Below are 57,671 nucleotides of genomic sequence, written 5' to 3' on the forward strand. Positions count from 1 at the left end.
CTGGGGGAGTCGACTTGCAGACTGCCGTCCTCCCGCTGGCCCCACGGATTCCCCGTGAAGTAGGTGCCGCTGGCGAGGTTGACGTTCATGGTGAGGGGGACCAGTTCGGCGTAGTGGGGGTCTTCGCAGTCCTGCACACAGGCTCCCCCCAGCCCGAACTGGATCGCCAGCTTCGGTTCGAACTTCGCCACGTTGATCTCAAGAAACTCGAACCGCTTGACAGTGAAGTTGCTGCGAGTGCAGTACGACAGCGGGTGGTTCCAGCAGTATCGGTCGCCTGTCGGAAAACGGTACTGGTGGCCGTCGTAGTAGGTGCCCTTCTCGAACACGTTGACGGTCGCCTCACCACCCGGCTTGAGGGTCAACTCCGTTGACTGGGTGTCCTTACCGGAAAGTCCACCGCCGAGACTGGCCGAGATGATGCCGGCGTCGAAGCCACCCGTGACCTCGACCTTGCGCTCCATCTCGAATGACGCCGTGTACTTCACCTCGGCGCTGCTGGTGTTCCGGTACACGCGGGAGGCCTGCGTGTTCAGGGTCGTGTTCGTCCGCACGTTGTCACACCACGTCGCCAGGGTGAAGCTCGTCCACCCGTAGACAGGGTCGGCGACGCCGCCGACGTTCTGCTCCGGCGCGCACTGGGTCGTTTCGGCTGCTGCCGGGGTAGCCGACCCGACAACAGCCGAACCACCCAGCAGAGCACCCATCAGCAGACTCGCCAGAACTCCGCGCGGTCCCCGACGGGCCGCTCGCCCCGCAAGCCGCACTAGCACCATCACCCATACTCCTCTCGTCTGACTACAGATCGACGCTGGTCGGTCTCCGTAGCGAGTATCGGGTTCTGCCAGGGCGACGGAAATCCCACGGCTGGGGCCGCTGGCGCAGAAATTCCACACAGGTCCGTCCGGATTTTCCGCACCGTCGATAGCCGAGAGAGGTAACCGTCATTCCAGATGACTGTGCCCTGACTGACAATTGAGCTTCCAGGGTGATTACCTGTCGCGAGCCGACCACCGGGGGGAGCCCGGCGGGGGCTGAGCTGCTTGGCGGTCGACCCAGTCACGGCAGAGCAGACTTGGTCGGCCCTGAGCGGCCCCTCGGGTGCTGGGCCGAACTACTGCAGAGCGTGCGCGAGGGTCAGATCGTCTACCTGAGTGAGCGGGACGACCCGTGGCCGCCGTCGAGCGCGATCCGCTTCACTCTCCCCGGTCCCGTGACGACCGGGGCCGACCAGCCCGAACGGGCGGAAGGGGAAGCTTCTCAGCGATGGCGCGGATGGTGAAGTGCGGTAGGCCGCGAGAGCGAGCCCGGTCGATGGCATGTGACACCGGCACCTCGGCGACCCCGAGCCGCTCCAACAGTGCCGGCCAGGGCTCGACAGGCGGAGCGGCTCACGTGCCGGTGGAAGAGCCGGGTACATGAAGGACGAGCAGCGCTCGGTCGTCGCTGACGCTGTAGATGTTGTACGCCGATACGGCGGCCAGGATCGCCTCGGCTACGGCGTCGGCGGGTTGCCCGGCGGCCGTCGTCGCCGCCTCCGCCAGGCGTTCCTCGCCGAACAACCCGTCGTCGCCCTGCGCCTCGGTGACGCCGTCGGTATAGAACACGAGGGTGTCCCCGGGGCGTAAGGGGTACGTCACCTCGGTCAGGGGTGGATCGGCGGTCGCGCCGAGCAGCACGCCGCGTGGTTGCAGGAACTCGTGGTGGCCGTCGGGGTGCAGGAGCAGTGGCGCAGGGTGGCCGGCCCGGGCGAGGGTGAGCGTCCAGCCGCCGGCGGTGTCGGGCGTGAGGTGGGCGTACGCGGCGGTGAGCAGCCGGGCCGCCGGCGTCGGGGTGCACAGCAGCGTGTTGAGCCGCTGTAGCGACGCGGCGGCAGTGGCGTACGGGCCGAGGGCACGCAGGGTGTGACGAGCCAGGGCGGTGGTGCCGGCCGCCTCGACGCCTCGTCCGGCGACGTCGCCGATGACCGCCGCCCATCGTCGGTCGTCGAGCGCGAAGAGATCGTAGAAGTCGCCGCCCACGTCGATGCCGGCGTCAGCGCTGAAGTAGCGGGCGGTGGACTCGAGGTGGGCGACCTCTGGTAGCGCGTCTGGTAGCAGGCTGTCCTGAAGGCGTCGCGCTACGTGTGCCTGCTCGGCGTAGAGGCGGCGCTGCTCGGCGTAGAGTCGCTGTTGGTCGGCGTAGAGGCGAGCGCGGTCGAGGGCGACGGCGCACTGCGCGGCGAGGGCCTTGAGCAGCTCCAGCTTATCGGTGTCGAATTCTCGCGGCTGGCGCCAGCCGAATGCGACGACGCCGACCAGCCGTCCCTCGGCGATCAGTGGGAGGTTCACCCACGCCTGGTGCTCCAGCGGCAGGTGGGCCAGGTGCGGAAACTGCTGATCGCGGTCCGCTCGGGAGGTGATCACCACCGGCTCGCCGCTGCCGGCCACCAGCGCGATGACGGGGGAGTCCTCGACGCGGTACGCCGCGAAGCGCTGAGCGGTCTGCGGGGACAGGCCCTGCTGTGCGAGAACCCGCATCATGCCGGCCTCGGCGTCGTGGCGTACCAGGGTCACCGCGTCCGCGCTGAGTGAAGGGCCGATCGTGGAGATGGTCACCTGGGCCACGTCGGTCGCCGTGACGGCCGGCGCCAACGCGGCGGTAAGGCGCTGGAGTAGCGCCTGGCGGCTCGCCGCCTGCTCCGCGCGCAATCGCGCGGCGCGCTCTGCGGCGCGGAGCTGCTCGCGTTCGAGGCGGCCCTCGTGGCGGTCCGTCTGGTCCACCACGATGAGTCCGACGCCCTGTGCCGGTCCCTCATCGAGGTCACGTATCGGGTAGTAGGAGACCCGCCAGTGGCGCCGCCGGCCGGGCTGTCCCGGTACCGGCCCGGTCTCAACGTCCAGGTCGACCAGCGGTGCCCCGGTGGTGAGGACCTTGCGCAGCAGCGGTACCACGTCCGGCGCCACCTCCGGCAGCACCTCTGCGACCGTGCGGCCGAGGTGATCGGCGATCGGCAGGCCGTTCGCTTCGGCCAGGGTCTGGTTGATCCGCAGAAAGCGCAGATCCTGATCGACGAAGGCGATGCCGATCGGCGCCCGCAGCACCAACAGTTCGAGCAGGGCGAGCATCCGCCCGCGGGCCTGCTCGGCTTCGACCCGTGCGGTGACCTCCCACACCATGACGGCGACCGCCACCGGTCGGCCGTCGTCACCGAAGACCGGGTAGGCGCTCTCCAACCAGTGCCGTACCACGTCGCCGCTGTCCGCGACGGTTCCGGACAGTTCGAACTCCCGGATGGGCAGGCCCGTGGTGAGCACATGGCGCAGCATGGCGGCCGCGCCCTCAGCGAGGTGCGGCACCACCTCGTGGAGCGACCGGCCCAGGTGGTCCTGCACGCTGAGCCCGTTCACCCGGGCGAGCTGTTCGTTGCACGCCAGGTACCGCAAGTCGCGGTCGAGGACCGCGAACCCGACCGCCGCGGCGGATATCAGGGTGCGCAGCGCAGCTTCGCTGAGGGGGTCGAGGGTGCCCTCGGCCGGCCGCTCGTCCGCCACGTCGTCGGTGCCGGGCACCACGCCACCTCACCGCACTTCCTCGTCAGCGAGCAAAGATCGGCGCCATGGTACCCGCAGGAGTGCCGGCTCACGCCCCGTGTGACGGCGACATCAATGGCCCTGAGCTGCGCGCGGACGGCAGCGTCGAGACGCTCGCCATGCCGGGCGTTCTCCTCGGTGCCTTCTCCGACATCCGGGTCGGGGAGCGCCGCATCGCACTCCACGCCGGCAACGCCCTCTTTCTCTGCACCGACGGTGTCACCGAAACGCGCGGTGAACAGGGACTCTTCGGTGAGGAGCGACTGGTCGACCTGCTCAGGACCGCTCCGGGTGGCGAACCGGCCCTGCTCGTCGCTCGCGTTCGCGACGCCGTGACGGCGGATCGGACAGCCGAGACGAAGTCCCGGCAACTGCTGGTCTTCTGCTCTGCGCGACCTCAGCGCTGTCGCAGTTCCGATTCCATGCGTCGGATGAGGGTGCTGCGGGCCTTGCCGCGCCGCTCGTCGCGTAGTGCGGCGCGCAGGTCCCGGGTCTCGAGGCCGCGCACGAGCTTGCCTGCCTCGGCGACTGTCAGCTCCGACAGTCGGTGCCGGGACGTGACGTCCTTGCGAGCGCGTTTCGCCGGACCGGTGTTGGCGACGTACTGCTGTCCGGTCCTCGATGCGCCTCGCTTCCTGCGCTCGGTGGCCTGGCGCTCCGGTTCGGACAATTGCTGCCACGCCCGTCGTGGCAGGTAGCGGCGGGTCTCACCGTTCTGCCGGGCCCTGGTGGCACCGTCCTCGGTCTGCCACTCCTGCTCACCCCATCGCTGCAGGGAGCGCTGCCGCTGGTCCTTGGGACCCTCGAATCCGCCGCCGTGCCGTTTGTACTCCTGGGTGAGCAGCTGCGACTTCCGGGCCGACCACTGCCCCTTCCGCCCACCCTTGTCGGAGTCGCGGATCTGCGCCTTCAGTTTCTCCCGCAGTTCGGGGTCGGTGTAGGTCGCCATGCCGGGACGTTTCCCCGTCTGGCTGGTTGCATGCTTGCGGCTGGGCGGTCGGGCCGGCCGTCGCGCGGGTTGGGCTGCCACCCGGCCGATCTGCGCCATGTCCCACGCCTCTGTCGGCCGTCCGTGTCGCGGTCCTGGTGACCGCGACGGGCGGCGGGTGGCCGGGCCGTCCGGAGGTCCCGCCACCGATGGTCGAGAAGCCATCCTCCCGACCGAAGCAGGTGTGGGCTCTCGTGCCGGTCAGGCCGCGGGCGGGTCACCGCTGCCTGCGCGACGCGGACCGGCTCATGAGATGCGCAGGAAGTTGCCCGTCCAGCGGGTGCCGTCCCAGTTGCCGCCGACCGCGTCGAGTTGCAGGTTCGTGGTACCCGCGAGGGGGCTGAGGTCCTCGAAGTCGTAGTGCGGTTGGCCGTTGATCTTGAAGGTGACGTGGACCCGGACGCCGTAGATGAACCGGGGGTCGGTCTTGTTGATGGTCACCACGGCTGGACCGGCCGAGCTGCCGGCGGTGGTCAGCAGGTCACCGACCCAGGCCGTGCCGTTCCAGGTCGCGCCGTTCCCGTTGAGGTTCAGCGTGATCGCGTGGTCGAGGGTGCCGATGTTCTCGTAGTCGTCGTGCCAGTCGTCGTTGATCAGGAACTCCGTCCGCACCTGGAGGTCGGTGACCGTCCGGGTATCGGTCTTGACGATGCGGATCACGTCCGGCGTCTCGCTGCCCGCCACCCGCAGCAGGGCGACGCCGTGGGCGGGGACAGTGGTGGTGTAGCCATCGCTGAAGGAGCCCCGATCGGCCCTGGCGACCAGGTCACGGACGGTCGCGGAGCCCGAGCCCAGCCCGACGTCACGCCAGTCCACGTGGATCGACGCCGCGGCACCGGCCCGGTTCCAGAGGGCCACCACGCGTACGCCGGAGCCCTGGACCTTCTTGGACCAGACCTCCTGTTCGCCGAGGTCGCGGATCCGCCGCCCCTGCACACCGAGCGGGTCCTGGTCGACCGCGATGACCTCAGGGTTGGTGAGGATGGCCCTCGTCGTGGCGCTCATGGTGGTCAGGTCGTTGCCCGCGATGAGTGGCGCGGCCATCAGCGCCCACATGCTGAAGTGCGTCTGGTATTCCGTGTCGGTCATGCCATGGCCGCCGACGCTGCCGGTGCCGTAGTTGCCGACCTGCAGCATGTCCGGGTCGTTGAAGAATCCGGGGTGCGCGTACATGGCGTGATCGTTGTTGCTGTCGATGATCTCGTCGACCGGCATGCCACCGGTGGCGGCGTTGCGGGTGTAGTCGTCGACGATGTCGCCGGTGCTGCGCGCCTGGTTACCGGTCCTGGGTCCCCAGGGCTTGAAGGCCCAGGCGCAGACGGAGAAGACGATCTGCCGCCCGGACGCGGCGAGCGCGTCGCGCATCGTCTCGTACTGGCTCTTCTGGTCGAGGGTCGCGTTGCAGTTGTCGTACTTGAGCAGATCGACGCCCCACGACGCGTACGTCCGGGCGTCCTGCGCCTCGTGCCCCTGCGAACCGGGCCGTCCGGCGCAGGTCTGCGTGCCCCGGTCGGAGTAGATCCCGAACTTCAGCCCCCGCGCATGCAGGTAGTCGCCGAGTGCCCGCATGCCGCTCGGGAAGCGGACCGGGTCGGCGACGATGGTGCCGGTGGCGTCCCGGCTTGTCTGCCAGCAGTCGTCCAGGTTGACGTACCGGTAACCGGCGTCGCGCATGCCGGTGCTGACCATCGCGTCGGCCTGCCGATGGATGAGATCCTCGTCGATGCCGCAGGCGTACCGGTTCCAGCTGTTCCACCCCATCACCGGGGTGCGTTCGAGCCCGTTCTCCAGTGCCGAGGCGGGTCCGGCCGGGACGGCGGCGACCGCCGTGCCGACCAGCAGGAGTGCCAGCAGGGCCGCCGAGGTGGGGCGCCATGGGCGCTGATCGCGGTGGGATTCGGACATCGCATGCTCCCTGGGCCAGGGCGAGGGCCTGCGAGACCACGACAGGCATCGATTGCTGGCAATGTGAGTATGCCCGGCCCGCATGGCCTCGACAAGGCGGAAGACCGTGCTGTGCGTTTCTTGCAGGGGTGACCGGTCATTGTCCGGACACGGCGGCGGGGAAGTTTCCGCCGGGTGCAGGGTCTGGCGATGAGGCGGCGGACGGTCGCGGCCGTCGCGGCGGCGGTGGCGATGGTCGTGCTGGTGGCGGTCGCCCTGATGAGCGGGATCCACGGCGGGGCGCCGCCGACCGGCTGGCGGCACCCGGTCCGGCCGGGAGCACCGCGGCGGTGACCGCCGCCGCCGGAGTCGGCTTGGGGAAGAAGCCCGAACCGGTGCCACCGGGGCTGCCGACCCACGCAGTGACCCGTTTCACCTGATCAGAGCCGGGTGTCAAAAGGGCGTCAAGAAACCACCGGCCGGCGTCATGGTTGCGTTAACGACCCTGTCCAGCGAGCGCCAGCGGCGTTTCGATTGCCCGGCGCGACCGCACGGCGGTCGTGACGAACTCATTTGCCGGTAAGGGGAGTCAGCCGTGTCTGACGTGGTGTTCGTGGTGTTGACGGTGGCGCTGTTCGCAGCGCTCGCCCTGATGGTGCGGGCGGTGGAGAAGCTGTGACTGCTGTCAATGCCGTGGGCTTGGTGCTGGCGATCGGCCTGGCCGTGTTCCTGGTGGTTGCCCTGCTGTTCCCGGAGCGGTTCTGATGACCATGACAACAGCAGGCGTCGTCTTCCTCCTGTCCTTGGTGGCCGCCCTGGTCGCGGTCCACAAGCCGTTCGGTGACTACCTGCTCCGGGCGATTTCCGGGCAGCGGCAGTCCCGGTTCGAGCGGGGGATCTACCGCCTGGTCGGGGTCAACCCGGCGGCCGAGCAGTCCTGGGGCGTGTACGCCCGTAGCGTGCTGGCGTTCTCCGCGGTGTCGATCCTGTTCCTGTACGCGTTCCAGCGCCTGCAGAACCACCTCTGGCTCTCGCTGGGTTTCGATCCGGTGGTGCCGCACGGTGCGTGGAACACGGCCGTGTCGTTCGTGACGAACACGAACTGGCAGTGGTACTCGGGTGAGTCGACCATGGGTCACCTGGTGCAGATGGCCGGCCTGGCGGTGCAGAACTTCGTCTCCGCCGCCGTCGGCATCGCCGTGGCGGTGGCGCTGGTGCGCGGCTTCGCCCGCAGCCGCACCGGCGACCTGGGCAACTTCTGGGTCGACCTGACCCGGATCGTGCTCCGGGTCCTGCTGCCGATCGCGGTGCTCGGCGCGCTGGCGCTGATGATCGGCGGCGTGGTGCAGAACCTGTCCGGTGGCACCGACGTGACCACGCTGACCGGCGGCACGCAGCACGTCACGGGCGGGCCGACGGCCAGCCAGGAGGTCATCAAGGAACTGGGCACCAACGGTGGCGGCTTCTACAACGCCAACAGCGCCCACCCGTTCGAGAACCCGACCGCGTGGACGAACTGGCTGGAGATCTTCCTGATCCTGGTGATCCCGTTCAGCCTGCCCCGGGTCTTCGGCCGGATGGTCGGGCAGACCCGGCAGGGGTACGCGATCGCCGCGGTGATGGCCCTCCTCGCGCTGGCCGGCATCTCCTTGACCAACGTGTTCGAGTTGGCCGGCCACGGCACGGTCCCGCAGGCGGTCGGCGCGGCCTTGGAGGGCAAGGAGGTGCGGTTCGACGTGTCGAACTCCGCCACCTTCGCCGCGGCCACCACGCTCACCTCGACCGGCGCGGTCAACTCGTTCCACGACTCGTTCACGACGCTCGGCGGGATGATGACCATGGTCAACATGATGCTCGGCGAGGTCGCGCCCGGCGGTACCGGTTCCGGCCTCTACGGCCTGCTGATCCTCGCGGTGATCACCGTGTTCGTCGCCGGCCTGATGGTCGGCCGGACCCCGGAGTACCTGGGCAAGAAGATCGGCTCGCGCGAGATCAAGTTCGCCTCGATGTACTTCCTGGTCACGCCGACGCTGGTGCTGATCGGCGCGGCTGCGGCGTTCGTCACCGGCAACAACTCCACCGCGTTGAACGTCGGCCCGCACGGCCTGTCGGAGGTGCTCTACGCGTTCACCTCGGCGAGCAACAACAACGGCTCGGCGTTCGCCGGCATCACCGTGAACACGCCCTGGTGGAACACCGCGCTGGGGCTGTGCATGCTGCTCGGGCGGTTCCTGCCGATCATCTTCGTGCTCGCGCTGGCCGGCTCGCTGGCCCGCCAACAACCCACCCCCGCCTCCGAGGGCACCCTGCCGACCCACAAGCCGCTCTTCATCGGCATGGTCGTCGGCGTCACGGTGATCCTCGTCGCCCTCACCTTCCTGCCCGCCCTCGCGCTCGGCCCGCTGGCCGAAGGGCTGTGACCACCATGAGAGAGAAGGACATGACCATGTCCACGCCGGCACCGCACGGCACCGCCGACGCGGGCACCGCCGGCACACCGGCCACCCAGGGCGACCGGGTCGGCGGCGGTCTGCTCGACCCGAAACAACTGATCCGCTCGCTGCCGGACGCGCTGCGCAAGCTCGACCCCCGTACGCTCTGGCGCAACCCGGTCATGCTGATCGTCGAGATCGGCGCGCTCTTCACCACCGTGCTCGCCGTCGCCGACCCGTCGGTGTTCGCGATCGCGATCGCGGTCTGGCTGTGGCTGACCGTGCTCTTCGCCAACCTCGCCGAGGCGGTCGCCGAGGGACGCGGCAAGGCCCAGGCCGACACCCTGCGGCGGGCGAAGCAGGACACCGTCGCCACCCGGCTCGTCGGCTGGACGCCCGGCGCGGCGGCGAACGCCTACCGCGACGAGGCCGTCCCCGCGCCGCACCTGAAGCAGGGCGACATCGTCCTGGTCGAGGCCGGCCAGATCATCCCGGGCGACGGGGACGTGGTCGAGGGCATCGCCAGCGTCGACGAGTCGGCGATCACCGGCGAGTCCGCCCCGGTGATCCGGGAGTCCGGCGGTGACCGCAGCGCCGTCACCGGTGGCACCCGGGTGCTCTCCGACCGGATCGTGGTCCGGATCACCCAGAAGCCGGGGGAGAGCTTCATCGACCGGATGATCGCGCTGGTGGAGGGCGCCGACAGGCAGAAGACCCCGAACGAGATCGCGCTGAACATCCTGCTCGCCGCGCTCACGATCATCTTCCTGCTGGCCGTCGTCACCCTCCAGCCCCTCGCCGTCTTCTCCAAGGGCTACCAGGCGGCCGCACCGGACTCCGGTGCCGTCACCGACGCCGGCGTCACCGGCATCGTCCTGGTCTCGCTGCTGGTCTGCCTCATCCCGACCACCATCGGCGCTCTGCTGTCCGCCATCGGCATCGCCGGCATGGACCGTCTCGTCCAACGCAACGTCCTCGCCATGAGCGGCCGGGCCGTCGAGGCGGCCGGTGACGTCAACACCCTGCTGCTGGACAAGACCGGCACGATCACCCTGGGCAACCGGCAGGCCGCCGAGTTCCTGCCGGTCGAGGGCGTCGACGCGGTAGCGGTCGCCGACGCCGCGCAGCTCTCCAGCCTGGCCGACGAGACGCCCGAGGGCCGCTCGGTGGTGGTCCTCGCGAAGAACGAATTCGGGCTGCGTGAGCGTGAGCCGGGCCTCATCCCGCACGCCACCTTCGTGCCGTTCACCGCGCAGACCCGGATGAGCGGCGTCGACCTGAGCGGTCAGGACGGCGTCCGACGGATCCGCAAGGGCGCCGCCGCTGCGGTGGTGAAGTGGGTACGCGAGCTCGGCGGCCACCCGACCGAGCAGGTCGGCGAACTGGTCGACGCGATCAGCGGCACCGGCGGCACCCCGCTGGTCGTCGCCGAGCACATCGACGGTGGGCCGGCCCGGGCGCTGGGCGTCATCCACCTCAAGGACGTCGTCAAGGCCGGCATGCGTGAGCGGTTCGACGAGATGCGCCGGATGGGCATCCGCACCGTGATGATCACCGGCGACAACCCGCGGACGGCGAAGGCGATCGCGGACGAGGCCGGGGTGGACGACTTCCTCGCCGAGGCCACCCCGGAGGACAAGCTCGCCCTGATCAAGAAGGAGCAGGAGGGCGGCCGGCTGGTCGCGATGACCGGCGACGGCACCAACGACGCGCCCGCGCTGGCCCAGGCGGACGTCGGCGTCGCCATGAACACCGGCACGTCGGCCGCGAAAGAGGCCGGCAACATGGTCGACCTCGACAGCGACCCGACCAAGCTGATCGAGATCGTGGAGATCGGCAAGCAGTTGCTGATCACCCGGGGCGCGTTGACCACCTTCAGCATCGCCAACGACATCGCGAAGTACTTCGCGATCATCCCGGCCATGTTCGCCGGCATTTACCCGAGCCTGGACACGCTGAACGTGATGCGGCTGGCCAGCCCCGAGTCGGCGATCCTGTCCGCGGTCGTCTTCAACGCCCTCGTGATCATCGCGCTGATCCCGTTGGCTCTGCACGGTGTGCGGTACCGGCCGGCGTCGGCGTCACAGCTGCTCAGCCGCAACCTGCTGATCTACGGCCTCGGCGGGATCATCGTGCCGTTCGTCGGCATCAAGCTCATCGACCTGCTCATCCAGTTCATCCCGGGGATCTGACATGCGCCTTCCCAGTTGGCTCGCCCAACACCTCGCCGCCCTGCGCGCGGTGCTCGTCTTCACGGTGCTGCTCGGGCTGGCGTACCCGCTCGCCCTCGTCGCCGTCGGCCGGCTCCCCGGCCTGGACGGCAAGGCCGACGGCTCGCTGGTGACCGTCGGTGGCCGGACGGTCGGCAGCTCGCTCATCGGCCAGTCCTTCACCGACGCCGACGGCAACCCCGTCCGCCGCTACTTCCAGTCCCGGCCGTCCGCGGCCGGCGACGGCTACGACCCCACCGCCACCGCGGCCAGCAACCTCGGCCCGGAGAGCGTGGTCGACACCATCGCCCCCAACCCCGACGACTCGACGCGGAGCCTGCTCACCCAGGTCTGCTCCCGCAGCAAGGCGATCGGCGCACTCGACGGCGTCGACGGGCGGCGCCCGTACTGCACCCCGGACGGCGTCGGCGCGGTGCTGGCCCTGTTCCGGGCCGACGGACTGACCGGCCGGATCACCCGGGTGGTCAGCGTCAACCAGGTCGCGCCGGCCACTCCCTTCATGAGCAGCTATCAGGGGGTGCCGGTGGAGCCGGCCCAGTCGGGCCACGACTACGTCGCCGAGGGCGGCCTGATCACCCCCATCCGGGGTGACGCACCCGCCGAGCCGGCGGTACCCGCCGACGCGGTCACCGCCAGCGGCAGCGGCCTCGACCCGCACATCAGCCCCGCGTACGCGGAGATCCAGGTCGCCCGCGTGGCGCGCGAGCGCGGCGCGGACCCGGCCACGGTCCGTAAGCTGATCAAGGAGCACACCATCGGCCGTTCGCTGGGTTTCATGGGCGAACCCGGCGTCAACGTCCTCGAACTCAACCTCGCCCTCGACGAGAGGTTCCCCGCCCGCTGACGCTCGGTCCACGGGCAGGGCCGAGCTGCGGTGCCGGCCCTGCCCGACACCGTCCCGTCGGTCCGCCACCGAGCGGGCGCCGAAGAAGCCGACTTCCCCAGCGCCCTCACCAGAGAGGATCGTCTGCGTGTCACGAGGAGAGCTTCGGATCTACCTGGGGGCCGCCCCCGGCGTCGGCAAGACCTACGCCATGCTGGAGGAGGCCCAACGCCGTGCGGAACGCGGCACCGACGTGGTGATCGGCTTCGTCGAGACCCACGGCCGCAAGCACACCGCCGCCATGATCGGTGACCTGGAGCAGGTGCCGCGCCGCGCGCTGACCTACCGGGGCGTCGAATTCACCGAGATGGACCTCGACGCCGTCCTCGCGCGCCGACCCGACGTCGCCGTGGTCGACGAGCTGGCGCACACCAACGTCCCCGGCTCCCGGCACGAGAAGCGCTGGCAGGACGTCCAGGACCTGCTGGACGCCGGGATCAGCGTGCTGACCACGGTCAACGTCCAGCACCTGGAGTCGCTCAACGACGTGGTCACCCAGATCACCGGCACCACCCAGCGGGAGACCCTGCCGGACCAGGTGGTCCGCGCCGCCGGGCAGGTCGAGCTGGTCGACATGACCCCGGAGGCGCTGCGCCGCCGGATGGCGCACGGCAACATCTACCGGCCCGACAAGATCGACGCCGCGCTGGGCAACTACTTCCGGGTCGGCAACCTCACCGCCCTGCGTGAGCTGGCCCTGCTCTGGCTGGCCGACAAGGTCGACGAGCAGCTCGACCGCTACCGGGCCCAGCAGGGCATCTCCGCCACCTGGGAGGCCCGGGAACGGGTGGTCGTCGCGCTCACCGGCGGTCCCGAGGGTGACACCCTGATCCGCCGGGCGGCCCGGATCGCCGCCCGCGGCAAGGGCGCCGACCTGCTCGCCGTACACGTGGCCCGCAGCGACGGGCTGGCCGGCGCCGACCCGGCCCAGCTCGCCCGGCAGCGGGTGCTGGTGGAGAGCCTCGGCGGGACGTACCACCAGGTGCTGGGCACCGACGTGCCGCGAGCACTGTTGGACTTCGCCAAGGGGGTCAACGCCACCCAGCTCGTGCTCGGCGCGAGCCGGCGGGGACGCCTCGCCCAGGTGTTCTCCCGCGGGGTCGGGGTGACCACCACCGCCCGCTCCGGCACGATCGACGTGCACCTGGTGACCCATCCGCAGGCGGGTCGGGGCCGGCGCGCGAGCGGGGTCCCGGCGGCACTGTCGCGCCGCCGCCGGCTGCTCGGCTTCGCGCTGGCCGGGCTGGGGATGCCGCTGCTCACGCTGCTGTTGTGGGCACTGCCGGATCTCACCCTGACCAACGACATCCTGCTGTTCCTCGCGGGAGTCGTCGGGGTGGCGCTGGTCGGCGGGCTGTGGCCGGCGCTGGTCGCCGCGCTCGGCGCCTCCCTGCTGCTGAACTGGTTCTTCACCCCGCCCTACTACACGCTGACCATCGCCGAGGCGGACAACCTGCTCGCCCTGGGCGTCTTCGTCGGCGTCGCGGTCGCGGTGAGCTGGGTGGTCGACGTGGCGGCGAGACGGACCAGAGAGGCGGCGCGCGCGTCCGCCGACGCGCAGACGCTGGCCACCGTCGCCGGCGGCGTGCTGCGCGGGCAACGTCCGCTGCCCGCGCTGCTGGACCGGCTGCGGGAGACCTTCGCGCTGCGCGCGGTCAGCGTCCTGGAACTGGCCGCGGACGCCGAGGGGCGACCCGGCCGGGCTCGCGAGGAGGGCGCCTGGCGGGTCGTGGCCAGTGTGGGAGAGGCGCCGGCGTGCAGCCCCAGCGCGGGAGAGACGGCGGTACCGGTCGACGACCGGCTCACCGTCGTGCTCGCCGGCCGCCGGCTCGAAGCCGCCGACCGGCGGGTGGTCGAGGCGTTCGCCGCGCAGGCCGCCGTCGCGCTGCGCCAGGAACGCCTCGCCGAGGAAGCGGCCACCGCCCGTCCGCTGGCCGCCGCAGACCGGATGCGCACCGCACTGCTCGCCGCGGTCAGCCACGACCTGCGTACGCCGCTGGCCTCCGCGAAGGCGGCGGTGAGCAGCCTGCGCAGCCACGACGTCGAGTTCGACGCCGACGACCGGGAGGAGCTGCTCGCCACCGCCGACGAGTCCCTGGACCAGCTGCACCGGCTGGTGGCGAACCTGCTCGACATGAGCCGGCTGCAGGCCGGCGCGCTCGGGGTCTCCGCCACCGCGATCGGGCTGGAGGACGCCGTACCACGGGCGCTGGACGAGCTGGGCCCGATGGCGGCCGAGGTCACCACCGACATCCCGGCCGACCTGCCGGCCGCCGCCGCCGACCCGGGGCTGCTGGAGCGGGTGCTGGTCAACATCGTGGCCAACGCGCTGCGGCACAGCCCGCCCGGCCAGCCGCCCACCATCACCGCGAGCGCCCACGCCGGGCAGGTCGAGCTGCGGATCATCGACACCGGGCCGGGCATCCCGGAGGACCAGTGGGAACATGTCTTCCTGCCGTTCCAACGCCTCGGTGACCGGGACAACCAGACCGGCGTCGGACTCGGCCTCGCCCTGTCCCGCGGCCTCGCCGAGGCCATGGGTGGCAGCATCACCCCCGAGACCACCCCGGGCGGCGGGCTGACCATGGTGCTGCGGCTGCCCGCCACCGCGCAGACGACATCAGAAGGGCCGCCGGAATGACCCGAATCCTCGTCGTCGACGACGAACCGCAGATCCTGCGTGCCCTGCGGATCAACCTGCGCGCCCGCGGCTACGACGTCGAGGTCGCCGACACCGGCGCCACCGCCCTCAAGGCCGCCGCCGGCCATCCCCCGGACCTGGTGGTGCTCGACCTGGGACTACCCGACATCGACGGCATCGACGTCATTCGAGGGCTGCGCGGGTGGACCGCCGTGCCGATCATCGTGCTCTCCGGTCGGGCCGGCAGCGAGGACAAGGTCTCCGCCCTCGACGCCGGCGCCGACGACTACATCACCAAACCCTTCGGCGTCGACGAACTCCTCGCCCGCATCCGCGCGGTCACCCGCCGCCTCACCGTGACACCGGGCGACACTCTGGGGCCCGCCACGACGGCCGCCGCCCGAGTCGGCCGGCACACCGTCAACCTCGCCGACCGCACCGTCACCCGGGACGACGGCACCGAGGTGCGGCTCACCCCCACCCAGTGGGCCATGCTCGACAAGCTGCTCCGCCACCCCGGCAAGCTGATCAGCCAGCGCCAGTTGCTCCACGACGTGTGGGGCCCGGAATACCAGCAGGAGACCAACTACCTCCGCCAGTACATGGCGCAGCTGCGCCGCAAGCTCGAAGACGACCCCGCCCGCCCCCGGCACCTCATCACCGAACCGGGCATGGGCTACCGCTACCGACCGTGATCTCCGTAGCGGCACGACCCCGCAGCCCGGCGGACCTTGACGGGCGAGAGCGTACGGGTCCCTGGCCGCGCAGCCCGGGCAGGAACGGTCACCTCCTGGCACGCTCGCGGCAGCGGCGCCCGCGGAGAACCGGGGGCGCCGCTGCCGCGAGCGGTCGGAGCTGCGCGGACGGGAACGCGGGGGCATCCTCCGCCGGCCGGATGGTGAGAGCGTGGAGTGCTGGCTACTGCGGAGGGCTCTGCTCCGCGTCGCGCAGCGCCTGGCCGGAAGCGTTCTTCAGGGCGGCGACCCAGGCGTCGAGCCGTTGCCTGAGCGTCGCGCTGGCACTGCCGTAGGCGTTGTCGAGCTGGTCGGGGTCCGTGGACAGGTCGTACAGCTCGTGCTCGCCGGTGTCGTAGGCGACGTAGTTCAACGCGCCGGTGGTGCCGAGGGTGTTGGGTTTGGCCCTGAGTCCGACGTAGACCGGTGAGCCGCCGGCGGCCAGCGCCTGGGTGTCACCGGGGTCCTGAGGCTCCAACACGTTGCTGGTGGAGTTCGTGTTCAGGGTGCTCGGTCCGGCGTGCTCGTTGAGGAAGGCCAGCCGCCATGGCGACGGCGTGAGCCCACGGAGGAAGGGCACGAGCGACCGGCCGTCGACGAAGGCGGGTGGCGTCAGCCCGGCCAACTCGGCGAAGGTCGGCGCGAGGTCGACGTTGAGCGTGAAGGCGTTGACGACCGCCCCGGCGGGCACGCCCGGGCCGCGGATGACGAGCGGGACGTTGAGGTCTTCCTCGTATGCCGTGTTCTTGCCGGAGTTCAGCCGGTGCTGCCCCTGGTGGAATCCGTTGTCCGAGGTGAAGACGATGTAGGTGTTGTTCAGCACGCCCTGCGCCCGCAGCGTGTCGATCGTGCTCTGGACGAGGTCGGTGACTGACCGCAGTGATTCCCTGCGCTTCTCGTACAGGGCGTCGATGTTGTCGATCTGGGCCTGGGTGAGCTTGGCCTTGTTACGGATCCAGGCCGGCTTGTCGCTCACGTCGTCCTCGTTGAACGCCGGGGTGCGCGGAGCCTTGGCGCCCGGGTAGATGCCGTCGTAGCGGGGCGGCGGGGTCGCCGGACCGTGGGGGACGTAGGGCGTGACGTAGGTGAAGAAGGGCTTGTTCGGGTAGGTGGTGGTGGTGTTCCTGATGAACGTGGTCAGCTTGCGTGAGACCACGTCGACGCCGTAGTCCGACGGGCCGCTGCCGTAGTGAACGGTCGTGCCGTCGTCGTTGACGTCGTAGTTGTATTCGGAGTAGGGGCTTCCGCCGTTGGGGCTGAACCACCGGTCCCACCCCGGTGGGATGTACGTGCTGCTGGGCGCCCCGTTGGGATAGCCGTTCAGGTATTTGCCGAAGAAGCCGGTCCGGTAGCCGGCACCCTGGAGCCACGTCGCGATGGTGGAGTTCTCCAGCCCTCGCCGGTACACGCTCTGGAACCCGCCACCGGTTGCCGCATCGTTGGTGAAGATTCCGGTGTTGTGCGCGAACTGGCCGCGTAGCGTCGACGTCCGGGATGGGCAGCACAGCGAGAGCTCGACGAACTGCTTGTGGAATGTGGTCCCCTGGCTGGTCAGGAGCGCCTGAAGCCCGGCGTCCCTGGCGAAGACCTCCTCGTTGAGATCATCCGTGAGGATGAGCACGATGTTGGGTTGCGTCGTCGCCGCCAGGGCCGGTGAGCTGCCCTCGAGTCTCAGTCCCACGTAGGCTGCGCTCGTCGTCAGGACGAGCAGGGCCAACGACAGGGCCAGTCGGCGGCGGTGTGCCGAGTGCGGTGTCATACCTGCGCCTCTCCGTGTGGGTCTTCCGATCCGTTGCTGCGTCCCCTCGCGGTCGCCTGCCGGCGCATCACCTCCCTCGTCGGTGGCAGGCGGGCAGAACCGCGCCGCGCGGGGCGGTGTGCCGCGCGCAGCAGGAGAGGGGACGTCATCCCGGTCGCGCGCTGACCGCACGGCGGCGGACAACGCGGGCCGGTGACAGGGGGAGCGGGTCAGTGGGTGCGTGCCGAGCAACAGAGAGCGCTGCTCACCCGCGCCAGGTCGACGTGCCGCCGCGCGGTGGCGTGGATCTGGTGTCCACGGCGGGCGTTCATCGTCATGTCTCTATCGAACCCCAGGCATTCCCTACTGGTCAAATAGGAATTCAGTTGGTGGGACTGTCGTGGCCGGACCCGGGCCGGCCGTCAGGGCACCAGGGCGCGCGGCGCCAGGTCGATGAGGCCGGTGAGGGCCGGCACCAGGAGAGCCGGTGTGGTCCCTCCTGCCGCTGTCGCGCGCGGAACCCCGCCGCGATCCGGCCCTGATCCGCCTCTCGGCGCTGCCCGGTCGATCGCGCGAGTCTGACAACCATTCCGTCCCCGACGGCGTATTTGCTGGTACGGGATCCTTCAGCCGAGCGGGGGCAGCCACGTGGATTCAGGACCGGACGAGTTCGAGTCGTTCGTGCGGGCGCGAACGCCTGCACTGCTGCGTTCGGCCTATCTGTTGACCGGGGACCAGCACCTCGCGGAGGACCTGGTGCAGAGCGCGCTGGTGCGTACGCATCGCGCCTGGCGGCGCGTGCACGAACTCGGCAACGCCGAGGCGTACACCCGTAAGGCGATGTACCACCTGCAGATCTCCCGGTGGCGGCGACGCCGCCCGGCCGAGTCGTTCACCGGTGCCACCCCGCAACGGTCCGAGCGGGCGGAGCCCGACCACGCCGAGTTGACCGCGCTGCGACTCTCCCTGCGGCTGGCTCTGGCGCGGCTACCGGTCAAACAGCGTGCCGTCGTGGTGCTGCGGTTCTTCGAGGACCTCTCCGAGGCGCAGGCGGCCGAGATGTTGGGGGTGACCGTCGGGACGGTCAAGAGCCAGACCGCCCGGGCCCTGGCCCGACTGCGCGCTGTCGCACCCGAGCTCAATGACGCGTCCGCGACGGGAGGCCTCCGATGAACGACCTCGATGAGCTGCGTACTGGTCTGGCACACATCGCCGAGGAGGTCGCGCCGGTTGACCTGCACGCTCGGGTGCTGGCGTCGTCGCGCCGGGTGGCCCGGCGGCGGGCCGTCGCCGGCGTGGCCACCGCGTGCGCCGCGGCGGTTGTCGCCTCGGCCGTGGTGATCGACATGAACCGGGTCGCCCCGTCACCGCCGGGTCCGCCCACGACGTCGGTCGCGCCGCAGCCCACCACCCTTCCCTCGTACGTGGAGACGCCGACGCCGGGCTCCGGTCCGTTCGCGAACGCCACCGTCACCGTGCCGACCTGGGGCCCCGCCGACACCACCTGCGTCACCGGCCGGGTGCGGATCGTCGACGGGCAGTACTACCGGGGGGCGGGGACGCGGCCGGTGAACGTGCTGTCGTGGGTCACGGCGGACGTGGACGGCGACGGCAGGGACGACTACGTGGCGCACCTGAAGTGCGGTGAGGGCACGGAGTCGCCGGCCGAGCAGGTGGTCGCCTTCCGGCGGTCGGGTGGGCAGTTGCTGCCGCTGGGCCGGGTGGTCGGGACGCAGGACGGGCCGGCCATGCTGACCGCGCTCGAGGCCCGCGACGGCGGGCGGATCGCGGTGCAGGTCCTCGCCGAGGTGACCGACGGCAGCGCCCAGTTCGTACCCCACCAGTGGCGGGTGTACGGCTGGCGGGGGGCCCGGTTCCGGCAGGTGGCCGGCCCCACCTCGTTCCCCGCCGATCCGCCGGCAGCCGCGTTGTCCGTACGGTCGAGTGCCTTGACCTTCCACCGCGCGAGCGGCGGGTACGCGGGCGAGCTGACCGTCACCGTCCTCAACGGCGGCACCCTCGCCGTGCCCCGCGCCGAATTGGCGGTGTTCGTGCCGGCTCAGGTGCGGCCGGCCGGCGATGGGTGGACCGGTTGCACGGAGGCCGCCGACGCCGAGGCGGTCGTGCTGCGATGCACGGTGGGGGACCTCGGGGCGGGGGAGACCCGGCAGCTCCACCTCGGGTTCGTCGCGTCGGCGATCCAGGGCCGCCCCGACGGGGCGGTCGGCCCGGACAACCACGACCACTACCTCACGCTCGACCAGCGTCCGCCCTACGTCCTGGAGAAGCCCAGGGACGCGGTGGAGGCGTCCTTCGCTGTGGTCGTGCCGTGAGCGGTGCCCCGGGCGCCTGCGCCGCCGGCCCTGCTCGACGACCAGGCCGCCGCGCATGACCGCAACGTCGCGCTGGCGCGCGTGGTGCACCGGACGCCACGTGCGCCGGTGCACCCCCGTACGGTGCGTGGGGGGCGTTCAGGGCACTAGGATTGCCGCCGTCCGAGCGGCTGCTGAAACGAGGCGAGATGCGTTGGCTGCGGCGGTTGCTGGGTGGCAACCCGGTCCAGCTCGATCCGGCGCGGCAGCAGGCGCTGCTGCGGGAGCTCCGACAGCGCTACGGCGCCCACGCGCAGGTCCGCTTCTCCGACCAGGTCGACGCGGCGGCCCGCCTGCTCGACGGGGACGACGGCCTGGTGGTGGCCGTCCGGATCGTGAGCGAGGCCGCCGACGAGGCGTACGCGGATCTGCGGGCACAGGCCCACGACGTGCAGCTGCGGACCGGTCGGCGACTGGTGGTGCACCGGCGCAACTACCGGCCGCTGTGGAAGGAGGCCGGCCCGGCCCTGCGGTGGCCGCTGTTCACGCTGCCGGGCGGCTTCCACCCGTACGTGCAGGTCGCCGCCGCGGTCGTGGTGATCGGCGGCGGTGCCTCGCGGCTCGACAAGGTGACCGATCCGAAGCCGCTGGTGACCCGTCTGTTCGAGCTGCTCGACCTGACCACCGCCGGCTGGGAGTACGGCCGGGTGCGGGTCGACACCGACGCTGCCGCCCTGGTCGAGCGGCTGAACACGACCGCCGGGCGGGTCCTCGCGGCGATGGACGACCCGCCTCGGCTGCCCCCGCCGGTCCGCGAGCTGATGCGCCGCAACAACGCCCTCGACGTGCACGACCCGAGTCGTCCCCGGGTGGTCGGCACGATCAACCTCGGCGCGCGCATGCGGGAGGTCCTGCTGGCCTGAGTCACCGTGACGGGTGGGCAGCGGAGCCCGGGGGACGAGCTGGGCATGCCGGAGGAGGACACGATCCGCGTACTGCTCACCGACGTCACGAGGAACCCGGCGGGATAGTGCGCCGCGACCGCCGACACCGGCTCAGCCGCTGAGCGGGGTGAGGAAGACGGCCGGTCGCCCCTGCGTCGCGCGTACCACCATCGTCGCCTCCCGATCAGACCGCCGCGGCGGCATCGTCACGATCGACCGGAGCGGACGCCCCGGTCATCGCACGTGCTCGACCGACCCGCAAGGGTGCCCCGGGAAGGTCCGGCCGGCGCGATGAGCCGCGCCGGCCGGGCGTCCACCGGCGGTCAGGAACCGATGGCCTGCTTCGTGGCCAGCTCCGCGTACGCCTCGTCGAACTCCCGGCACCCAGCGTGGTGGTGACCGACGGCGCCAGCGTGGCGCTGGACACCGGACGGGTGTGGATCGACCTGGAGACCTTCCTGCGGCAGTCCGAGCAGGGGCTGCGGTGGTTGCGCGGCGGCCGGACGGCCGAGGGGCGGGCCCTGCTCACGTCGGCGGAGAGCCTCTACGTCGGTGACTTCCTGGAGGGCGACCCGTACGAGGACTGGGCGCTGCCCACCCGGGAGCTGGCGCGCGCCAGCTACCTGCGGGTGACGCGGGCGCTGGCGGACGACGCCGCCGAGCGGCGCTACGCCTCCGCCATGCGGGCGATCGGGATCCTGCCGGACGACCGCGTACGGCCCTGAGGCTCCGGGCGGCGACCGGTCGACCGAATTCGGTGGTGCCGGTCGCGGCGGCCGTGCGAACGTGGAGACCGGCCGCCGCACCGGCGGACGGACCGAGGGCATCACGACCACGAGGAGTGACAATGCGAGCAGCTTCCACGCTCCGGACCCTTGCCCGTCCCACCGTGGAGTGCTGCCTTGACCTTGTTGAACCTCGGGATCGTCGCCCATGTTGACGCCGGAAAGACCAGCCTGACCGAACGCCTCCTCTACGAGGCCGGCGCCGTCGCCCAGCTCGGCAGCGTCGACGCGGGCACGACGCGGACCGACTCGATGGAGTTGGAACGCCGCCGCGGCATCACCATCCGGGCGGCCGTCACGTCCGTCACCATCGGTGGGCTGAGCATCAACCTGCTGGACACCCCCGGCCACCCCGACTTCATCGCGGAGGTCGAGCGGTCGCTGGCCGTGCTGGACGCCGCCGTGCTGGTGGTGTCGAGCGTGGAGGGCGTCCAGCCGCAGACCGTCGCCATCTGGCGGGCGCTGCGCCGCATCGGCGTACCGACGGTGTGTTTCCTGAACAAGGTGGACCGCCGCGGCGCCGACGTCGAGCGGGTCGTCGACCAGCTGCGCCGCCGACTCGGGGCGCGTCCGGTCCTGCTCACCCGGGTCGTCGGCCAGGGCGGGCGCGACGCCCGGGTGCGGGGCGTGGGCCTCGACGCCGACGCGGTGGTGGAGGCGGTGGCGGAGGTCGACGACGCGGTGGCGGCCCGCTGGCTGACCGACCAGCCGGTGCGCGTGCGCGACGTCCGGCGGGCGATCCGGCGCGCGGTGCGCCGCGCCGACCTCACCCCGGTCGCCTGCGGCTCGGCGATCACCGGGGCCGGCGTACGTCAGCTCTGCCACCTCCTCGCCGACCTGCTGCCCCGTGGCGAGCAGGGGAACGGTCCGCTGGCGGGTACGGTCTTCGCCGTCGACCGGGACGGGCACGGCCGGCGGGTCTGGCTGCGGTTGTGGTCCGGGCAGCTCCGCGTCCGGGACCGGGTGCAGCTCGCCGGGGCCCGCCCCCAGACGGTGACCCAGATCGCCGTCACCGAGCCCGAGGGTGTGCTGGTCCGCCCCTGCGTCTCCGCCGGTCAGATCGCCGCGGTGCGCGGCGTGTCGGCCCGGATCGGCCAGCACCTCGGGGACCCGCCCCGGCGGCACGGCTACCGGTTCCCGCCGCCGACCCGGCAGGCGGTCGTCGAGCCCGTCGAACCGGAGCAGCGGCTGGCGATGTTCGCCGGCCTGGCCGAGCTGGCCGACGAGGACCCGCTGGTGGACCTGCGCCTCGACGAGCAGCAGGCGGAGGCGGTGATCCGCCTGCACGGCGAGGTCCAGAAGGAGGTGCTGGCCGCGCTCCTGCACGACCGGTACGGCGTCCGGGTGCGCTTCTCCGGCACGTTGACGGCCTGCATCGAACGGGTCGTCGGCACCGGGACCGCCGAGGAGCAGCCGCACGAGCGCGGCAACCCGTACCTGGCCGGGCTGGGGTTGCGCATCGAGGCCGCCCCGGTCGGGCACGGCATCGAGTTCCGCCCCGGGGTCGAGCCCGGTCGGTTGCCGCCGGCGTTCGTCGCCGCCACCGAGGAGGGCGTACGGGCCGCCCTGCGGCAGGGCCGGCACGGCTGGCCGGTCACCGACTGCACGGTCACCATGACGGCGTCCCGGTACTTCCCCCGGCAGAGCAGGCCGCACCAGAAGTTCGACAAGTCCGTGTCGACGGTGGCGGCGGACTTCCGCAACCTCGCCCCGGTGGTGGTCGCCGCCGCGCTGCGCCGGGCCGGCACCCGGGTGTGCCACCCGATCGAGCGCTTCGACGTCAACCTTCCGCAGCACGCGGTGGAGCCGGTGTTGGCGCTGCTGGGCCGCTCGGGGGCGGTCGTCCACGACACCGCCGTCGCCGGCGGATACCTCGAGGTGAGCGGGAACCTGCCGTCGTCCCGGGTGCCGCAGGTCGTCGCCGCGCTGCCGGACCTCACCGGTGGCGAGGCCGTGCTGACCACCACCTTCGACCACTACGCGCCGGTCACCGGGGAGGACCCGCCGACGGTGCGGCGGCGCGGACCCGATCCGGCCGACCGGGAGGGGTGGTTCCGGGCCGTACCCCGGTAGGCGGCGGGGAGGCTACCGGGGCTCACCGGGCTGGGCCCGGGTACTCAGCGCCGGATCGGGTGTTCCGGCTCAGGCCCGTCCGTCCGAACCCGACGAGACTTTCCGGCATGGCCGAGACGCTGCACCGACCCGCCGCCCCGCCCGCCGTCGCGTACCCCGGGCTGACGGTCGGGGAACGGCTGCGTCGGGTGCGGCTGTCGCTGCGCTGCCGGCTGTTCGGGGCGGCGCTGCGGTTCGTCGTACGCCGTCCCGGCCGGTGGCGGTGGTCGGCCCGGCGGCACCACCCGGTGCTGGACCGGCTGGCGGCGGCGAACGCCCGGGCGGTGTGCGCGCTGGCCGCGCTGGACGTCCCGGCGTACCGCGACTTCCTGCGGAGCCGACCGGACGGGCGCGCCCGGCCGGGGGAGCGGCGTCGGCTGGGGGACTTCCCGGAGACCGACAAGGAGAGCTACGTCGTCGCGTACGACGCCGCCCGGCGCTGCCGGGGCGGCCGGCTGCCGGCCCGGGGCGTGGTGGTCGACGAGTCGGCCGGCTCGTCGGGTCGGCCGTTCAACTGGCCGCGCGGCGAGCGGGAACTGCGCGCCGTGCACCACGACATCGTCGGCTACACCAGCCTGGTCTTCCCGATGCGCCGACCGTTCGTGATCAACGCGTACTCGATGGGGGCCTGGGCGACCGGGACCACGACGGGCGCCGCGCTGGCCCGGGTCGCGGTGGTCAAGAACACCGGCCCCGACCTGGGCAAGGTCGTCGACACGCTGCGCGAGTTCGGCCCGGACTTCGACTATCTGGTGACCGCGTACCCGCCGTTCCTGAAGCACCTGCGGGACCGCCTCGACGCCGAGGGTTTCCCCTGGTCGCGGTACCGGATCCAGGCCAGTTGCGGGGGAGAGGGGATGACCGAGGCGCTGCGGGACTACCTGGAGGAGCGGTTCGTGCGGGTGCGGTCGGCGTACGGGGCGTCGGACCTGACCATCGGGATCGGCGCGGAGACCCGCTTCACGGTGTGGCTGCGCCGCCGCCTGCGCACCGACGCGGCGCTGCGGACGGCGCTGCTCGGCGCGGACGAGCAGCGGCTGCCGATGGTGTTCCAGTACAACCCGCTGGCCACCTACCTGGAGACCAACGAGCGCCAGGAACTGCTCTGCACGGTCACCGGTCTCGACGTCATCCAGCCGCGGCTGCGCTACAACGTCGGCGACGAGGCGCTCCTGCTCGACCAGCGGCGGATCCTCGACCTGGTCCGCGCCGACCCGCAGGCCTGGGCCGAGTGCCGGGCGGCGCTGTCCACCGAAGGGATGGCCCTGCCGGTGCTGCTGCTGTTCGGCCGGCGCGACTCGACGGTGTCCTACCTGGGCGCCAACCTCTACCCACAGGACGTCGAGTACGGCCTGTACACCGGCAACCCGCACGCCGCGCAGATCAGCCGGTTCTGCCTGACGCTGGTCGAGGACGCCGCGCTGGAGACCCGGCCGGTGATCCACCTGGAGCTGCGCCGCCCGCTGGACGCGCCGGAGCGCGCCGCGCTCACCGCCGCCTGCCGGGACGGGGTGCGCCGACACCTCGCGGCGGTCTCCCGCGACTTCGCGCAGTCACTGACCGAGGACCCGACCGCCGGTGACCTGCGCGTCGAGACACACGAACCGGGCACCGGCCCGTTCGCCGGACCACAGAAGATCAAGAACGTCTACCTGGTGGGTTGATGATGCGTACCCGTGACTTCTCCCGGGCCCCGGCCCAGGCCGACGCCGACGCCATGTTCGTCGGCGCGACCCGCTACCGCAGCCCGCTGGCGGTCCTGCGGCTGTTCCCGGCGTGGCGGCGGATGGTCCGCGACCTGCGCCGGACGCCCGGCTACCGCTGGCACACCGTCTACTGGCAGTTCCCCTGCACGCTCGGCACGATCGCCTTCTTCGCCGACCGCGACGCGATGCTGCGCTTCGCCCGGTCCCGGCAGCACCGCCGGCTGATGGCCTGGGTGACCGACGGCACCCGCAACGCCACCGGCGGTTTCATCCGGCTCTGGACCGCCGAACCCGACGGCTACTCCAACGGGGTGTGGCGGGCCGAGTCCCCGGAGATGGCGCACATCCCGACCTTCACCCCGCTCACGTCGGAGCGGACCGGCCCGGCGGTGCGCCGGTGACCGCCGACCGGACCCGCTTCGAGCGGGTCGTCGACCGCCGCGGCCTGCGCGAGTTCCTCGCGCTCACCGACCGGGTGTACGCCGACCAGCCGCGCTTCGTCCCCACCCCCCGGCAGCAGATCCGCCGCTGGTGGCGCGACGGCACACCGATGTACGTGCTGCGCGACACAGGCGGGACGGTGGTGGGCCGTACGACGCTGCACACCGACGCCGCCCTCGACGCCAAGCTCGGCCGGCGCTGCCAGCTGTTCGGGCTGACCGAGTTCACCGCACCGGCCGCCGAGCCGCTCCTCGCGGCGATCACCGCCGCCGCCCGCGCCGCCGGTGACCGCGACGCGCTCTTCGGCCCGGTCGCGCTGCTGCCCAACCAGGCCGGCGGGGTCATCACCGCAGGCTTCGCCGACCGGGGCTTCGTCGACAGCGCCTGGAACCCGCCCCGCTACGTCACCGCCTACGAGTCGTCCGGGTTCCGCCGACGGTTCGAGTCGGACACCTGGATCTGCCCCATCTCCGGCCCCGGCACGCCGGCCGACCCGCCCGAGGGGGAGCTGCGGGTGCACCGGGGTGACGTGCGGCGGCTCGACGAGCAGCTCGACCTGCTGCGGGAGCTGCTCAACGCCTCCTTCGCCCAGCTCGGCTACTACACGCAGATCTCCGCCGCGCAGCTGCGCCGGCAGACCGACGGGCTGGCGTACCTGCTGGACGAGTCGTTGCTGCTCTATCTGACCCGGGGCGGGGTGCCGGTGGCGTTCGTGCTCTGCCTGCCGGACATCAGCGAGTTCCTGGTCCGGGTCCGGGGCGACCTGCACCCGCTGAACCAGCTCCGGCTGCTGGCCACCCGACGCCGTTACCGCCGCGAGGCGGTGCTGATCATCAAGGGCGTCCTCCCCGACCACCAGGGACGCGGCTACCAGCGGCTGCTCTCCGCCGAACTGCGCCGCAACCTGCACGCCGGCGGCTACACCACGCTGCGCAGCACGTACGTCGGCCGGGACAACCCCGCCTCCGCCGCCCAGTTCCGGGCGCTCGGCGGCCGGCCGCTGCACGGCTACACCTTCTATGAGAAGGAACTGTAGATGGACATCTCCGCGCTGCGCGTGCTCGCACCGCTGTGCTGGCGGGCGCCGAGCGCGCACAACACCCAGCCGTGGCGGCTCGACCACCGGGACGAGGAGGTCCACGTCGGGTGGGACCCGGCCGACGCCCTGCCCGCCGCCGACCCCACCGGCCGTGACCTGCGACTGTCGCTCGGCGCGTTCGTCGAGACCTGCCTGATCGTCGCGGCCGACCTCGGACTGCCGATCGAGTACGTCCCGGACCACTGCGCGCAGGACCGCCGGGTGGGGTGGTTGCGGCTGTCCCGGCCCGGCTACCGCAGCCCGTTCACGGCGGCGCAGGTGCAGGGCCGCCGTACCCACCGGGGCCGGTTCTCCGCCGGCCCGGACGCCGGGACGCTCGCCGCGCTGGACGCGGTCGCCGGGCAGGCGGGTGGAGAGGTCCGGGTCGTGTCGGACGCCGACCTGCTGACCCGGCTGCTCACCACCGCCGACCGGCACCTGTACGCGGACCCCGCCGTCGTCGCCGAACTGCGCACCTGGCTGCGCCTCACGCCGCGCCACCCGCGCTACCGGGCCGACGGGCTGACCGGCCGCTGCCTGGAACTCTCCCCGGGCGAGGCGGCCGGGCTGCGGGCGGCGCTGGCCGCGTACCCGGTGCTGCGCCCGCTCGGGCTGCCCCGGCTGCTGGCCACGGCGGCCGGCCACCCGCTCGCCCTCGGCGGCACCGTGATCGTGCTGGTCGGGCCGACCGGAATGGACGACGCGGCGCAGGTCGAGTTCGGACGGGTGCTGATGCGCACCTGGCTGACCCTGCACGCGGCCGGGCTGGCGGCACACCCGCTGAGCCAGCTCATCGACGCGTCGGCCACCCGCGCCGCGCTCGGCGCGACGTTGGACGTGGCGCCGGAGCGGCTGCTGCACGTCGCCCGGGTCGGCCGGCCGGTCGGCCCGACGGCCCGCTCGGCGCGCCGGGTCGGCGGCACCGGCTGAGCCGTCCTCGGGGCTGCTGCCGGGCCGGTGGCCTGCGTTAGGCTGTCCGGCGCGAGAGCGCAGCAAGGACCGTCGGTCGTCGCCACCCGCCGGGAAGGGCCCACGCGTGTCATCCTCCGAAGACCTCACCCCCGCCGGGGCCGACCACCCGCTGGCCGCGTACGGCTGGACCGCGCAGCTCGCGGCCGAGTGCGGGCCGCTCGCCGAGGCCGGGTTCGTCCCCGGTCGGGTGGCGCGGGTCGACCTGGGCCGCTGCGACGTCGTGATCGCCGACGCCGCCGGCACCGGCGTCCGCACCATCCGGGCCGACACCGCGGCGGTGCTGGACCCCGATCCTGTCCAGTGCCCCTGCACCGGCGACTGGGCCGCGGTCGACCTCGGCGCGTCGGGCCCGGCCGCGCTCGCGGCGCTGCTGCCGCGCCGCACCGCCGTCGTGCGTAACAGCGCCGGGGCGGGCTCGGACGGGCAGGCCCTCGCCGTCAACGTGGACGCCGTGCTGATCGCCTCCTCGCTCGCCGCGAAGCCGGACCTGGGGCGCATCGAGCGCTACCTGGCGCTGGCCTGGGAGAGCGGTGCCCAGCCGATCGTCGTGCTGACCAAGGCCGACGTGCCCCACGACCCGGCGCACATCGACGACGTCGAGACGGCGGCGCCGGGTGCGACGGTCCTCGTCGTCAGCGCGGCCGACGGTACGGGCATGGACGTCCTCCGGGCGTGCCTGCCGACGACCACCGCGCTGATCGGCCCGTCCGGCGCGGGGAAGTCGACCCTGACCAACGCCCTCGCCGGTGCCGAGGTGATGACGGTGGGGGAGACCCGCGAGCGGGACGAGAAGGGCCGCCACACCACGACGACCCGCGAACTCATCCCCATCCCGGGCGGCGTCCTCATCGACACGCCGGGCCTGCGCGGCGTCGGCCTGTACGGCGGCGACGGCGTGGAGCGGACGTTCTCCGACATCGAGCAGTACGCCGTCGGCTGCCGGTTCCACGACTGCGCCCACGACGCCGAGCCGCAGTGCGGGGTGAAGGAGGCCATCGCGGTGGGCCTGCTCCCGGCGCGGCGCCTGGTGAGCTACAACAAGCTGCTGCGGGAGAACGAGCGGATCGCGGCCCGTACCGATGCCCGGCTCGCCGCCGAGCGGGCGCGGCAGGGCAAGCACCAGTGGAAGATCATGATGGCGGAGTCGAACAAGCCCCGGCCCTGACGCCGCCGTGCTCGCGGAACTCCTCCCGGCGACCGTCATCGTCGCCGAGTCGTCGTCCGACCCGGTCGGCGTCGCGCTGCATCCGGACGAGGAACGCATCGCCGTCGACGCCCTCGGCCGGCGCAGCCCCGAGTTCGTGACCGGACGGCACTGCGCACACCGCGCGCTGCGGCGTCTCGGCGTGCCGCCATCCCCGGTCCTGTCCGGCGCGGGCGGCGCCCCGCGGTGGCCGCCGGGAGTGGTCGGCAGCATCACCCACTGCCCGGGGTACCGCGCCGCCGCGGTGGCGAGGGCCGCTGACATGGTCACGATCGGCATCGACGCGGAGCCCGGCGAGGCGCTGCCCGACGGTGTGCTGAAGCTGGTGTCGCTGCCGCAGGAGCGTGCCGAGCTGGCCGGCCTGGCGCGCCTGAGCAGGCCGGTGCCCTGGGACAAGCTGCTCTTCTCCGCGAAGGAGTCGGTCTACAAGGCCTGGTTCCCGCTGACCGGCAGGTGGCTCGGCTTCATGGACGCCCGGCTGACCATCGACGCCGACCGCGGCACCTTCGACGCGCGGCTGCTGGTCCCCGGTCCGACGGTCGGCGGCCGGGAACTCACCGGCTTCACCGGTCGGTGGCTGGCTCGCGACGGCCTGCTGCTCACCGCCGTCGCGCTGCCGGCCTGACCCGCTCGTCGCGGTCCCGGCGTGGCCGATGACGCGGGGACCGCCGCCGGAGGTCTCCGGCGGCGGTCCACGACACGCGCGGGGATCAGGTCCAGGTCGCGAGGACGGCCGACGGGCCGCGGTACCACCAGCCCCGGTACTGCGGGACGGCGTACGGCCGCACGGCCGGATCCGACGCCACGGCCAGGACCATCGCGTCCGCGAGGCGGCGGCTGAGCGCGGCCCCGATGCAGCCGTGCATGCCGGCGCCGAAGGACAGGTGCGCCCGGTCGCCGCGGTCCGGGACGAAGGTGTCGCCGTCCGGCCAGCGCAGCGGATCCCGGTTCGCGCTGGGCAGCACGCCGATCACCCGGGTGCCGCGTTCGATCGCGACGCCGGACAGTTCGGTGTCGACCCGCGCCTCGCGGGTGATGCCGCCGATCGGCGACTCCCAGCGCAACGCCTCGTCCACGAAGCTCTGCCGCAGGGCCGGTGAGTCCACCAGTCGGCTGCGCACCTCGCGGTCGGCGGTGAGCACGCACGCCAGCACGGTGCTGAGCCCCTCGCGGGGTCCGGCGTCCGCACCGATGATCATGAACTCGACCATCCGCCGGGTCTCGTCCAGCGAGCTGGACGCCTTCGCCATGCAGCCCAGCACCGAGTCCGGACGCGCGCGTCGCCGGCCGTCGACGTACTCCGCGACCATCGCCGAGATCTCGGCGCGGACGCCGTCGACGTCGTCCCGGGCGGCGCCGAACTCATGGAAGTCGAAGGCGCCCTTGCTCACCAGCGGACCCCAGCGGTCCATCTGCGCCGGCGTCACGGCGTCCTCGCAGCCGAGCAGGTTGATGGTGGCCTGGGCGACCAGCGGGATGCAGAACTCCTTCGCCAGGTCGCACGGCGTACCGTCGTCGTGCGCTCCGCGCAGCTGCGCGTACCGCCGGTCGACCTCGGCCGGCATGCCGGGGTCGGTGGCCCGGAACGCGGGCAGCACCGCCGACCGGGCGGCCTGGTGCTCCCGCCCCTCGCTGTGCAGCATGTTGGGCCCGACGAACCGGGTCAGGAAGCTGTCCGGCTGATCCGAGCGGAACAGCTCCGAGCGGGAGACCACGGTCTGCACGTCGGCCCAGCGCAGCGCGAAGAGCGCCTCCAGCTCGGCGCAGACCGCGATCGGGCTCTCCTCCCGCAGGCGCCGCAGCACCGCGTTCGTGTCGGCCTCCAGCTCGGCGAGGGTGACCTGCGCCAGCGCGTACCGTTCGCCGAGCCGGTCCCGGATCTCGGCGAACGGCACCGCCGTGCGCTCCTGCGTGGCGGTCACAGCCCGGGAATCGTGTGATCGGTGAAGATCCCCTGCTTGACGAAGAAGCCCATCGGCTTGCGGACCGCCAGCTTCACCGCGGCCTTGCGTCCCGGGTGGGCGAGCACCCGGCTGCGCAGCCCCGCGATGTGGCCCAGTCCGGCGTCGCGATAGACCACGGAGCTGCAGAAGGAGTTCAGGATGACGGCGATGTAGTCCTTCAGGTAGGACTCGACCTCGCCACGCTGCTGTTCGGTCATCGCCGGGCGGGCCCGCTCGTAGAGCATGCTCACCAGCTCGCGGCCGAACGCGATGTGCCGGGACTCGTCCCGGTGGTGGACCCGGTTGATCTCGCGGATGGTGTCGTGCAGCAGCTCGTCGTTCGCCATCGTGGTGTTGTAGTGGTCCACCAGCTCCTCGAAGAGCAGGATCCGGCTGAACACCAGGAAGTTCGCCAGGTCGCTCTGCTGCTCCGACTCGCCCTTGAGGCGGAGCGTGGAATAGAGCTTGCCGCCGTAGCGCAGGCAGAACTCGGCGAAGAACCACATGTGCTCGTTCTCCTCACCGATGAAGTGGTGGAAGAACTCCGACGCCTCCTCGAAGCCGCGCGTGTGGATCCGGTCGATGACCTCGGTCAGCAGCTCCCGGATGCCGTGCACGTTCATGCTGTAGAAGTTGATGCTCTCCCACTTGCTGAGCGCCATCTTCTGGGCCTCGGTGAGCTCGGACTCCAGCTCGGTGCCGTGGATGCTCAGCAGCGACGGCGACATCCAGTAGGCCTCCTCCGGCAGGGAGTCCGGCCAGTCGAAGTGCGTGTACGGGTTGTAGTGGTCGTTGACGGACTTCTGGGTCAGTCGTTCGAGCACTGCGGCGAAGCGGTCCGGCGACTTGGTCGTGGTGGTCATCTGGCGGTTGTCTCCTTGCCTACGCCGACTCGTGCGAGCTGCGGGTCAGCGTGTCGACCCAGCGTTCCAAACCGAAGGCGACGCAGCCGGTGAAGGCGTGCGTCCCGTCCGCGAGCGTGATGTCGCAGCGCTCGCCGAAGAAGTTGCGGTGCGAGTTCACCGAGGCGATGGCCAGGCCGCTGGCGTCGGTGAACTCCTGCTTCGTGGGGAACAGCTTCTGGTGCAGCAGCCGCTGGTCGTTCTTCCTGAAGAACGGATCGGCGGCGACCAGGAACTCTCCCGTGGCGCCGAGCGACGCGGCGATGGCGCTGATCGCCGCCCGGCCCTCGTCCAGGAACGCCTGGACCTCGGCCTGGCTGCCGATCATCACCACCTCCCGCATCTGGAACTCGCGCTGTCGACGCAGCGGCGTGTACTCGACCTCCCGGCGTCGGCACGTCTGCCGCACGGTGAGCAGGGTGCGGTCCCCGACCGTGGAGCCGAGGCGGGAGAAGTACGCGCCGTAACAGGCCGCGGAGGTGAGCACCAGCTCGTCCTCGGCGGGCTCGTCGAGCCAGGGCGTGACGCGGTGCGCGAGCTGCGGGAAGCTGTCGAAGTAGTCGATCCGGGACAGGTCCTCGACGGTGAGCAGCTCGGCGTGCCGCTCGGCGGGCGCACCGATCCGCGCGGCCCACTCCAGCACCTGCGCGTCCACGGCCTCGACGATCCGGAACTGCTCGGCGGAGAGCGAGGTCAACCCCCGGCCGGCGGCGACCGCCTGCCCGGGCGTCATTCCGCGCCCTGCGCGACGGGCTCGTCCGAGCCGAAGAAGATCTCCACGAGCCCCTCGATGGTGCGGAGCTTGGCGATCGGGACCGCGTCGAGGTCGGGCTCCCGGCCCGAGGCGTCGATCAGGTCCTGCATGAACGAGATGAACGCCAGCGAGTTGATCAGCCGGGAATCGATCAGATCCACGTCGGCCGGAAGGTTCACGAGATCCTTGTGGAACGTGGACAGCACCTCGCGGACCTGGGCTTCCCCGTTGCTGTTGCTCATCGACCAATGGATCCTTGCCTGGAGCGCCTTGTGGGCGACGGAAATGTGTCTGCGTGCCCGAGCCGGCGGAGAGGCGCCTGGTGCCGCGTCCTGTCGCGGACTCCATCGACGATCACGAGTGGCCTCGCATCGACGTCGCCGGGACTGCGGTCGCATTGCGGGCGACAGCCACCAGCGATCGTCCTCCCCCGGATCCGGCACGCACTTGAGGCAGGGAGCGTATGCCAATCTCCGGCAAAGGTGAAGAGCCCTCCGGACGGTCGGTCCGGGGCGGTGCCGCGGGGAGTCCACCCTGGGCCGAGGCCCTGACCTGTGTGTCCACCGGGCCGCGCGGGGGACGGCCGGCGGCCTCGCCGCGCCCGGGAACGTCGTAGATCTGTCAGCGCTCCCCGCGGAGTCGGCTGTCCGCCATCTGGGACGCGGCGCCCTCGGCGGAAGCGACCCGACTGAGCTGCGGCGATCCGGATCCTGGGGCCCTGAGCACGGAGAATTTCCGTCCACAGTGGTAAGGAGCGGGCGGCGAGAGCGGCCTTCACCTTTGCCGGTGATTGGCATAGGCTCCTCGCCGCTGGTGGTTCGGGCAACTGGGGAGGGCGATCGCTGGTGACTGCTGCGCGCAGTGGAACCGGGAGGCCCGGCGGAACCGGGAGGGCCGGCGAAGCACGAGCGGTGCTCAACCCGGATGAATCGGACCGTCTCCTTCGGTTCGAATACGACCGCGACAGCGACTACGAGGCCGAGATCGGCGTGACGGGCGCGCTGCAGGCGCTCGTCCCCCAGGCCAAGCTCCTGAACGCGGACCACCGGATGTTCCAGGTGCTCCACCTGGTCAGCGAGTACGCCTGGTGTTCCATGCACCACGAGCTCTGCCGCATCTGCACGGCGCTGGACGATGACGACTTCGCCCTGGCCAGCCGGCTGCTCGGCCGGACCGTCGGACTCGGCGAACTCCCCGTGCAGACCGTCCGGTTGCTCCAGACGTCGTTCTCGCAGGCCAGCTTCCTGAACATGCGCGACCTGCTGATGCCCAACTCCACCGGCCTCGACTCGCCCGGTCGCCGGAACCTGCGCCGGGTCTGCACGGCCGTGTGGCGTGCCTTCGAGGCCGCGCTGGCCCGGCACGGCGTCAGCCACCGGGACCTGATCGAGGAGTCCGGCCGGCTGGAGGGGCCGATGCCCGACGCGCGGCTGGCCGCCCTCGCCGAGGTCCGCAACGGCATCCACCTGCTCGACTGCAAGAGCATGGAGTGGAATCAGCTCCACCTGCGCCTGGTCCGCAGCCACATCGGCGGCCACCCGGCGGCCCGCAGCGACGACGCGTCCGACCGCGCGGGCGAGCCGCTCAGCATGCGGGGCGCGCCGATCAGCACGCTGGAGCGCCTGGCCGAGCACTCGCTCTTCCCCGGCCTGTGGCGCAGCGTCGACGAGACCTATCAGCGGGCCTCCCGGCCGGCCGCGGAGGGCGGGAACTGATGCGACAGCACGGAACGCGGCTGCGGCGAGCGGGTGCCCGGAGATGACCGACGACATCCGTACCGCCACGGCCGAACAGCTCGACCTCTGGCTGGCCGCGAGTCAGGACCCGGAGTCCCCGCGCTACAACGTCCCGACGGCGCTGGAGTTCCACGCCCGGCCGGACGAGGCCGCGCTCCGCGAGGCGCTGCGCGGGCTCTTCGACCGCCATCCCGCGCTGCGCTCGTCCTTCCGGCTCGACGCGTCCGGGCAGCTGCGCCAGACGATCCCCGCCGCCGTCGAGCCCCCGCTGCGGGTGGTCCGCGTCGCGCAGGAGTGGGACCAGGAGGCGCGCGCCGCGTGGGCGGCCCGGGTCGGCCTGCGGCCGATAGCCCTCGGCTCCGCCGGTGTGGCGCGGGCGGACCTGCTGCTGCACCCCGAGGGCGCGTTGCTGGTGCTCACCGTCCACCACATCGTGATGGACGGCTGGTCCGTCGAGGTGGCGGTCGACGACTTCCTGGCGCTCTACGACGCGGCGATCGACGGCTCTGGTCCGCCGCCGGTCGAGGAGGCGGAGCCGGTCGAGCCGGCCGACCCCGACGCCGTCGACTACTGGCTGGACCTGCTCGGGTCCGACCCCGAGACGTTGGAGCCGCTCCCGGACCTCGTCCGGGGCACGCGGCCGTCGCGCGCGGCCCGCGAGGAGACGACCGTCGAGGGCGCGCAGCTCGCCGCGCTCCGGTCGATGGTGGAGCGCGCCCGGGTGTCCGTCTCCACGGCGGGCCTCGCCGCCTGGTCGGTGGTGCTGCACCAGTGGAGCGGCCTGACCGAGGGGCTGCTGGCGACGCCGTTCAGCGCCCGCGTCGATCCCGGCACGCATCGCACGATCGGCATGTTCAGCCGGGTGCTGCCGGTCCGCTCGACCTTCGCGCCGGCGACGCCGTGGCGCGACCACCTGGCCGAGCTGCACCTCCAGGTGCTGGAGTCGTTCGAGCAGTCGGCGGTCGACACCGCCGCCCTGCGCGCCGCGGTCGCCGGGCAGGGCCGCCGCTACCCGGCCTTCCGGAACGTGTACGCCCACCTCAGCGAGCCCCGGCCGCTGCGCGTGCTGCCGGACACGGCGGTGTCCCGCATCGACATCGACCTCGGGGCCGTCAAGTACGACCTCTCTGCGGCGGTCGTCGAAGGACCCGACCGCCTGACCCTCCAGTTGGAGTACGACGCCGCCGTCCACCGGCCGACGACCGTGCGCGCCATGCTGGCGCAGCTGCACGGGCTGCTGCTGGCCGCCGCCGCGGACCCGGACGCCGCCCTCGGCGACCTGCTGAGGGAGGCCGACGCGGGCACGGCCGCGACCGGCACCTGGGACGACACACCCGTGGACGTCTCGGTGCCGCCGCCGCACCTGGTCGTCGAGGTGGCCCGGTCGCACCCCGACCGGATCGCCGTCGTGCACGGCGAGCAGGAGCTGACGTACGCCCAGCTGGTGGCGTCCGCGTCCCGGGTGGCGAACTGGCTGCTCGCGGCGGACGGCGACGCGCCGGCCCCGACGGTCGGTGTGCTCATGCCCGGCGGCGTCGACGCCGTCGTCGCCTTCCTCGGGATCGCCCTGGCCGGCAAGGCGTACGTGCCGATGGACCCCGATCATCCCGCCGTCCGGCTCGCCGGCATCGTCGCGGACTCGGGCATGCGCCGGATCCTCACCACGGCGCCGCTGGCCGACGGCGCCGGGCGCCTCGGCTGCACCGCCCACACGCTGGAGGAGATCAGCGCCGAGGCCGGGGGCGACGAACCGCCGGCCGTGCCACTGACCCCGGACACGCTGCTGAACGTGCTCTACACGTCCGGCTCGACCGGGCGGCCGAAGGGCGTGCTGCTCCCGCACCGCGGTGTCGCCCGGCTGATGCGCAACGGTGGCCGCCTGCGGATCGACGAGAACGACCGGGTCGCGCAGCTCTGCCCGCTGAACTTCGACGGCGCCACCTTCGAGATCTGGGGCGCCCTGACGCACGGCGCGCGGCTGGTCGTCCTCGACCGGGCCCTGGTGCTCGCGCCGACCGAGCTGCGCGACGCCGTGCACCGGTACGGCGTGACCGGGCTGATCATCACCACGCCGGTCTTCCACTCCATCGTCACCGAGGCGCCGGAGCTGCTGCAGTCGCTCACCCTGCTCTCCCTGGGCGGCGACGTCGCCTCGGTCCCGCACGTGGCGCGCGCGCTCGCCTGGTGCGGGCCGGGCGTCCTGGTGCACACCTACGGGCCCACGGAGAACTCGTTCACCTCGGTGCTCGCACCGATCGACCACGTCGACGAGGCCAGCCGGGCGCTTCCGCTCGGGCGCTGCGTGCCGGGCACCGAGGCGTACGTGGTGCGGGAGGGGACCACCGATCCCGCCCCGGTCGGCGCCCCCGGTGAGCTGCTGCTCGGCGGCCTGGGTGTGGCCGCGGGCTACCTGGGCGACCCGCGCCGGACGGCGGCGAGCTTCGTGCCGGACCGGTTCAGCGGCCGCCCCGGCGCCCTGCTCTACCGCACCGGTGACCGGGTACGCCGGCTCCCGAACGGCGAGCTGGAGTTCATCGGGCGCACCGACGACCAGCTGAAGATCCGCAGCCAGCGGATCGAGCTGGGCGAGGTCCGCTCCGCACTGCTGGCCGACGAGGCCGTCCGCGAGGGCCACGTCGCCGGCTGGCGCAACGCCCGGGACGAGAAGGAGATCGCGGCGTACGTCGTCCTCGTGCCGGGCGCCACGCCGACGCAGGTGCGCGACCGCCTGGCCCGCGTCCTGCCCGCCGCCGCGCTCCCGACCCGCTGGGCCCGCGTCGACGCGCTCCCGCTCAACGCCAACGGCAAGGTGGACCCGAAGCGGCTGCCGACTCCGGAGCTGCTCGGCGCGGAGACCGCCGCCGCCGTCGCGCCGGCGGTGTCCCGGGCCGCCGCCACGCCCGCGACGCGGGACGCGGTACGCGCCGCCTGGCGCGAGGTGCTCGACGACGCCCCGGCCGGCGACGACGTCAACTTCTTCGACGCCGGCGGGCACTCGCTGCTGCTGGCCCGGCTCCAGTCGGCGCTGAAACGGCACGCCGGCGCCGACTTCCGGGTGGCGGACCTCTTCCGCTTCCCGTCCGTGCGGGCGCAGGCGGAGTTCCTGGCGGCGGCGTCCGGCGCCGAGCCGCGGGACGCCGAGGCCCCGACGGTCGGTACGCCCGACGAGCCCATCGCCGTCATCGGCGTGGCCGGTCGCTTCGCCGGCGCCGCCGACGTCCACGCCTTCTGGCGGAACCTGTCCCGCGACTGTGTGGCCGGCGCCGACGCGGAGATCGTCGAGTTGGGTGGCGGACGGCGCCGCATCGCCCGGTGGGGCCGGCTCGACGACCCGCGCGCGTTCGACGCCGAGCTGTTCGGTCTGACCCCGGACGAGGCGCGGGTCACCGACCCGCAGCACGGCATGCTCCACGAGTGCCTCTGGGCGGCCATGGAGGACGCGGCGGTGCCGCTCGACCGGCTGCGCGACCGCACCAGCATCTATGTCGGCTGCGCCACCCCGGCCGGGCCCGCCACGGCGGGTCTGGACGAGGACCTGACGGCGGCGTTCATGTCCCAACCGTCCTTCGCCGCCTCGCGCTACGCCTACCGGCACGACCTGCGCGGCGAGAGCGTCATGATCGACACCGCCTGCTCGACCTCGCTGGTCGCCGTCCACCTGGCCTGCGCCAGCCTCCGCTCGGGCGGGAGCGACTACGCCTTCGCCGGCGGCGTCTCCGTGATCGATCCGGTGGACGGCTACGTCTACGAGCCCGGCATGATCTACGCCGAGGACGGCGTGTGCCGGCCGTTCGACGAGGGCGCCACCGGCACCGTCGGCGGCGACGGCGCGGGCGTGGTGCTGCTGCGCCGCCTCTCGGACGCGCTCCGCGACGGCGATCCGGTCCACGCCGTCATCCTGGGCTCGGCGGTGAACAACGACGGTCGCGCTCGGGCCGGCTACGCCGCCCCGGGATTCGACGGTCAGGTCTCCGTCATCCGGCGGGCGCTGGCCGCGGCCCGGGTGCAGGGGCGCGACATCGGTTTCGTCGAGACCCACGGGACCGGCACCCGGCTGGGCGACACGATCGAAGCCACGGCCCTGGCCGAGGCCGTCGGCGAGCGGGACGCCCCGCTGCCGATCAGCTCGGTCAAGGCGTCGATCGGGCACTGCAACACCGCCGCCGGCATCGCCGGACTCCTCAAGGCGGTGTACGCGGTCCGCGACCACGTCCTGCCCGGCACGGCCAACTCGGTCAAGCCGATCGAGGAGATCGCCTCCGGTGACCGGCTGCGCCTGCTCACCGAGAGCGAGGAGTGGGCCGACACCGGCCGCGCCCGGCTCGCCGGGGTCAGCTCCTTCGGCGTCGGGGGCACCAACGCCCACGTCGTGCTCCGGGAATTCACCGAGCAGGACGAACTCACTCAGCGGGCGGAGCCCGTCCGGTGACGGAGAAGGACATGACGCGGAACGACGTACCCCTCGACGCGGTGCGACCGCCGAGGATCCTCCCGCTCTCGGCGCGCAGCGGAACGGCTCTCGGTCTGACCGCCGACGCCCTCGCGGCGTTCCTGGACGACCACCCGGACCTGTCGCTCGACGACGCCGCGACCACGCTGGCGTACGGCCGCGAGCGGTTCGACCGGCGCCTCGCCGTGGTGGCCGGCGACCCGGCCGCCGCCGCGCGGGCCCTGCGTGAGCCGGTCGGCGGCCCGACGCACCGCCGCGGCAGCGAGCCGCCGGAGACCCCGCGCACCGTCCTGGTCTTCACCGGTCAGGGCAGCCAGTACACCGGCATGGCGGCCGGCGCCTACCGGGCGTACCCGGAGTTCCGCGACTGGCTCGACCGGGCCGACGCCCTGCTCCGGGACGAGCTGCCGGCCGGTCTCCTCGACTGCCTGTACAAGCCGGAACTGGCCGACACGCTGGCCCGCACGGACGTGGCGGCGGCGGCCATCGTCGCCGTGCAGCTCGGTCTGCTGCGCGTGCTGCGGCGCTACGGCATCACGCCCGACACCGTGCTCGGGCACAGCGTGGGCGAGTTCGCCGCCGCCGCCGCGGCCGGCGCGGTGTCCGACGAGGACGCGGTGCGGCTGGTCGCCCGGCGCGGCGTCCTCATGGTGGAGCGGACCCGGCCGGGTGCCATGCTCGCGGTCCGCTGCGCCGCGGCCGACGCCGTCGCCGTGGCCGCCCTGGTCGACCAGACGCCGGGCGTCTGCGTCGCGGTCCACAACAGCCCGCGCGACCTGGTGCTGAGCGGGGACGCCGACGCCGTCACCGACCTCGGGGCCCGACTGGAGGAGGCCGGCCTCACCTGCCGCCGGCTGCGCACCTCCCACGCGTTCCACAGCGAGCTGCTCGCCCCGATGGCCGACGACTTCGCCGCCGCGGCGGCGCAGGTCACCTGGTCGGCACCCAGCTCGGCACAGTGGATCAGCTGCTCGCAGGGGGTGCTGACCGCCGCGCCCGACGCCCGCTACTGGCGTGACCACCTGACCGGGCCGGTCCGCTTCTGGGACGCGCTCGCCCTCGCCTGCGCCGACGACCGACCCGCCGTGCTCATCGAGGTCGGGCCGCATCCGGTGCTGCTGCCGCTGGCCGGTCAGCTGCCGACGCCACCGGCGCTCGTCCCGGTGCTGGACCGCGATCAGGACGCCGCCGTCGCCGTCGCCGGTGCCGCCGCCGAGGCCTGGTGCCACGGCGTCCCCGCCGACCTGACCGGCGGCGTGCCGGGGCGGCGCCGGCACCTGCCGGGGTACGGCTTCCACCGTCGGGTGTACTCCGCCCGCCCGGAGCCGGCGGGGCTGGGCGCCGCGCCGACCCCGGCCGCGGCGGCCGCCGCGCCCCAGCCGGCCGGACCGGCCCGGCCACCGCGCGAGGTGCTGGCCGAACTCTGGACGGACCTGCTGGGCGTCGCGCCCGAGCCGGACACCTCCTTCCTCCAGTGCGGTGGCGACTCGCTGATCCTGCTCCGCTTCCAGCAGCGGATCCAGGCGCTGCTCGGCACGGCGCCCAGCCTGGCGGACCTGCTCGACGCGGGCACCTTCGAGGCGATGGCGAGCCTGCTGCCGGCCGCCGCCGCGTCGTCCACCGCGGTGGCCGTCCCGGCGACGGAGTCGGCCGAGCCGGTCACCACGTATCAGGCGTCGGCCGTCCAGCAGGGCATGCTGATGATCGACCTGATGCAGCCGGAGTCGAACCAGCACAACGTCACCCTGGCGTTCGAGGTCGCCGGGCGGGTGGACGAGGCCGCGATGGCCGCCGCCTTCCGCGACGCCCAGGTCCGGCACAGCGCGCTGCGTACCGTGTTCTCCCGGGACGGCGGGCGGTTCGTGCCCGAGATCCGCCCCGAGCCGGGCGCCACGCTGGAGGTGGTCGAGGCCGGCGTGGCGGGCCGCCGTCCGCTCGTCGACGATCCCGACGTCCGGGAGTGGGCCCGTGAGGTGAGCGGGCCGCCGGTGCGGTGCCTCGGGACGACCACCCCGGTGCGGGGCACGCTGGTCCGCGGTCCTGAGCGGAGCCTCCTCGTCTTCACGGCGCACCACGCGATCTGCGACGCGACGTCGATGGGCGTGCTGGTGGACGAACTCGCCGAGGACTACCGCCGGCACCGCGCCGGGCTGCCCGGCGAGCCGGCGACGGTGCCGGTCCAGTACCACGACGTGCTCGCCACCGACCTGGACGACTCGGCCAGCCGGGCGTACTGGCTGGACCAGCTCGCCGGGGCGTCTGACCTGGTGCCGCTGCCCACCGACCGGCCGCGGCCGAAGGTGCGCGACGGCTCGGGGGCACAGTGGACGTGGACGCTGAGCAGCGAGCAGTCCGCCCAGGCCCGGGAGCTGGCGGCCCGGCTCAACGTCACCCTGTTCAGCACCATGCTCGCGACCTGGGCGGCCCTGCTGCGGCTGCGCAGCGGCGCCGACGACCTGTCGATCGCCACCCCGGCCACCGGGCGCACCTCCGAGCGGGCCCGACGCGTCTTCGGACCGTTCCTCAACACCCTCGTGCTCCGGGTCCGGATCACGTCGGGACAGAGCTTCGAGACCCTCGCCCGGGACGTGCAGACCACGGTCCTCGACGCGATCCGGCACTCGGACTTCCCGTTCGACAAACTGGTCGCCGCGCTCAACCCGCGGCGTGAGCTGGACCGGACGCCGCTCTTCTCGGTCATGTTCACCATGCCGGACCAGTTCGTCCTGCCGGACTTCGACGGGCGGCCCGGCCGACCCGTCGAGCTGCCCGGCCTCGGCGCGAAGTACGACCTCACCCTCTACGTCACGCCCGCCGATGACGGGCGCCTGCGCCTCGACCTGGAATACGACCCCGCTCTCTTCGACGAGTCGACGGTGCGCGGCCTCGCGGCCGACTACGACACGCTGCTCGCCGGCCTCGCGACCGTCCCCAACGCCGCCGTCCCCGAGCCGGCCGCCACGACCGACGCCCCGTCGGCCGCGCAACCCCGACCGGACGCGGAGACCGCCCAGGAGGCCGGAATGACCGAGATGGAGCGATACGTCGCGGAGATCTGGTCGGAGACGCTCGGCGTGGACATCGCCGACGCCGACGCCGACTTCTTCGACGCCGGCGGCCACTCGATGCTGGTCCTGGCGTGCCTGGCCGAGATCCAGGACCGCTTCCCCGACGCCACCATCCAGGACTTCTTCACCCACCGCACCGTCGGGACCTTCGCCGCGCACCTGGACCAGCTCGCCGGTGGCGCGGCGGCGGACCCGGAGCCGGTGGCCGCCGTGAGCGAGCCGGCGCGCGTCGTCGTCACCGCCGTCGCGGCGACCGCCGAGCGGGCCCCGGTCCCCGCGCCCACCGGAACCCGGGCCGGCCGGGGCGACGTGCTGCTGACCGGGGCGGCCGGTTTCCTCGGCGCGCACCTGCTCGCCACGCTGCTGCGCGACCCGGAGGGGGCGGTGGTCTGCCCGGTCCGGCCCCGCGACGGCGTCAGCGGGGCGGCCCGGCTCGACGAGACCGTCGCGCGGTACGCCCCCGACGTCCTGCCCCTGCTGCGGGACCGGGTCACGGTCGTCGAGACCGACCTGCGGGAGCTGACCGCCGACGCGTTGGGCACCTCGATCGCGGGGATCGGGACGATCGTCCACTCCGCGGCGGAGTCGAAGATGTTCGGCCGGATCGAGGACCTGCGGTCCGCCAACGTGGCGCCGACCCGGCTGCTGGCCGAGCTGGCGCTGGCCCGGGGCTGGCGGATGGCGCACGTGTCGACCGCGTCGGCGGTGGGCGCCGCGCCCGGTGACGGCCCGACGGTCACCATCCGCGAGGACGACTTCGACCGGGGCGAGAAGTTCGACAACCCGTACTCGCGCTCGAAGTTCGAGGCCGAGCAGGTGATCCGGCAGGCCGTCAAGGACGGGCTCGACGCGACGGTGCACCGGGTCGGGGGCCTGATCGGCGACAGCAGGTCCGGGACCTTCCTCCCCGACCCCCGGGGCAACCTGCTGTACCAGCTGGTGCGCGCCATCATGCGGTGCGGACTGGTGCCGGACGTGCCGGGCTTCAGCATGAACGTCACGCCGGTGGACTTCGCCGCGGCCGCCGTGCTCCGGTTGTCGGACGACCCGTCCCACTCGGGGCGTACCTTCCACGTCCTCAACCCCCGGCAGCTGACCATGCCGGCGCTCACCGGGATCCTGCGCGACCTGGGCTATCCGGCCATCCTCACCGATCCGGAGAGCGTCGTCGGCTGGCTCACCCGCCCGGACGCCGACGAGGCGGACGCGGAGGCGGCCCCGTTCCTGCGGCAGTTCAACGGACCCGCCGGCACCGTGGTGGAATACGACACCCGGACGACCATGTCCGCCCTGGCCGGTCTCGAGTGCCCCGCCCCCGACCTAGCCCTCCTGCGGGTCGTGATCGGCCACTGCGTCGAGACCGGCTTCTTCCCCAAGTCACGGCTGTGGGACTTCGTGTCCCGGTCGGCACCCCGTACCAGCTCCTAGGAGAGACCTCCACCGATGCCCTACCAGGTAGTCACGAACGACAACGGCCAACACTCCACCTGGGCCGACCACCAGGAGCTTCCCGCCGGCTGGCAGCCCACCGGGTTCGTGGGCTCCCAGCAGGAGTGCCTCGACCACATCGCCCAGGTCTGGGACGGCCCCGGTCCGCGTCCCGAGCGGGCGGCGGGCGCCGCCGTCACGAACGTCCTCACCACCGACCGGATCCGCCTGCGCGAGCTGGCCCCGGCCGAGGTGACCGCGCTGCTGGAGGTGCTGGAGAGCGGGGCGGGCGCCGACGGGTACGTCGAGAACTACCCCCTCACCGGCTCCGGTTTCGGCGCCCGGAACTTCCTGACGCGGACGCCGGAGGAGTTGCAGTTCGGGTTCGGCATGTACCTCGTCTCGGCGCAGCCCGACGGGCCCGTCTTCGGTGACATCGGCTTCCACCGGCCGCCGAGGGACGGCGCCGCGGAGATCGGCTTCGGCCTGGCCGAGTCGGCCCGGGGCCAGGGCTACGCCACCGAGGCGGTGACCGCGCTGACCCGCTGGGCCTTCACCCAGCCCGGTGTACGCCGCGTCATCGCGCGGACCACCACGGACAACGCCGCCTCGCGGGGCGTCCTCGAGCGGGCCGGCTTCCGGCTGGAGCGCACGGAGGAGAACATCCTGCACTACGTGCTCCGGCTCGCGCCCGACCTGCCGGAGTCCGAGCCGATGCGCGACGACGAGGAGGAGCGTGCCGCGCTCGCCAAGCTCGGCAAGGTGCGCAAGGCCGGCGGCGACGACCTCGCGTTCGTGCCCGGCTCCGACCCGCTGCGCCGGGTCGTCCGCGACGGCAAGCGGCTCCTGGCGTACGCCCAGTCCGGCGACAAGGAGGGCGTGGAGGACCCCACGAACCACCTGATGTACATCGTCGTGCACCCGGCCGTCGCCCGGCGCGGCCTGGCCGAGCGGCTGCTCGGCGAGATCCGCGAGCACGCCCGCGCGCACGGCAAGACCGGCATGGTGACCGGCACCCCGGACGAGGACCACCCGTCGGTCGCCTGGGTGCGCAAGCACGGCTTCCGGCCCATCGGCCACCACCTGATCACCCGGCGTGACCGGGGCGCCGCCGGTGCGGACGCGCCCGACGGCTTCACGATCGACGTCGTGGACCGCGCCGACCGGGCCGCGGTCGACGAGTTCGTCGAGCTGGCGACCCGTACGGTCGCGGAGGCGGTGATGCCCGGCGGTGCCCGGATGACCTCCGACCCGGACGAGATCCGCCGCGACCTGGTCGACGAGAACACCGGTGCGCTGCTGGTCTGCCGGGCCTCCGGTCCGGCCCTGGGCTGGCTGGCGTTGACTCCGCTCGCCGACGGTGAGGAGGGGTTCGTCCTCGCCGCCCAGGTGCTGGCGGAGGCCGCGGGCCGGGGCGTCCCGGCCGCGCTGCTCGCCACGGCGGCCCGGCTGGCCGACGAGGCCGGTGCCGCGTCGGTGACGGCCGTCGCCGAGGAGGACGGCCAGCGCGAGCTCGCCGAGGCGCTGCCCGGGGCCGGGTTCCTCCCGGTCGCCGGCCGCACCATCTGGTTCGCCGACGTGGACCCCCGCCCGTGAGCGCCCCGACGGACACCGCGCCCGAGAACGCGGAACCCGCGAAGACCGCGCCCGACAACAACCTGATCGCCGTGCTCAAGCGGCTGCCCGGCCGGGCCAAGGTGCTGCTCCTGGCCGACGGCGTGAACGCCTTCGGCATCGGCATGGTGATGCCCTTCCTGCTCATCTACCTGAGCGAGGTGCGGCACATCAACATCCGGGTGGCCGCGGCGGCGCTCGCGGTCACCGCGGTCGCCTCGTTCGCCTCGGGGCTGGTCTGGGGCTCCCTGCTCGACCGGTACCGCCACCGGATCGTCATGCCCACGGTGATGGTGCTGGCCGCCATCGGCTCCACCCTCTACGCGTTCGCGGACCGGCCCTGGACGGCGATTGCCGTCGCGGCGCTCGTCGGGATCGCGGGCGGCGGCATCGGTCCGGTCGTCCGGACGATGTTCGCCACGGTGGTCCCGCCGAAGGAACGCACCGTCTTCTTCGGGCTCCAGTTCGGCGTCTTCAACGCGGCCGTCGGGCTCGGCGTCCTGCTCGGCGGCGTGCTCGTCAACGGCACCCTGGAGCGCTACCAGCTGCTCTACGTCCTCAACGGCGTCACGTTCCTGTTCATGGCGGTGGTCCTGCTGGTCGCACCGACCGACGCCGGGAAGGAAGAGGCGGCCGGCGAGGGCGACGGGGAGGCGGGGCCCAAGCCGTCCTACCGCATGGTGCTGCGCAACCCCGTGGTGATGCTGATCTTCGCGACGATGAGCCTCGCCGCGGTCTTCTACTACGGCCTGTTCGAGTCGGTCCTGCCGGGCTACCTGACGATCAACCACGCGGTCTCCCCGCGCGGCGTCGCGGGCGCGTTCGTCGTCAACGTCGTGGTCGTGGTGCTCGCCCAGTTCGTGGTGATCCCCCGGCTGGGTCAGGTCCGCCGCACCACCTGGCTGACGGCGTCCGGGCTGCTGTGGGGGGTCAGCTGGATCCTGGTGCTGCTCGCCGGCCGGTCCAGCGGGACGACGGCGCTCGTCCTGCTCTTCGTCTCGAGTGTGCCCTTCGCGGCGGCCGAGGTGATGGTGACGCCGGTCCTCGCCGCGCTCCTCAACGACGTCGTCGACGACCAGGTGCGGGGCCGGGCCAACGCCCTGTTCGCCTTCGCGATCACCGGTGGGGCGATCGTCGGCCCGGCGATCGCCGCCGCGCTGCTGCCGGTCGGGAAGGGCGTGCCGCTGGTGGCGGGCCTGGCCGTGGGCTGCCTGCTCATCCTGATCCCCACCGCGATGCTGCGCCGCCGGCTCGGCAGCGAGACGGACAAGCCACACGAGGAGCAGACCGCAGCCGCCGCCGAGGCGGCGGAGACGGAGCCCGTCGAACCCGCCCGGACCGCGTCCGCGTGACCGGCCCCGTCCGAACCAAGGTAGGAGACTGAGATGTCGTACGGGATCGTCGCCATCGGCGAATCTCTCGGTGAGCCGGTGAAGATCACCGACTCGGTGATCGACGAGTACACGACCCAGCACGAGACGGTGCGGTCGTGGGGTTACCGGCAGTTCCACTGCGCGGACGAGAGCATGCAGCTCACCGACCTGGCGGTGCGGGCGTGCGAGGAGGCCCTCAAGGCGGCCGCGCTGGACGCCGCGGAGGTCGACCTGGTGGTGCTGGCCATCGCCGACTTCGCCGAATACCTCTGCTGGGACGCGGCCGCTGCGGTGCAGGGCCGGATCGGGGCGGTCAACGCCGAGGCGATCCTGGTCAACCAGGCGTGCTGCGCCGGCGTGATGGCCTTCGACACCGTCGCCGGCCGCTTCGCGACCCACGAGAACTATCAGAACGCCCTCATCGTCTCGTCCAACCGGATCTGCGACACGTACCAGAACCGGATGGAGACGAGCACGAGCGTGCTGTCGGACGGCGCGGTGGCGGCGCTGGTGCGGCGCGGCCACGAGCGGGGCCGGTGGCTGGCCACCGAGACCATCACCGACGGCCGGTACGCCAACTTCTTCCGGATGGACGTCGGCGGCACCGCCCAGCCCTTCGGCACCTCGGGCACGGACGGGACGGAGGACCTGCAGAAGCAGGCCAACCCGCTCGGCCGGGTCGCGGAGATCCTCGGCAACGACGCCCGCCGGATGCTGGAGTTCTTCCGGAAGTTCGGCGGCAACATGCGGGCGGCGGTCGACCGGGTCTGCGCCCGTACCGGCATCGCGCCCGAGCAGATCACCCGGTTCATCCACCTCAACGACAACCAGCAGGCGATGTCCGACATCGCCAAGGCGCTGAACGTCCCGCTGGAGCGGTTCAACGGCGACCTGGCCCTCGACCTCGGCCACTTCGGCTCGGCCGACCAGATGCTGGCCCTGCACCGGCTGATGCAGGCCGGCGAACTCAAGGAGGGCGACGTCGTCGCCCTGACGACCCTCGGCGGCGGCATGCACTGGGCCGTCACCCTGCTGCGGATATGAGCGGGCCGTCCACGGCCGACCTGCTCGCCCGGCTGCGCCGTCTCCGGACGGACGGCGCAGCCCCGGACCCCGAGCTGTGGCCCGCGATCCGGGAGCTGACCGGGACGGCGGAGCGGGCGAAGGTCGGCGCCCTGCTGGCCGGCGTCCCCGCCCGCCTCGTCGCCGGTCCGGACCGGACGCTCCGCCCGCTGCGGGTCGGCCTCACCGGCACCTTCACCGCGGACGGCGTCGTCCCGCTGCTGCGTACCGCGCTGCTGGCGGCCGGGATCGACGCCGAGATCCAGTTGACCGGCTACGGTCGGCTGGCGCTCGACCTCGGCGATCCCGCCTCACCGCTGGCCGGCTTCGCGCCGGACGTGGTGCTCTGCCTCCTGCACGACGAGGCCCTGCTGCCGCGCGACGGGGACCCGACCGACCTCGCCGCACTGGACCGGCACGTCACCGCCCAGGCCACCGAGATCGGTGAGCTGGCGCTGGGCTTCGCGGCGCGCACCGGCGCCACGGTGCTGCTGCACACCGTGCCGCTCTCCGTACTCGAATACCGGACGCTGATCGCCCAGCGCAGCCGGGCCGCGCTGGGCCGGGCCTGGCGGCGGGCGAACCTGGCGCTGCTCGACCTGCCGGAGCGGTCACCGCAGCTGCACGTCGTGGACCTGGAGACGCTCGTCGCGAACCAGCCCGTCGCGCTGCGCGACGAACGGCGCTACCGCTTCGCCCGGATGGCCTGGTCGCCGGGCGTCGAGGACCTGTACGCGTCGGAGGCGGCGGCGTTCTGCCGTGCCCTGACCGGCCTGTCCCGCAAGGTGCTCGTCCTGGACCTGGACCAGACCCTCTGGGGCGGCGTGGTCGGCGACGACGGTCCCACCGGGATCGAGCTGGGCTCGCTCTACCCGGGCAACGCCTACGTCGAGGTGCAGCGGCGCGCGAAGCTGCTCCGCCAGCAGGGCGTGCTCCTCGCGGTGTGCAGCAAGAACAGCCGGGAGCCGGTCGCCCAGGTCTTCGCCGAGCATCCGGAGATGGTGCTGCGCGCCGAGGACTTCGTGGCGCAGGCGGTGAACTGGTCACCCAAGGACGAGAACCTCCGGCAGCTCGCCGGGACGCTCAACCTGGGCCTGGACAGCATGGTGTTCTTCGACGACAGCGCCTTCGAGTGCGAGCTGGTCCGCGGCGCGCTGCCCGACGTCCGCGTCGTACGGGCCGACGGCGACCCCGCCGACCACGCCGCCCGGCTGCTCGGCACCGGCCTCTTCGACGTGGTGCAGCTGACCGGAACCGACCTGGAGCGCACCGGGCGCTACCGGGCGGAGACCCAGCGCCGCGCCAGTTTCGTCGCGGCCGGCAGCACCGAGGCCTTCCTGGAGAGCCTGGAGCTGCGCGTCCGCGTCCGCGACGCCGACCCGTACGCGGTGCCGCGGGTCCACCAGCTCCTGCATCGGACCAACCAGTTCAACACCACCAATCTCCGCCTGACGGAGGCGCAGCTCGACGAGGCGCTGGCGGCGCAGGACCGTACCGTCCTCGTCTTCGACGTCGCCGACCGGTTCGGCTCGGAGGAGACGGTCGGCGCGGTCCTGCTGTCGGCGGGGCCGCAGCAGTGGACGATCGACAACTTCGTCATGAGCTGCCGGGTGTTCTCCCGGGGCATCGAGTTCGCGGTCCTGCACCGCGTGGCCGAGCGCGCGGCGCGCCACGGCGCGGTACGCCTGCTCGCCGACTTCGTCCCGACCCCCCGCAACGCCCCCGCCGCGGCGTTCTACCGGGAGGCCGGCTTCACCCCCGTCGCCGAGCCGGGACAGACCTACGAGCTGGCACTCGTACCGCTGCCCCGGCTGGCGCCGGCCTGGATCGACCTGGAAGGCGAGACCGTCGATGTCTGACCTGATGACCCACGTCACCGAGATGATCGCCCAGGTCGCCGACCTGGACCCGGCCGCCCTGACCGCGGAGTCCCGGTTCGAGGACATCGACGAGTGGTCGAGCCTCAAGGCGCTGTCCCTCATGGTCGACGTGGAGCAGGAGCTGCCGATCAAGCTGGACCTGCGTCGCTTCATGTCCGTGCGTACCGTGGGCGAACTGGTCGCCCTGATCGCCGAGGGGCTGGGACAGCCGGCGAAGACGGCGGGCTGACGGATGCGGTCGCCTCGGTCAGCCCACCGGCTCGGCGGCGTGCGCCGTACCGACCTGCTGGAAGCCCACCCGCGCGTAGACGCGGGCGACCGCGTCGTCCTGGGCGGAGAGCAGGACGGTCCGTACCCCGGCCTCGTCGTGCGCGTGCCGGGCGAGCAGCGCGGTGAGCGCGCCGGCCAGCCCGCGACGCCGGGCGGACGGCAGGGTCGCCACGGCCATGATCTCGGCGTACGCGCCCATGGGCTGGTAGCTGCCGGCGGCGACGACGCCCTCCTCGGGGTCCTCGGCGACGGCGGTGACCGTCAGCCCGCGCCGCGCGCGGTCGTTGAGGTGGGCGACCAGCGCGGGGTCGAGCTTGCCGAGGAAGGCGTCCCGCTCGGCGGCACCCTCCGGACCGACGTCGGTGCCGCCGGCCGTGAAGGCGACGTCGGCCGTCGCGCGCCCGGCCAGCAGCGCCGGATCGCCGGCCGCCACGATACGCAGGGTGACTCCGTCGACCGCCGTCGCGGCCACGTCCCCGGCTTCGGCCCGCATCAGCGCGTGCGAGCTGAGGTCCAGCCCGTACGCCGTGACCAGCGCGGCGAGCTCGGGATGCACCTCGTGCACCCACTCGATGCCGAGGCCCACGCCGCGCTCGGCGCAGGCGGCCGTGAGCGCGTCGAGATCACCGGCGGTGATCGGTGCACGCCGCCCCACGGTCGGGCGCGCGTAGTACGGCCACGGCGAGCGCGACACGAAGAGGGTGAACGGCCCGACCTCCACCGGATCGCAGTCGGGGCGCGGCGCGGCGTCGAGGTAGGCGTCGAGATCGGCCACCGCAGCCGGGGCTTCAAGGTCTGGAGTCATGCGGGCGACGATACAAGCCGGGGCCGGCCGGGGCGGATGTGGTCATCCCGTCGGGACGGTCCGTGTGCGGGCTCTGTCGAGCAGTGGTCTTTCCGGTCCGGCCCGGTTGTCGGCCGGGGTGATTCCGAGGGTGGTGTGGCATGGGTTCGGTGATGGTGCCGTCGTTGGTGGCGGAGTGGGGTGTGCGGACGCCGAGCGCGGTGGCGGTGTCGGCGGGTGACGAGGTGTTGTCGTACGGGGATCTGGTGGAGCGGGCGGACCGGTTGGCGCGGTCGTTGGTGGGGCGCGGGGTTCGTCGGGGTGAGGTGGTGGGTGTCTGCGCGGGTCGTGGGGTCGATGTGGTGGTGGCGTTGCTGGGGGTGATGCGGGCGGGGGCTGCGTATCTGCCGTTGGATCCGGGGCATCCGGGTGAGCGGCTGCGCTTCATGGTGAGGGATGCCGGGGCGCGGTTCGTGGTGGTGGACGGTGGCATGGGCGGGGAGTTGTCGGGGGCCGCGGAATTGGTGGAGGTGTCGGCGGGGGAGGGCTCCGCCGATGTGGTGTTGCCGGAGGTGGGTTCGGGTGATCTGGCGTATGTGATTTACACGTCGGGGTCGACGGGGGTGCCGAAGGGTGTTGCTGTTGAGCATGGTGCGGTGGGGCGGTTGTTCGGTCGGGTGGGGGAGTGGATTGATTGGTCGGCGGCTGATGTGTGGTCGTGTTACCACTCGGTGGCTTTTGATTTCTCGGTGTGGGAGTTGTGGGGTGCGTTGACGTCGGGTGGTCGGGTGGAGCTGGTCTCTTATGAGGACAGCCGTGACCCGGTGGCGTTCGCGCGTTTGTTGGGTGAGCGGGACATCACGATGGCGAGCCTTACTCCGTCGGCGTTGTTGCGGTTGATGCCGCATCTGGTCGGTGAGGGTGTGCCGGGTGGATTGCGGCATGTGGTGTTGGGTGGTGAGGCGGTGCGTGCGGGGCAGATCGCGGGTTTGTTGGAGTTGGGTGAGCGGCCGCGGGTGTGGAATTTGTACGGGATCACGGAGACGACGGTGCACGCGACGGTTCGTGAGTTGTCGGCCGGGGATGTCGAGGGGGCTGGCAGTCCGATCGGGGTGCCGTTGAGTGACCTGACTTTCGTGGTGGTGGATGCGGGGCTGGGGGATGTGGCGGCGGGTGCGCTGGTGGAGGAGGTGCCGGTCGGGCAGGCGGGTGAGTTGTGGATTTCGGGTGCGGGGGTGGCACGGGGTTATGTGAATCGGCCGGAGTTGACGGCGTTGCGGTTTGTGGATGCGGTGGTGGGGGGTGTGTCGGGGCGGTGGTATCGGACGGGGGATGAGGTGCGGTGGGGGTCGGAGTTCGAGTATGTGGGTCGGTTGGATCGGCAGGTGCAGTTGCGGGGTTTCCGGATCGAGTTGGGTGAGGTGGAGGCGGCGTTGGCGGCCCGTGAGGGCGTCGGCGCGGCAGTGGTCGAGCTGGTCGACGACGCCGACGGACCGCGATTGGTGGCGTTCCTGACGACGGCGCCGGGGGTCGGGGATGCGGCCGTCGGGACGGTGGAGGAGATCCGGGAGTGGCTGTCGGGGCGGTTGCCGGAACACATGGTGCCGTCGGAGTTCGGGCTGATCGATGCGCTGCCGGTGACGTCGAACGGGAAGCTGGACCGGGTCGCGCTCGCTGACCTGCCGGTGCGGCCGCTGTCCACCCGTGCCGGCGGCGACGACCTGGTCACCGACACCGAACGTCTGCTGGCCGGCATCTGGTCCGACGTTCTCGGCAGGACCTCCGTCAGCCGCGACGACCACTTCTTCGCCATCGGCGGCAACTCGATGACCGCGCTCCGGGTCTCCATGGCCGCCGAGGAGCAGGGGCTCGACCTCGGCGTCCGCGACCTGTTCATGAATCCGGTGCTCGCCGAGCTGGCCGCCGCCACCGCCGCGACGGCACCGATCGCCACGCCCGCGCCATCGGCGCCGATCGCCGTCACGCCGCCGGCCGTCCCGGCTCCGGTCCAGCCCGGGACCGACACGACCGGACGGTCGTACCCGGCCCTGCTCATCCAGACCGGGATGCTCTTCGAGAGCGAGCGCGATCCGGACCGCCCGACCTACCACGTCGTGTCGGAGACGACCCTCGACGCGTCAGGTCTCACCCGGGCTGCGCTGGCCGCCGCCCTGTCCGCCGTCACCGACGCCCAGCCCGGTCTGCGGACCGAGTTCGACCTGACGGGCGCGGCCGGTCCGGTGCAGCTCGTCCACGACCTGCCCGAACCGCTGCTGGACTACGAGGACCTGTCGACGCTCGCCCCGGACGCGGCTCAGAAGCGGGTCGAACAGATCCGGGAGAGCGAGCGCGAGCGTCCCTTCTACCGCGACGACTTCCCCCTGTGGCGGCTGCGGTGCGTCGTCCTGCCCGGTGGCCGGGCGCGGATGTTCCTCTCCCACCATCACGCCCTGCTGGACGGTTGGAGCGTGGCGGTCTTCTTCGACCAGCTCCTGGCCGCGCTCTCCGGAGCCACGGTGGCCGCCCCCACGGAGGTCTGCAGGCTGGCGGCGGAGGCCGAGGCGCAGGCCCTGGCTTCGGCCGAGTCGGCGGCCTACTGGTCCGGGATGACCCGGCAGTGGCGGGCGTTGGCCGTGCCGGTCCGACGCCGGGAGGACGGGGAGCCGGCGGTGTGGTCGGTGACCCGCCCGATCGACGAGCGCCTGCGGCACGACATCGGCCGGGCGTGCGCGGCCTGGAGATGTTCGCCGAAACAGCTGTTCCTGGCCGCCCACCTACGCGCCATCGCGCTGGTGGCGGGTCCGGACGCGCCGCCGCCGGGCACCCTCGCCGTGGCCAACGCGCGGCCGGAGGCGCCGGGCGCGCACCTGGCCGTGGGCGTCTTCCTCAACGCGGTGCCGGTGCTGCCCGCCGCCGGTGACGCCTCCTGGCCCGAGCGGGTCGCGCAGGTGGCGGCGGCCGAGCTGGCGATGCAGGAGCACCGGCATTTCCCCTTCGCCGCCATGCGCAGCCGGTTCGGGCTGCCGGCTCCGACGACCTGGTTCACCTACACGGACTTCGCCGAGACCAGCATGGCCGACTTCATCGCCACGGTGACCGACCACAACGTCACCGAGCTTCCGCTCACCGTCAGCGTCGTCGACGACGGCCTGGTGGTGGACGGCTCCAGCGATCACTTCACCGCTGCGGAGGTGGCCGAGATCGTGGAGCGGCACGTGGCGTGCCTGCGGGAGGCGGTGGGTGCGGTGGACGACCGGTGACCTGAGAGGTACGCCGACATCTCGACGGCGCCGTGTGGCACAGCAGTGGTCTTCTTCGATTCCGGGGGTGTGTGATGGGTTCGGTGGTGGTGCCGTCGTTGGTGGCGGAGTGGGGTGTGCGGACGCCGGGTGCGGTGGCGGTGTCGGCGGGTGACGAGGTGTTGTCGTACGGGGACCTGGTGGAGCGGGCGGACCGGTTGGCGCGGTCGCTGGTGGAGCGCGGGGTCCGTCGCGGTGAGGTGGTGGGGGTGTGTGCCGGCCGGGGGGTCGACCTGGTCGTGGCGTTGCTGGGGGTGATGCGGGCGGGGGCTGCGTATCTGCCGTTGGATCCGGGTCATCCGGTGGAGCGGCTGCGGTTCATGGTGCAGGACGCCGGGGCCCGCTTCGTGGTGGTCGACGGCGGTGCGGGTGCGGAGCTGTCCGAGGCTGCGGAGTTGGTGGAGGTCGGGGCCGTTGATGGTTCCTTGGACGGGGTCGTGTTGCCGGAGGTGGGTTCGGGTGATCTGGCGTATGTGATTTACACGTCGGGGTCGACGGGGGTGCCGAAGGGTGTTGCTGTTGAGCATGGTGCGGTGGGGCGGTTGTTCGGTCGGGTGGGGGAGTGGATTGATTGGTCGGCGGCTGATGTGTGGTCGTGTTACCACTCGGTGGCTTTTGATTTCTCGGTGTGGGAGTTGTGGGGTGCGTTGACGTCGGGTGGTCGGGTGGAGCTGGTCTCTTATGAGGACAGCCGTGACCCGGTGGCGTTCGCGCGTTTGTTGGGTGAGCGGGACATCACGATGGCGAGCCTTACTCCGTCGGCGTTGTTGCGGTTGATGCCGCATCTGGTCGGTGAGGGTGTGCCGGGTGGATTGCGGCATGTGGTGTTGGGTGGTGAGGCGGTGCGTGCGGGGCAGATCGCGGGTTTGTTGGAGTTGGGTGAGCGGCCGCGGGTGTGGAATTTGTACGGGATCACGGAGACGACGGTGCACGCGACGGTTCGTGAGTTGTCGGCCGGGGATGTCGAGGGGGCTGGCAGTCCGATCGGGGTGCCGTTGAGTGACCTGACTTTCGTGGTGGTGGATGCGGGGCTGGGGGATGTGGCGGCGGGTGCGCTGGTGGAGGAGGTGCCGGTCGGGCAGGCGGGTGAGTTGTGGATTTCGGGTGCGGGGGTGGCACGGGGTTATGTGAATCGGCCGGAGTTGACGGCGTTGCGGTTTGTGGATGCGGTGGTGGGGGGTGTGTCGGGGCGGTGGTATCGGACGGGGGATGAGGTGCGGTGGGGGTCGGAGTTCGAGTATGTGGGTCGGTTGGATCGGCAGGTGCAGTTGCGGGGTTTCCGGATCGAGTTGGGTGAGGTGGAGGCGGCGTTGGCGGCCCGTGAGGGCGTCGCCGCGGCAGTCGTCGAGCTGGTCGACGACGCCGACGGACCCCGACTCGCGGCGTTCGTCACGCCGGCCGCCGGTGCCGGGGACGCATCGGTGGGGACCCTGGAGGACGTGCGGGAGTGGCTCTCCGGTCGACTGCCGGAGCACATGCTGCCCTCCACGGTCTCGGTGGTCGCCTCCCTGCCGGTGACGGTGAACGGCAAGCTGGACCGCGACGCGCTCCGCGCCATGGACGCGCAGCCGCTGCCGACCCGTGGCGGCGACGACGACCTGGTCACCGACACCGAACGTCTGCTGGCCGGCATCTGGTCCGACGTCCTCGGCAAGAGCCCCATCGGCCGCGACGACTACTTCTTCACCATCGGCGGTGACTCCATGCTCGCGTTGCGGCTGGTCGCCCTGATCAGCAAGACCGTGGGGACCCGCGTCGGCATCGCGACGCTCTACCGGAACCCGACGATCGCCGAGCTGGGCGCGTGGGTCGACGCCGCGCTGGAGAAGAAGGCCGCGGGCGCCGCCAGATGATCGACAACCCGACCGCCGCGTGGCTGGCCGACCTGGCCCGCGAGAGCCTCGCGGTGTCCGGCGTCGAGCAAATCACCGACGCGCAACTGGACGCCGTGAGCTTCATCGGACTGGGCGGCGACTCCCTGCGCGCGTTCTCCCTGATCGGCAGTGCCGCCGCGCGGGGCGTCCGGCTCCGGGTCGCCGACCTGCTCGCCGACGTCCCGTTGGGGCAGGTCCTTCAGCGCGCCGCGACGGCGCAGCCAGTGGACGGAACCGTCGGGGCGGCCCGGCCGGCCGTGCGCTCCGGCGACCCCGTCCCGACAGCGTCGGTGTCGTCCATGCAGGAGGGACTGTGGCTGGGGAACCGCATCCTCGGCGACGCGCCCTACTGCCTGGTCTTCGCCTGTCACCTCACCGGGGAACTCCAGCCGACGCTGCTGGAGCAGGCGATCCGGCAGACCGCGCGCCGGCACGACGGGCTGCGCACGGTCTTCCCGATCTCCGGTGGACGCGTCACCCGGCAGGTCACCGACCTCGAACCGACGCTGGAGCGGCTTCCGTACGACTCGGTCGCGGCGCTCGCCGAACAGGTACGCCGTGAGCCGTTCGCACTCGCCCGTCGCCCGCCGATCCGGTTCGCGCTCACGTCGTCCGGCCCGCAGCGCCACGCCCTCGTGCTCGCGGTGCACCACATCCTGCTGGACGGCTGGAGCATCGCGCTGGTCCTGCGCGAGATCTTCGCCCGGTACGACGCACTCGTCACCGGCGAAAGGTATGAACCCGGCCCGTCGGTGCCCGCCGACGCCTACGACGGCTGGCTGCGGCAGCGGCGGGCCGAGGGTGCGGTGGCCGGGCAGTTGGCCTTCTGGAAGCACCAGCTGGACGGCGTACCCGAGTCGCTGGAGCTGCCGTCGAACAAGCTGCGGGCACCGCTGCGGGACGCCCGTGGGGCACGCGTACCCGTGGATCTCGGTCCTGAGCTCACCGGGCGGGTGCGGGCCGCCGCCGCGACGGCCGGGATCACCACGACCGCGTTCATGCTGGCGGCGCTGGGGTTGACGGTGGCCCGCCACACCGACGTGGAACGGCTCGTCATCGGGATGCCGGTCGCGGGCCGCCCGCCGGAGCTGGCGGAACTGGTCGGCCTCACGGTGAACCTGCTGCCGGTCCGGGTCGACGTCCGCCCCGATGCCAGCGTCGCCGACCACCTCTCGACCGTCCACCGGAGCCTGGTCGCGAGCCTCGACAACGACGCGGTGCCGTTCGCGGAGATCGTCGACGCGCTGGGCGTCGTCAGCTCGGCGCGGCAGCACCCGCTGGCGCAGATCGCGTTCGGCGTGCACCACGACGTGGTACCCGCCGCGATCCCGTCCCGGTTCCTCGACATCGAGGTGGAGGAGGGGCACGGCGGCGGCTCGCAGTACGACCTCGAACTCTTCCTGAACCGCGCCGAGCCGACCCTCGCGGGCCATCTGGAGTACGCCACCGACGTCTGGGACGCACGCGACGCCGCCGGATTCCTCGCCGGCTGGACGGCGGCGCTGGCCGCGCTCGCGGGCGATCCGGGCGCGCGGCTGGACTCGATCCGGTGCATCGGGGCCGAGGGACGGGCCCGGCTGGACGCGCTCGCCGTCGGCGGGGTGGACGAGGCGAGCGACCGCGCGGGCTCGCTCGACGACTGGTTCCGCGCCCAGGTGGCGCGTACCCCCGATGCGCCCGCCGTGCGGGACGGCGCCGTCACGCTGAGCTACGCGGAACTCGACCGCGCCGTGACCCGGCAGGCCGACGCCCTGCGGCAGGCCGGTGTGGCCGTCGGCGACCGGGTGCTCGTCGCCTGCCCGCCGTCGGTCGCCGAGGTCGTGGCCGTGCTCGGCGTCGTCCGCACCGGCGCCGCCTACTGCGGCCTGGACCGGCAGGCCCCGGCGGCGCGGATCGCGCAGATCCTGGGGACCCTCCGACCCCGCGCCGTCCTCGGTGCGGACGCCGACTCCCCGGCGACCCGGGTCGGCGCACGGCTCGTGCCGACCTGGCACCCGGACTGGTCCGCGACCCGCGCGACGGACGCCGCCGCCGCCGAGGATGCCGTGGGGGCCGACGCCGACGGCGTGCAGGCCGACCCGGCCACGCGACTGGCCTACGTCGCCTTCACCTCCGGCTCCACCGGCGGACCGAAGGGGGTCTGCGTCCCCCACCGTGGCGTGCAGCGCCTGGTCACCGGCCTTCCCCGGTACGCGCCGCTGGGCCCGGGTGACCGGGTGCTCCGGATGTCGCCGCTCTCCTTCGACGCCTCCACGCTGGAGATCTGGGGTGCCCTGCTGACCGGTGCCGCCGTCGAGATCGGGCCGGCCGACCTCGGCGATCCGGGCGAGCTGGGGCGGTTCGTCAGCGAGCGCGGGATCACCGCGGCGTGGTTCACCGCGGGCCTGTTCCGGCTGCTGGTGGACTTCGCCCTCGACCGGCTCGGCGGGCTGCGGGTGCTCCTGACCGGCGGCGACGTCGTCTCGGCCGCGCACGTGCGCGCCGTGCTCGACCGGCATCCCGGGCTCACCGTCGTCAACGGCTACGGACCCACCGAGAACACCACCTTCACCACCGTGCACCCGATGCGCAGCGCCG

Annotated in this window: 40 protein-coding genes and 1 pseudogene (2 of these 41 only partly in view); 30 read left to right on the forward strand and 11 right to left on the reverse strand. The window is 72.5% G+C overall.

Annotation, left to right across the window (positions count from 1 at the left end; translation table 11 throughout):
* On the reverse strand, positions 1 to 707 hold the 5' portion of the coding sequence (locus tag ABUL08_RS05260) for a hypothetical protein (protein WP_350935035.1). 175 nt of this gene lie to the left of the window's left edge; the window shows 707 of its 882 coding nt (coding positions 1-707); it begins with the start codon at positions 705 to 707; its stop codon lies off the left edge, out of view.
* Positions 708 to 1,391: 684 nt separating this feature from the next.
* Positions 1,392 to 3,551 carry a SpoIIE family protein phosphatase gene (locus ABUL08_RS05265; protein ID WP_350935036.1) on the reverse strand — a complete coding sequence of 720 codons (2,160 nt, stop codon included), beginning with the start codon at positions 3,549 to 3,551 and terminating at the stop codon, positions 1,392 to 1,394.
* Between the two features lie 47 nt (positions 3,552 to 3,598).
* Between ABUL08_RS05265 and ABUL08_RS05270 the strand changes: the two are divergent.
* A pseudogene (locus ABUL08_RS05270) lies at positions 3,599 to 3,901 on the forward strand (SpoIIE family protein phosphatase); the annotation flags it as partial.
* A gap of 68 nt (positions 3,902 to 3,969) precedes the next feature.
* Here ABUL08_RS05270 and ABUL08_RS05275 read toward each other — a convergent pair.
* Complete coding sequence (locus ABUL08_RS05275) at positions 3,970 to 4,521, reverse strand: DUF5872 domain-containing protein (protein ID WP_350935038.1); 552 nt, start codon at positions 4,519 to 4,521, stop codon at positions 3,970 to 3,972.
* Between the two features lie 285 nt (positions 4,522 to 4,806).
* The gene (locus tag ABUL08_RS05280) at positions 4,807 to 6,465 is read right to left on the reverse strand and encodes a glycoside hydrolase family 27 protein (RefSeq protein ID WP_350935040.1); all 1,659 of its coding nucleotides are present in this window, start codon (positions 6,463 to 6,465) and stop codon (positions 4,807 to 4,809) included.
* 189 nt (positions 6,466 to 6,654) lie between these two features.
* On the opposite strand from ABUL08_RS05280, the gene ABUL08_RS05285 reads away from it, so the two are divergent.
* The 7 genes from ABUL08_RS05285 (at position 6,655) to ABUL08_RS05315 (ending at position 15,326) form a co-directional block, all read left to right on the forward strand.
* A complete protein-coding gene (locus ABUL08_RS05285) occupies positions 6,655 to 6,798 on the forward strand; it encodes a hypothetical protein (protein ID WP_350935042.1) in 144 nt (47 codons plus the stop codon).
* Positions 6,799 to 7,119: 321 nt separating this feature from the next.
* The gene (kdpF, locus tag ABUL08_RS05290; RefSeq protein ID WP_350935044.1) at positions 7,120 to 7,209 is read left to right on the forward strand and encodes a K(+)-transporting ATPase subunit F; all 90 of its coding nucleotides are present in this window, start codon (positions 7,120 to 7,122) and stop codon (positions 7,207 to 7,209) included.
* Positions 7,209 to 8,864: a potassium-transporting ATPase subunit KdpA gene (kdpA, locus tag ABUL08_RS05295; protein WP_350935046.1), complete on the forward strand. Its 1,656-nt coding sequence runs from the start codon at positions 7,209 to 7,211 to the stop codon at positions 8,862 to 8,864. The genes kdpF and kdpA overlap by 1 nt, the downstream gene beginning before the upstream one ends.
* Before the next feature lie 20 nt (positions 8,865 to 8,884).
* On the forward strand, positions 8,885 to 11,068 hold the full coding sequence (kdpB, locus tag ABUL08_RS05300; protein ID WP_350935048.1) for a potassium-transporting ATPase subunit KdpB: 2,184 nt from the start codon (positions 8,885 to 8,887) through the stop codon (positions 11,066 to 11,068).
* Position 11,069: 1 nt separating this feature from the next.
* Positions 11,070 to 11,951 carry a potassium-transporting ATPase subunit C gene (locus ABUL08_RS05305; RefSeq protein WP_350935049.1) on the forward strand — a complete coding sequence of 294 codons (882 nt, stop codon included), beginning with the start codon at positions 11,070 to 11,072 and terminating at the stop codon, positions 11,949 to 11,951.
* Between the two features lie 127 nt (positions 11,952 to 12,078).
* Positions 12,079 to 14,631: a sensor histidine kinase gene (locus ABUL08_RS05310; protein WP_350935051.1), complete on the forward strand. Its 2,553-nt coding sequence runs from the start codon at positions 12,079 to 12,081 to the stop codon at positions 14,629 to 14,631.
* Complete coding sequence (locus ABUL08_RS05315) at positions 14,628 to 15,326, forward strand: response regulator (RefSeq protein ID WP_350935053.1); 699 nt, start codon at positions 14,628 to 14,630, stop codon at positions 15,324 to 15,326. The genes ABUL08_RS05310 and ABUL08_RS05315 overlap by 4 nt, the downstream gene beginning before the upstream one ends.
* A gap of 223 nt (positions 15,327 to 15,549) precedes the next feature.
* Here the strand turns inward: ABUL08_RS05315 and ABUL08_RS05320 are convergent, their stop codons facing one another.
* Positions 15,550 to 17,082 (reverse strand): sulfatase family protein, encoded by a 1,533-nt coding sequence (locus ABUL08_RS05320; protein WP_350935055.1) that lies wholly within the window; start codon positions 17,080 to 17,082, stop codon positions 15,550 to 15,552.
* Between the two features lie 251 nt (positions 17,083 to 17,333).
* Positions 17,334 to 17,441, reverse strand: a complete 108-nt coding sequence (locus ABUL08_RS05325) for a putative leader peptide (RefSeq protein WP_350935057.1) — start codon at positions 17,439 to 17,441, stop codon at positions 17,334 to 17,336.
* A gap of 310 nt (positions 17,442 to 17,751) precedes the next feature.
* Here ABUL08_RS05325 and ABUL08_RS05330 point away from each other — a divergent pair, with 310 nt between their 5' ends.
* The 11 genes from ABUL08_RS05330 to ABUL08_RS05380 all read left to right on the forward strand — a co-directional run bounded on the left by ABUL08_RS05330 (position 17,752) and on the right by ABUL08_RS05380 (position 29,282).
* The gene (locus tag ABUL08_RS05330) at positions 17,752 to 18,276 is read left to right on the forward strand and encodes a SigE family RNA polymerase sigma factor (protein ID WP_350935059.1); all 525 of its coding nucleotides are present in this window, start codon (positions 17,752 to 17,754) and stop codon (positions 18,274 to 18,276) included.
* Positions 18,273 to 19,436: a hypothetical protein gene (locus ABUL08_RS05335; RefSeq protein WP_350935061.1), complete on the forward strand. Its 1,164-nt coding sequence runs from the start codon at positions 18,273 to 18,275 to the stop codon at positions 19,434 to 19,436. The genes ABUL08_RS05330 and ABUL08_RS05335 overlap by 4 nt, the downstream gene beginning before the upstream one ends.
* A gap of 188 nt (positions 19,437 to 19,624) precedes the next feature.
* Positions 19,625 to 20,338, forward strand: coding sequence for a hypothetical protein (locus ABUL08_RS05340; RefSeq protein ID WP_350935063.1), 714 nt, complete (start codon positions 19,625 to 19,627; stop codon positions 20,336 to 20,338).
* 416 nt (positions 20,339 to 20,754) lie between these two features.
* Positions 20,755 to 21,084, forward strand: coding sequence for a bacterial transcriptional activator domain-containing protein (locus ABUL08_RS05345; protein ID WP_350935065.1), 330 nt, complete (start codon positions 20,755 to 20,757; stop codon positions 21,082 to 21,084).
* Between the two features lie 177 nt (positions 21,085 to 21,261).
* Complete coding sequence (locus tag ABUL08_RS05350; RefSeq protein WP_350935067.1) at positions 21,262 to 23,217, forward strand: translation factor GTPase family protein; 1,956 nt, start codon at positions 21,262 to 21,264, stop codon at positions 23,215 to 23,217.
* Positions 23,218 to 23,324: 107 nt separating this feature from the next.
* Entirely contained in the window at positions 23,325 to 24,920 is a 1,596-nt protein-coding gene (locus ABUL08_RS05355; protein ID WP_350935068.1) for a phenylacetate--CoA ligase family protein, read from the forward strand.
* Positions 24,920 to 25,363, forward strand: a complete 444-nt coding sequence (locus tag ABUL08_RS05360; protein WP_350935070.1) for a DUF4188 domain-containing protein — start codon at positions 24,920 to 24,922, stop codon at positions 25,361 to 25,363. The genes ABUL08_RS05355 and ABUL08_RS05360 overlap by 1 nt, the downstream gene beginning before the upstream one ends.
* Entirely contained in the window at positions 25,360 to 26,439 is a 1,080-nt protein-coding gene (locus ABUL08_RS05365) for a GNAT family N-acetyltransferase (protein ID WP_350935071.1), read from the forward strand. The genes ABUL08_RS05360 and ABUL08_RS05365 overlap by 4 nt, the downstream gene beginning before the upstream one ends.
* Positions 26,440 to 27,411 carry a nitroreductase family protein gene (locus ABUL08_RS05370; RefSeq protein ID WP_350935073.1) on the forward strand — a complete coding sequence of 324 codons (972 nt, stop codon included), beginning with the start codon at positions 26,440 to 26,442 and terminating at the stop codon, positions 27,409 to 27,411.
* 106 nt (positions 27,412 to 27,517) lie between these two features.
* Positions 27,518 to 28,618: a ribosome small subunit-dependent GTPase A gene (gene rsgA, locus ABUL08_RS05375; protein WP_350935075.1), complete on the forward strand. Its 1,101-nt coding sequence runs from the start codon at positions 27,518 to 27,520 to the stop codon at positions 28,616 to 28,618.
* 7 nt (positions 28,619 to 28,625) lie between these two features.
* Positions 28,626 to 29,282 (forward strand): 4'-phosphopantetheinyl transferase family protein, encoded by a 657-nt coding sequence (locus ABUL08_RS05380; protein WP_350935077.1) that lies wholly within the window; start codon positions 28,626 to 28,628, stop codon positions 29,280 to 29,282.
* Positions 29,283 to 29,367: 85 nt separating this feature from the next.
* Here the strand turns inward: ABUL08_RS05380 and ABUL08_RS05385 are convergent, their stop codons facing one another.
* From ABUL08_RS05385 to ABUL08_RS05400, 4 genes are read right to left on the reverse strand one after another with little or no spacing between them, the layout of a single operon-like run.
* Complete coding sequence (locus ABUL08_RS05385) at positions 29,368 to 30,579, reverse strand: cytochrome P450 (RefSeq protein WP_350935078.1); 1,212 nt, start codon at positions 30,577 to 30,579, stop codon at positions 29,368 to 29,370.
* On the reverse strand, positions 30,576 to 31,463 hold the full coding sequence (locus ABUL08_RS05390; protein ID WP_350935080.1) for a diiron oxygenase: 888 nt from the start codon (positions 31,461 to 31,463) through the stop codon (positions 30,576 to 30,578). The genes ABUL08_RS05385 and ABUL08_RS05390 overlap by 4 nt, the downstream gene beginning before the upstream one ends.
* Before the next feature lie 19 nt (positions 31,464 to 31,482).
* Positions 31,483 to 32,235, reverse strand: a complete 753-nt coding sequence (locus ABUL08_RS05395) for a class-II aminoacyl-tRNA synthetase family protein (RefSeq protein ID WP_350935083.1) — start codon at positions 32,233 to 32,235, stop codon at positions 31,483 to 31,485.
* Entirely contained in the window at positions 32,232 to 32,498 is a 267-nt protein-coding gene (locus ABUL08_RS05400; protein ID WP_350935085.1) for a hypothetical protein, read from the reverse strand. The genes ABUL08_RS05395 and ABUL08_RS05400 overlap by 4 nt, the downstream gene beginning before the upstream one ends.
* Before the next feature lie 747 nt (positions 32,499 to 33,245).
* Here ABUL08_RS05400 and ABUL08_RS05405 point away from each other — a divergent pair.
* The 8 genes from ABUL08_RS05405 to ABUL08_RS05440 are packed head-to-tail and all read left to right on the forward strand — an operon-like array spanning position 33,246 to position 49,096.
* Positions 33,246 to 33,971, forward strand: a complete 726-nt coding sequence (locus ABUL08_RS05405) for a hypothetical protein (protein ID WP_350935086.1) — start codon at positions 33,246 to 33,248, stop codon at positions 33,969 to 33,971.
* Positions 33,972 to 34,014: 43 nt separating this feature from the next.
* Positions 34,015 to 38,421 (forward strand): amino acid adenylation domain-containing protein, encoded by a 4,407-nt coding sequence (locus ABUL08_RS05410; RefSeq protein WP_350935088.1) that lies wholly within the window; start codon positions 34,015 to 34,017, stop codon positions 38,419 to 38,421.
* A gap of 11 nt (positions 38,422 to 38,432) precedes the next feature.
* Positions 38,433 to 42,938, forward strand: coding sequence for a condensation domain-containing protein (locus ABUL08_RS05415; protein WP_350935090.1), 4,506 nt, complete (start codon positions 38,433 to 38,435; stop codon positions 42,936 to 42,938).
* 15 nt (positions 42,939 to 42,953) lie between these two features.
* Positions 42,954 to 44,534: a GNAT family N-acetyltransferase gene (locus tag ABUL08_RS05420; RefSeq protein ID WP_350935091.1), complete on the forward strand. Its 1,581-nt coding sequence runs from the start codon at positions 42,954 to 42,956 to the stop codon at positions 44,532 to 44,534.
* Positions 44,531 to 45,904 carry an MFS transporter gene (locus ABUL08_RS05425; RefSeq protein WP_350935093.1) on the forward strand — a complete coding sequence of 458 codons (1,374 nt, stop codon included), beginning with the start codon at positions 44,531 to 44,533 and terminating at the stop codon, positions 45,902 to 45,904. The genes ABUL08_RS05420 and ABUL08_RS05425 overlap by 4 nt, the downstream gene beginning before the upstream one ends.
* A gap of 33 nt (positions 45,905 to 45,937) precedes the next feature.
* Positions 45,938 to 46,969, forward strand: a complete 1,032-nt coding sequence (locus ABUL08_RS05430; RefSeq protein ID WP_350935094.1) for a 3-oxoacyl-ACP synthase III family protein — start codon at positions 45,938 to 45,940, stop codon at positions 46,967 to 46,969.
* Positions 46,966 to 48,846 carry an HAD-IIIC family phosphatase gene (locus ABUL08_RS05435; protein WP_350935095.1) on the forward strand — a complete coding sequence of 627 codons (1,881 nt, stop codon included), beginning with the start codon at positions 46,966 to 46,968 and terminating at the stop codon, positions 48,844 to 48,846. The genes ABUL08_RS05430 and ABUL08_RS05435 overlap by 4 nt, the downstream gene beginning before the upstream one ends.
* On the forward strand, positions 48,839 to 49,096 hold the full coding sequence (locus ABUL08_RS05440; protein ID WP_350935096.1) for an acyl carrier protein: 258 nt from the start codon (positions 48,839 to 48,841) through the stop codon (positions 49,094 to 49,096). Before ABUL08_RS05435 ends, ABUL08_RS05440 begins: the two co-directional genes overlap by 8 nt.
* Positions 49,097 to 49,114: 18 nt before the next feature.
* Here the strand turns inward: ABUL08_RS05440 and ABUL08_RS05445 are convergent, their stop codons facing one another.
* Positions 49,115 to 49,942, reverse strand: a complete 828-nt coding sequence (locus ABUL08_RS05445; RefSeq protein ID WP_350935098.1) for a GNAT family N-acetyltransferase — start codon at positions 49,940 to 49,942, stop codon at positions 49,115 to 49,117.
* A 152-nt stretch (positions 49,943 to 50,094) separates the two neighbouring features.
* Here ABUL08_RS05445 and ABUL08_RS05450 point away from each other — a divergent pair, with 152 nt between their 5' ends.
* The 3 genes from ABUL08_RS05450 to ABUL08_RS05460 form a co-directional block, all read left to right on the forward strand.
* Positions 50,095 to 53,181, forward strand: coding sequence for an amino acid adenylation domain-containing protein (locus ABUL08_RS05450; protein WP_350938510.1), 3,087 nt, complete (start codon positions 50,095 to 50,097; stop codon positions 53,179 to 53,181).
* Positions 53,182 to 53,255: 74 nt separating this feature from the next.
* Positions 53,256 to 55,073: a non-ribosomal peptide synthetase gene (locus ABUL08_RS05455; RefSeq protein WP_350935100.1), complete on the forward strand. Its 1,818-nt coding sequence runs from the start codon at positions 53,256 to 53,258 to the stop codon at positions 55,071 to 55,073.
* On the forward strand, positions 55,070 to 57,671 hold the 5' portion of the coding sequence (locus ABUL08_RS05460) for a non-ribosomal peptide synthetase (RefSeq protein ID WP_350935102.1). 614 nt of this gene lie beyond the right edge of the window; the window shows 2,602 of its 3,216 coding nt (coding positions 1-2,602); the start codon lies at positions 55,070 to 55,072; its stop codon lies beyond the right edge, outside the window. Before ABUL08_RS05455 ends, ABUL08_RS05460 begins: the two co-directional genes overlap by 4 nt.

Source organism: Micromonospora sp. CCTCC AA 2012012 (assembly GCF_040499845.1).
In the GTDB taxonomy this organism is placed as follows: Bacteria; Actinomycetota; Actinomycetes; order Mycobacteriales; family Micromonosporaceae; genus Micromonospora; species Micromonospora mangrovi.

Bases quoted from the DNA above. Each gene is read 5' to 3' on its own strand.
- ABUL08_RS05275 (WP_350935038.1), bottom strand. From the start codon at position 4,521: ATGGCGACCTACACCGACCCCGAACTGCGGGAGAAACTGAAGGCGCAG.
- ABUL08_RS05280 (WP_350935040.1), bottom strand. From the start codon at position 6,465: ATGTCCGAATCCCACCGCGATCAGCGCCCATGGCGCCCCACCTCGGCG.
- ABUL08_RS05285 (WP_350935042.1), top strand. From the start codon at position 6,655: ATGAGGCGGCGGACGGTCGCGGCCGTCGCGGCGGCGGTGGCGATGGTC.
- kdpA (WP_350935046.1), top strand. From the start codon at position 7,209: ATGACCATGACAACAGCAGGCGTCGTCTTCCTCCTGTCCTTGGTGGCC.
- kdpB (WP_350935048.1), top strand. From the start codon at position 8,885: ATGACCATGTCCACGCCGGCACCGCACGGCACCGCCGACGCGGGCACC.
- ABUL08_RS05305 (WP_350935049.1), top strand. From the start codon at position 11,070: ATGCGCCTTCCCAGTTGGCTCGCCCAACACCTCGCCGCCCTGCGCGCG.
- ABUL08_RS05315 (WP_350935053.1), top strand. From the start codon at position 14,628: ATGACCCGAATCCTCGTCGTCGACGACGAACCGCAGATCCTGCGTGCC.
- ABUL08_RS05325 (WP_350935057.1), bottom strand. From the start codon at position 17,441: ATGACGATGAACGCCCGCCGTGGACACCAGATCCACGCCACCGCGCGG.
- ABUL08_RS05335 (WP_350935061.1), top strand. From the start codon at position 18,273: ATGAACGACCTCGATGAGCTGCGTACTGGTCTGGCACACATCGCCGAG.
- ABUL08_RS05340 (WP_350935063.1), top strand. From the start codon at position 19,625: ATGCGTTGGCTGCGGCGGTTGCTGGGTGGCAACCCGGTCCAGCTCGAT.
- ABUL08_RS05355 (WP_350935068.1), top strand. From the start codon at position 23,325: ATGGCCGAGACGCTGCACCGACCCGCCGCCCCGCCCGCCGTCGCGTAC.
- ABUL08_RS05360 (WP_350935070.1), top strand. From the start codon at position 24,920: ATGATGCGTACCCGTGACTTCTCCCGGGCCCCGGCCCAGGCCGACGCC.
- ABUL08_RS05370 (WP_350935073.1), top strand. From the start codon at position 26,440: ATGGACATCTCCGCGCTGCGCGTGCTCGCACCGCTGTGCTGGCGGGCG.
- ABUL08_RS05390 (WP_350935080.1), bottom strand. From the start codon at position 31,463: ATGACCACCACGACCAAGTCGCCGGACCGCTTCGCCGCAGTGCTCGAA.
- ABUL08_RS05395 (WP_350935083.1), bottom strand. From the start codon at position 32,235: ATGACGCCCGGGCAGGCGGTCGCCGCCGGCCGGGGGTTGACCTCGCTC.
- ABUL08_RS05400 (WP_350935085.1), bottom strand. From the start codon at position 32,498: ATGAGCAACAGCAACGGGGAAGCCCAGGTCCGCGAGGTGCTGTCCACG.
- ABUL08_RS05410 (WP_350935088.1), top strand. From the start codon at position 34,015: ATGACCGACGACATCCGTACCGCCACGGCCGAACAGCTCGACCTCTGG.
- ABUL08_RS05415 (WP_350935090.1), top strand. From the start codon at position 38,433: ATGACGCGGAACGACGTACCCCTCGACGCGGTGCGACCGCCGAGGATC.
- ABUL08_RS05420 (WP_350935091.1), top strand. From the start codon at position 42,954: ATGCCCTACCAGGTAGTCACGAACGACAACGGCCAACACTCCACCTGG.
- ABUL08_RS05430 (WP_350935094.1), top strand. From the start codon at position 45,938: ATGTCGTACGGGATCGTCGCCATCGGCGAATCTCTCGGTGAGCCGGTG.
- ABUL08_RS05435 (WP_350935095.1), top strand. From the start codon at position 46,966: ATGAGCGGGCCGTCCACGGCCGACCTGCTCGCCCGGCTGCGCCGTCTC.
- ABUL08_RS05440 (WP_350935096.1), top strand. From the start codon at position 48,839: ATGTCTGACCTGATGACCCACGTCACCGAGATGATCGCCCAGGTCGCC.
- ABUL08_RS05445 (WP_350935098.1), bottom strand. From the start codon at position 49,942: ATGACTCCAGACCTTGAAGCCCCGGCTGCGGTGGCCGATCTCGACGCC.
- ABUL08_RS05450 (WP_350938510.1), top strand. From the start codon at position 50,095: ATGGTGCCGTCGTTGGTGGCGGAGTGGGGTGTGCGGACGCCGAGCGCG.
- ABUL08_RS05455 (WP_350935100.1), top strand. From the start codon at position 53,256: ATGGGTTCGGTGGTGGTGCCGTCGTTGGTGGCGGAGTGGGGTGTGCGG.